The organism is Pseudarthrobacter sp. MDT1-22 (genome assembly GCF_054511035.1).
Genome location: NZ_JBTNDK010000005.1, coordinates 112,304 through 169,974 on the forward strand (window position 1 = coordinate 112,304; position 57,671 = coordinate 169,974).

General features: G+C 65.4%; 48 protein-coding genes (2 of these 48 running past the window's edge). 37 read left to right on the forward strand and 11 right to left on the reverse strand.

Annotated features, from left to right (window positions below):
• The 4 genes from ACX80M_RS06160 to ACX80M_RS06175 form a co-directional block, all read left to right on the forward strand.
• Positions 1–414, forward strand: the 3' end of a protein-coding gene (locus ACX80M_RS06160) for a carbohydrate ABC transporter permease (RefSeq protein ID WP_252599854.1). 531 nt of this gene lie to the left of the window's left edge; the window shows 414 of its 945 coding nt (coding positions 532–945); the start codon falls outside the window, past its left edge; it ends in the stop codon at positions 412–414.
• The gene (locus ACX80M_RS06165) at positions 404–1,354 is read left to right on the forward strand and encodes a carbohydrate ABC transporter permease (RefSeq protein ID WP_252599855.1); all 951 of its coding nucleotides are present in this window, start codon (positions 404–406) and stop codon (positions 1,352–1,354) included. Before ACX80M_RS06160 ends, ACX80M_RS06165 begins: the two co-directional genes overlap by 11 nt.
• 224 nt (positions 1,355–1,578) lie before the next feature.
• The gene (locus ACX80M_RS06170) at positions 1,579–2,937 is read left to right on the forward strand and encodes an ABC transporter substrate-binding protein (protein ID WP_252612092.1); all 1,359 of its coding nucleotides are present in this window, start codon (positions 1,579–1,581) and stop codon (positions 2,935–2,937) included.
• A 515-nt stretch (positions 2,938–3,452) separates the two neighbouring features.
• A complete protein-coding gene (locus ACX80M_RS06175; protein WP_459309255.1) occupies positions 3,453–3,914 on the forward strand; it encodes a hypothetical protein in 462 nt (153 codons plus the stop codon).
• Positions 3,915–3,950: 36 nt separating this feature from the next.
• Here the strand turns inward: ACX80M_RS06175 and ACX80M_RS06180 are convergent, their stop codons facing one another.
• Together ACX80M_RS06180 and ACX80M_RS06185 are read right to left on the reverse strand one after the other, a co-directional pair.
• Complete coding sequence (locus tag ACX80M_RS06180) at positions 3,951–4,499, reverse strand: hypothetical protein (RefSeq protein WP_252610693.1); 549 nt, start codon at positions 4,497–4,499, stop codon at positions 3,951–3,953.
• Positions 4,500–4,730: 231 nt separating this feature from the next.
• On the reverse strand, positions 4,731–6,764 hold the full coding sequence (locus ACX80M_RS06185; RefSeq protein WP_459309256.1) for a beta-galactosidase: 2,034 nt from the start codon (positions 6,762–6,764) through the stop codon (positions 4,731–4,733).
• A gap of 180 nt (positions 6,765–6,944) precedes the next feature.
• Here ACX80M_RS06185 and ACX80M_RS06190 point away from each other — a divergent pair, with 180 nt between their 5' ends.
• The 6 genes from ACX80M_RS06190 to ACX80M_RS06215 all read left to right on the forward strand — a co-directional run bounded on the left by ACX80M_RS06190 (position 6,945) and on the right by ACX80M_RS06215 (position 13,479).
• Positions 6,945–8,228: an ABC transporter substrate-binding protein gene (locus tag ACX80M_RS06190; RefSeq protein ID WP_459309257.1), complete on the forward strand. Its 1,284-nt coding sequence runs from the start codon at positions 6,945–6,947 to the stop codon at positions 8,226–8,228.
• 32 nt (positions 8,229–8,260) lie between these two features.
• A complete protein-coding gene (locus ACX80M_RS06195; RefSeq protein WP_252614086.1) occupies positions 8,261–9,214 on the forward strand; it encodes a carbohydrate ABC transporter permease in 954 nt (317 codons plus the stop codon).
• A complete protein-coding gene (locus ACX80M_RS06200; RefSeq protein WP_459309258.1) occupies positions 9,211–10,128 on the forward strand; it encodes a carbohydrate ABC transporter permease in 918 nt (305 codons plus the stop codon). The genes ACX80M_RS06195 and ACX80M_RS06200 overlap by 4 nt, the downstream gene beginning before the upstream one ends.
• Positions 10,129–10,139: 11 nt before the next feature.
• Positions 10,140–10,769: a Poxvirus protein I5 gene (locus tag ACX80M_RS06205; RefSeq protein ID WP_252610683.1), complete on the forward strand. Its 630-nt coding sequence runs from the start codon at positions 10,140–10,142 to the stop codon at positions 10,767–10,769.
• Positions 10,770–10,811: 42 nt separating this feature from the next.
• Positions 10,812–12,083, forward strand: a complete 1,272-nt coding sequence (locus ACX80M_RS06210) for an MFS transporter (protein WP_252610681.1) — start codon at positions 10,812–10,814, stop codon at positions 12,081–12,083.
• 106 nt (positions 12,084–12,189) lie between these two features.
• Complete coding sequence (locus ACX80M_RS06215) at positions 12,190–13,479, forward strand: ABC transporter substrate-binding protein (RefSeq protein ID WP_252610673.1); 1,290 nt, start codon at positions 12,190–12,192, stop codon at positions 13,477–13,479.
• Positions 13,480–13,662: 183 nt separating this feature from the next.
• Here the strand turns inward: ACX80M_RS06215 and ACX80M_RS06220 are convergent, their stop codons facing one another.
• Both ACX80M_RS06220 and ACX80M_RS06225 read right to left on the reverse strand, forming a co-directional pair.
• A complete protein-coding gene (locus tag ACX80M_RS06220) occupies positions 13,663–17,130 on the reverse strand; it encodes a family 78 glycoside hydrolase catalytic domain (RefSeq protein WP_459309259.1) in 3,468 nt (1,155 codons plus the stop codon).
• Positions 17,130–18,404, reverse strand: coding sequence for a Gfo/Idh/MocA family protein (locus tag ACX80M_RS06225; RefSeq protein ID WP_252614085.1), 1,275 nt, complete (start codon positions 18,402–18,404; stop codon positions 17,130–17,132). Before ACX80M_RS06225 ends, ACX80M_RS06220 begins: the two co-directional genes overlap by 1 nt.
• Before the next feature lie 343 nt (positions 18,405–18,747).
• Here ACX80M_RS06225 and ACX80M_RS06230 point away from each other — a divergent pair, with 343 nt between their 5' ends.
• The 8 genes from ACX80M_RS06230 to ACX80M_RS06265 all read left to right on the forward strand — a co-directional run bounded on the left by ACX80M_RS06230 (position 18,748) and on the right by ACX80M_RS06265 (position 29,207).
• A complete protein-coding gene (locus ACX80M_RS06230; protein WP_252610669.1) occupies positions 18,748–19,449 on the forward strand; it encodes a YesL family protein in 702 nt (233 codons plus the stop codon).
• Entirely contained in the window at positions 19,442–21,541 is a 2,100-nt protein-coding gene (locus ACX80M_RS06235; RefSeq protein WP_252610667.1) for a beta-galactosidase, read from the forward strand. The genes ACX80M_RS06230 and ACX80M_RS06235 overlap by 8 nt, the downstream gene beginning before the upstream one ends.
• Complete coding sequence (locus tag ACX80M_RS06240; RefSeq protein ID WP_252610665.1) at positions 21,538–24,159, forward strand: exo-rhamnogalacturonan lyase family protein; 2,622 nt, start codon at positions 21,538–21,540, stop codon at positions 24,157–24,159. The genes ACX80M_RS06235 and ACX80M_RS06240 overlap by 4 nt, the downstream gene beginning before the upstream one ends.
• Before the next feature lie 83 nt (positions 24,160–24,242).
• Positions 24,243–25,772 carry an extracellular solute-binding protein gene (locus tag ACX80M_RS06245; RefSeq protein WP_252610663.1) on the forward strand — a complete coding sequence of 510 codons (1,530 nt, stop codon included), beginning with the start codon at positions 24,243–24,245 and terminating at the stop codon, positions 25,770–25,772.
• An 83-nt stretch (positions 25,773–25,855) separates the two neighbouring features.
• Positions 25,856–26,872, forward strand: coding sequence for an ABC transporter permease (locus ACX80M_RS06250; RefSeq protein ID WP_252610661.1), 1,017 nt, complete (start codon positions 25,856–25,858; stop codon positions 26,870–26,872).
• A complete protein-coding gene (locus tag ACX80M_RS06255) occupies positions 26,872–27,744 on the forward strand; it encodes a carbohydrate ABC transporter permease (protein ID WP_252610659.1) in 873 nt (290 codons plus the stop codon). Before ACX80M_RS06250 ends, ACX80M_RS06255 begins: the two co-directional genes overlap by 1 nt.
• A 50-nt stretch (positions 27,745–27,794) precedes the next feature.
• Positions 27,795–28,535, forward strand: a complete 741-nt coding sequence (locus ACX80M_RS06260; protein ID WP_459309260.1) for a rhamnogalacturonan acetylesterase — start codon at positions 27,795–27,797, stop codon at positions 28,533–28,535.
• Complete coding sequence (locus ACX80M_RS06265) at positions 28,536–29,207, forward strand: DUF1961 family protein (protein WP_252614082.1); 672 nt, start codon at positions 28,536–28,538, stop codon at positions 29,205–29,207. It begins immediately after the preceding gene.
• Positions 29,208–29,267: 60 nt separating this feature from the next.
• Here the strand turns inward: ACX80M_RS06265 and ACX80M_RS06270 are convergent, their stop codons facing one another.
• The 3 genes from ACX80M_RS06270 to ACX80M_RS06280 form a co-directional block, all read right to left on the reverse strand.
• Complete coding sequence (locus ACX80M_RS06270) at positions 29,268–30,662, reverse strand: FAD-binding oxidoreductase (protein ID WP_252610652.1); 1,395 nt, start codon at positions 30,660–30,662, stop codon at positions 29,268–29,270.
• Between the two features lie 107 nt (positions 30,663–30,769).
• The gene (locus tag ACX80M_RS06275; RefSeq protein WP_252610650.1) at positions 30,770–31,234 is read right to left on the reverse strand and encodes an iron chaperone; all 465 of its coding nucleotides are present in this window, start codon (positions 31,232–31,234) and stop codon (positions 30,770–30,772) included.
• A gap of 107 nt (positions 31,235–31,341) precedes the next feature.
• A complete protein-coding gene (locus ACX80M_RS06280; RefSeq protein WP_252610648.1) occupies positions 31,342–32,373 on the reverse strand; it encodes a LacI family DNA-binding transcriptional regulator in 1,032 nt (343 codons plus the stop codon).
• 150 nt (positions 32,374–32,523) lie between these two features.
• Between ACX80M_RS06280 and ACX80M_RS06285 the strand changes: the two genes are divergently transcribed.
• The 8 genes from ACX80M_RS06285 (at position 32,524) to ACX80M_RS06320 (ending at position 40,764) form a co-directional block, all read left to right on the forward strand.
• On the forward strand, positions 32,524–32,871 hold the full coding sequence (locus ACX80M_RS06285) for an L-rhamnose mutarotase (RefSeq protein WP_252610646.1): 348 nt from the start codon (positions 32,524–32,526) through the stop codon (positions 32,869–32,871).
• A 91-nt stretch (positions 32,872–32,962) separates the two neighbouring features.
• Complete coding sequence (gene rhaI / locus ACX80M_RS06290; RefSeq protein WP_252610643.1) at positions 32,963–34,129, forward strand: L-rhamnose isomerase; 1,167 nt, start codon at positions 32,963–32,965, stop codon at positions 34,127–34,129.
• A gap of 3 nt (positions 34,130–34,132) precedes the next feature.
• Positions 34,133–36,178, forward strand: coding sequence for a bifunctional aldolase/short-chain dehydrogenase (locus ACX80M_RS06295; protein WP_459309261.1), 2,046 nt, complete (start codon positions 34,133–34,135; stop codon positions 36,176–36,178).
• Positions 36,175–37,659 carry a rhamnulokinase gene (locus tag ACX80M_RS06300; protein ID WP_252610639.1) on the forward strand — a complete coding sequence of 495 codons (1,485 nt, stop codon included), beginning with the start codon at positions 36,175–36,177 and terminating at the stop codon, positions 37,657–37,659. The genes ACX80M_RS06295 and ACX80M_RS06300 overlap by 4 nt, the downstream gene beginning before the upstream one ends.
• A 50-nt stretch (positions 37,660–37,709) precedes the next feature.
• Entirely contained in the window at positions 37,710–38,711 is a 1,002-nt protein-coding gene (locus ACX80M_RS06305; protein WP_459309262.1) for an acetylxylan esterase, read from the forward strand.
• A gap of 335 nt (positions 38,712–39,046) precedes the next feature.
• A complete protein-coding gene (locus ACX80M_RS06310) occupies positions 39,047–40,153 on the forward strand; it encodes a 3-deoxy-7-phosphoheptulonate synthase (RefSeq protein WP_252610635.1) in 1,107 nt (368 codons plus the stop codon).
• A 143-nt stretch (positions 40,154–40,296) separates the two neighbouring features.
• Positions 40,297–40,509, forward strand: coding sequence for a helix-turn-helix domain-containing protein (locus ACX80M_RS06315; RefSeq protein ID WP_058931377.1), 213 nt, complete (start codon positions 40,297–40,299; stop codon positions 40,507–40,509).
• 156 nt (positions 40,510–40,665) lie between these two features.
• Positions 40,666–40,764 (forward strand): 30S ribosomal protein bS22, encoded by a 99-nt coding sequence (locus ACX80M_RS06320; protein ID WP_003792170.1) that lies wholly within the window; start codon positions 40,666–40,668, stop codon positions 40,762–40,764.
• 253 nt (positions 40,765–41,017) lie between these two features.
• Here ACX80M_RS06320 and ACX80M_RS06325 read toward each other — a convergent pair whose 3' ends face one another.
• A complete protein-coding gene (locus tag ACX80M_RS06325) occupies positions 41,018–41,836 on the reverse strand; it encodes an HAD family hydrolase (RefSeq protein ID WP_252599876.1) in 819 nt (272 codons plus the stop codon).
• Between the two features lie 150 nt (positions 41,837–41,986).
• Here ACX80M_RS06325 and ACX80M_RS06330 point away from each other — a divergent pair, with 150 nt between their 5' ends.
• Together ACX80M_RS06330 and ACX80M_RS06335 are read left to right on the forward strand one after the other, a co-directional pair.
• Positions 41,987–42,262 carry a glutaredoxin family protein gene (locus tag ACX80M_RS06330; RefSeq protein WP_252599877.1) on the forward strand — a complete coding sequence of 92 codons (276 nt, stop codon included), beginning with the start codon at positions 41,987–41,989 and terminating at the stop codon, positions 42,260–42,262.
• Between the two features lie 69 nt (positions 42,263–42,331).
• Entirely contained in the window at positions 42,332–43,057 is a 726-nt protein-coding gene (locus ACX80M_RS06335; protein ID WP_374209912.1) for a redox-sensing transcriptional repressor Rex, read from the forward strand.
• A gap of 57 nt (positions 43,058–43,114) precedes the next feature.
• Here the strand turns inward: ACX80M_RS06335 and ACX80M_RS06340 are convergent, their stop codons facing one another.
• The 3 genes from ACX80M_RS06340 to ACX80M_RS06350 all read right to left on the reverse strand — a co-directional run bounded on the left by ACX80M_RS06340 (position 43,115) and on the right by ACX80M_RS06350 (position 45,523).
• Positions 43,115–43,933 carry a hypothetical protein gene (locus ACX80M_RS06340; protein ID WP_252599879.1) on the reverse strand — a complete coding sequence of 273 codons (819 nt, stop codon included), beginning with the start codon at positions 43,931–43,933 and terminating at the stop codon, positions 43,115–43,117.
• Between the two features lie 180 nt (positions 43,934–44,113).
• Positions 44,114–44,866 carry a hypothetical protein gene (locus tag ACX80M_RS06345; protein WP_459309263.1) on the reverse strand — a complete coding sequence of 251 codons (753 nt, stop codon included), beginning with the start codon at positions 44,864–44,866 and terminating at the stop codon, positions 44,114–44,116.
• A 108-nt stretch (positions 44,867–44,974) separates the two neighbouring features.
• Complete coding sequence (locus tag ACX80M_RS06350) at positions 44,975–45,523, reverse strand: YceI family protein (RefSeq protein ID WP_252599881.1); 549 nt, start codon at positions 45,521–45,523, stop codon at positions 44,975–44,977.
• Between the two features lie 202 nt (positions 45,524–45,725).
• On the opposite strand from ACX80M_RS06350, the gene ACX80M_RS06355 reads away from it, so the two are divergent.
• The 9 genes from ACX80M_RS06355 to ACX80M_RS06395 all read left to right on the forward strand — a co-directional run.
• Complete coding sequence (locus ACX80M_RS06355) at positions 45,726–46,406, forward strand: histidine phosphatase family protein (protein ID WP_252610629.1); 681 nt, start codon at positions 45,726–45,728, stop codon at positions 46,404–46,406.
• A gap of 1 nt (position 46,407) precedes the next feature.
• Positions 46,408–47,043, forward strand: coding sequence for a TlpA family protein disulfide reductase (locus tag ACX80M_RS06360; RefSeq protein ID WP_252599883.1), 636 nt, complete (start codon positions 46,408–46,410; stop codon positions 47,041–47,043).
• Between the two features lie 14 nt (positions 47,044–47,057).
• Complete coding sequence (locus tag ACX80M_RS06365) at positions 47,058–47,813, forward strand: cytochrome c biogenesis CcdA family protein (protein WP_104060448.1); 756 nt, start codon at positions 47,058–47,060, stop codon at positions 47,811–47,813.
• Positions 47,813–49,570 (forward strand): cytochrome c biogenesis protein ResB, encoded by a 1,758-nt coding sequence (gene resB, locus ACX80M_RS06370; protein ID WP_459309264.1) that lies wholly within the window; start codon positions 47,813–47,815, stop codon positions 49,568–49,570. The genes ACX80M_RS06365 and resB overlap by 1 nt, the downstream gene beginning before the upstream one ends.
• Entirely contained in the window at positions 49,570–50,688 is a 1,119-nt protein-coding gene (ccsB, locus tag ACX80M_RS06375; RefSeq protein ID WP_252599885.1) for a c-type cytochrome biogenesis protein CcsB, read from the forward strand. Before resB ends, ccsB begins: the two co-directional genes overlap by 1 nt.
• Before the next feature lie 156 nt (positions 50,689–50,844).
• Positions 50,845–52,920 carry an Hsp70 family protein gene (locus ACX80M_RS06380; RefSeq protein WP_459309265.1) on the forward strand — a complete coding sequence of 692 codons (2,076 nt, stop codon included), beginning with the start codon at positions 50,845–50,847 and terminating at the stop codon, positions 52,918–52,920.
• Between the two features lie 3 nt (positions 52,921–52,923).
• Complete coding sequence (locus tag ACX80M_RS06385) at positions 52,924–54,978, forward strand: LuxR C-terminal-related transcriptional regulator (protein WP_252610623.1); 2,055 nt, start codon at positions 52,924–52,926, stop codon at positions 54,976–54,978.
• Positions 54,979–55,141: 163 nt separating this feature from the next.
• Positions 55,142–56,218: an IniB N-terminal domain-containing protein gene (locus ACX80M_RS06390; protein WP_459309266.1), complete on the forward strand. Its 1,077-nt coding sequence runs from the start codon at positions 55,142–55,144 to the stop codon at positions 56,216–56,218.
• A 159-nt stretch (positions 56,219–56,377) separates the two neighbouring features.
• Positions 56,378–57,671, forward strand: partial view of a dynamin family protein gene (locus ACX80M_RS06395; RefSeq protein WP_459309272.1) — the 5' portion only. It continues 668 nt past the right edge of the window; only the first 1,294 of its 1,962 coding nucleotides appear in the window; the start codon lies at positions 56,378–56,380; its stop codon lies beyond the right edge, outside the window.

Genomic DNA, 57,671 nt, shown 5'->3' on the forward strand with positions numbered 1-57,671 from the left:
TCCATCGTCCTGCTGCACGTGTGGACCTTCGGCGCCCCGATGATCATTTTCCTGGCCGGCCTCCGCCAGATTCCGGTGATGTACTACGAAGCAGCAAAGGTGGACGGCGCCAGCACCCTCCAGCAGTTCTGGCGGATCACGCTTCCCATGCTCAGCCCCATCATTTTCTTCAACCTGGTGCTCCAGATCATTGGATCCTTCCAGTCCTTCACGCAGGCGTTCATCGTTTCCGGCGGCAATGGCGGCCCTTCGGATTCGACGATGTTCTTCACGCTGTACCTGTACCAGAAGGGCTTTGGCCAGTTCGACATGGGCTACGCCTCCGCAATGGCGTGGTTCCTGCTGGTCATCATCGGTGTGTTCACCGCCATCAACTTCATCGCTGCAAAGTATTGGGTTTTCTATGACGACTAAGCTTGAGACGCTGCCCGCCCCGGACAAGAACACCGCCGGCGCCGGTAAGCCTACGAATTACCGCAAGCCCGCGAAGCGCCGCGAATCCCGCGGCACGCTCGCCTTCAGCAGGGCTGCCCGCACCAGGGCCTTGATCAAGCATGGCATCCTGATCCTCGCCGGCGGCCTTATGATCTACCCGCTGCTGTGGATGGTGGTCTCTTCGCTCCGTGCCAATGAACTGATCTTCCGAGAGCCTGGCCTGTGGCTCAACAGCCTGGAGATGGGCAACTACACGGACGGCTGGTCCGCGCTGACGCACCCCTTCGGGCACTATATGCTCAACTCGGCCATCGTGGTGATCGGCTCCATCCTGGGAAACCTGATCTCCTGCTCCATGGCCGCCTACGCGTTCGCGCGGCTCCAGTTCACGGGCAAGAAGCTGTTCTTCGGCATCATGCTGCTGACCATCATGCTCCCGTTCCACGTGGTGATCGTGCCGCAGTACATCCTGTTCTCCCAGATCGGCTGGGTAAACACGTTCTGGCCGCTCATTGTGCCCAAGCTGCTGGCCACCGATGCGTTCTTCGTGTTCCTGATGGTCCAGTTCATCCGCGGCATCCCGAAGGACCTGGATGAAGCGGCAAGGATCGACGGCGCCGGGCACCCGCGCATCTTCCTGCGGGTCATCCTGCCACTGATGGTGCCGGCCCTGGCCACCACCACCATCTTCACCTTCATCTGGACGTGGAACGACTTCTTCGGGGCCCTGATCTACCTGACGGATCCGGACATGTTCACCGTTCCCGTGGCGCTGCGCGCCTTCGTGGATTCGCAGTCCGCCACGAGTTGGGGATCGCTGTTCGCGATGTCCATCGTGTCCCTCCTGCCGGTGTTCCTGGTGTTCCTCTTCGGCCAGCGGTTCCTCATCAAGGGCATCGCCACCACAGGCATCAAGTAGATCCAGCGAAACGCCTTGCTCCAGCCGATGGCCCGTCCTCCAAGGGCGAGCCAATGGCGTATCCCGCTGTGTCGGGGCTGGCGTGGAACGTCCGCCAAGGCCCAAGGGAACAGGACACGAAAACATCTTGTAATACAAGTCATGTACTTGTAGCATGAGACTTAAGAAAACGCTTTCTCGTTTACTTTCCCCAATAACCAGATCAATGAAGATCGGAGTACCCAGTGGCGCTTTTTCACCGCACTGAGTCAGATGCCAAGAACCGTACGGCAGAGACGCCATCCACCGGCGCACCGCGCCGTTTCCGCAAGACGGGCGTCGTTGCCGCGGCAGCCGCCGTCGTGCTTGCCCTGAGTGCCTGCGGCGGGGGAGCCTCCCCGCAGAGCGATGGCGGACCCGTTGAGCTGCGCTTCTCCTGGTGGGGCAGCGACAAGCGTGCCCAGCTGACGCAGGCCGCCATCGCCGCCTTCGAGGCCGAGAATCCCAACATCAAGATCAAGCCGGAGTATGGCGACTGGAGCGGATACTGGGACAAGCTGGCCACCCAGGTCGCCGCCAACGACGCCCCGGACATCATCCAGATGGACGAGAAATACATCACGGAGTACTCAACCCGCGGTGCGCTGCTGGACCTCTCCAAGTACGAGATCGACACGTCAAAACTGGACGAAGCAGCCCTCAATGCCGGCAAGAGCGAAGACGGCCTGACCGGCATCGCCGCCGGCATCAACGCGGCCACCATCCTGGCCAACCCGTCCGTCTTCAAGGCTGCAGGCGTTGAACTTCCCGACGACAAGACTTGGACTTGGGAAGACTTCGGCCGCATCTCCGCCGAAGTCACCGAGAAGTCTCCGAAGGGTACTTACGGCTCTGCCGCCTACGGCACGGACGAGGCCTCGCTGGGAGTCTGGCTCCGGCAGAACGGCAAGTCCCTGTACACGTCCGACGGCAAGCTGGGCTTCGAGCCCTCGGACATCGCCGACTGGTGGGCTTTCCTGAAGCAGCTCAGCGAGAAGAAGGCTGTGCCGTCGGCATCAGAAGTTGTGGAAGCTGAGGCCGCAGCGCTGGACCAGAGTGGCCTGGCCACGGGCAAGAACGGGCTCGCCTTCTGGTGGTCCAACCAGCTGCCGGCGCTGGAGAAGGCTGCCGGAACCGACCTGCAGATCCTGCGCTTCCCGTCCACCACCGGCAAGGCTGCCGACGCCAAGCTCTGGTACAAGGCATCCCAGTTCTGGTCCGCCTCATCGCGCACCAAGCACCCTGAGGAAACGGCCAAATTCATCAACTTCCTGGCCAACAACACCAAGGCAGGCGAGGCCCTGCTTGCCGACCGCGGCGTCTACCCCAACTCCGACGTCCGCGCAGCCATCGAGCCAAAGCTGACCCCCGCCGATATCAAGGTGATCAAGTTCATCGACCAGATCAAGGGCGAACTCGGCGAGGCTCCGGCCCCGCCGCCGAAGGGCGCCGGCGCCATCCAGGAAATCGTCAAGCGCTACACCTCCGAGGTCCTCTTCAACCGCCTGTCCACTGAAGAAGCCGGCAAGAAGGCCGTGGACGAGATGAAGTCCGCCATCAGCTAAGTCCCGCGCCGCCGTCGGGCTCTTCCGGATGCAGCTTCTGAAGGAAGCTTCAGCAGGAAGCGTACGACGGCGAGTGGTCACCACAGTCCCGGCTGGAACCTTTGGTTCCGGCCGGGACTGTGGTGTTTTAAGGTCCGTGTACTGGGTCCTGCTATTCCCGGCAGCCATGAGTGCTAGACGGGTTCCGGTCCTCGTGGTCCACGAGCACTTTAATTCATGGGGGAGAACATGAAGGCATTCGGTTGGACCGCCGCTGCGGCAATACTACTGATATTGACCGGTTGCGCAGATGGTGTGCCCAGCGGGCATCCGACGCCGAACACACTGGAAGTTAGTCCGTCCCCACTGTCGGTCCGACTTCATCCGCTCAGGCCTCAGGGGCGCCGGTTCAAGCGATCACTATCCCGCTGGGCAAGCAGAAGCAGACTGGTGTCGAGGCATGGCTGACCATCAGCGGCTTTTCCGGGCCTCCGGGTTCGCAAGTTACTTACGATGCCTCAGAGTCCGCAGGCGTCGTGGTCAAGTATGAATGGGATTTGGACGGCGACGGAAGCTACGACCGGACCACCATTGATCCTGTCCTCAAACACACTTACGAGGCAGAGTTTGAAGGAGTCATGACCCTGCGGGTGACAGGGATTGCCGGCGGCACCGACGTGTTGGAGACCCCCGTTCGCATCAACACAACGCCCCTGTATCTGGCAGCGGCCTCAAACGTTCGTATCGAGGTTCTCTCTACGGTGGGGACGATCAGTGAGGTCAGAGTCACTTGGGAATCCAGTGACCCTGCGGTTTACAGATGGGGAGTGGCTGTTGACGGTATCCCGGCCGGCATGCGTGAGGGATCGGTCCGCTCCGTGAACGTCACAGATGTGCACCACCAAGAAGAAGTCCTGATAGAGGTCATTGGCTTCACAGCCGGCGGCGCTATGTTACGGCGTCGTCGTCGGCGCTGGTCTCTGCCGGGCTGCCGGTAGTGGAGGCGGGGGTGAGGGCTGCGGCGAGGTGTTCCCTCATTGGTGGGACGGGGTCTCCGGTGAGGGTGGTGGCGGGCAGGATGGTGTGGGCGAGGTGGATGCGGCGCTGGGCTTCGCTGCGCCCGATCCGGAGCCGGAGGCGCAGGAATTCGGCGGTGTTTTTGCAGCCGTCATCGGCCGGTGACCCCGGAACGGCCCGGGTGCTCCCGGTGGCGGTCCGGGGTTTCCGGCGGTGGTCCCGGCGGGCCAGGCGGCGTCGGTTTCGTTCAGGGTTTCGACGCCGTTGTCCCACCCGGTGACCCAGTCCCGGGTGGTCCGGGTGGCTGCCGCGGCGGTGATGGCCTTGGTGCGGGTGCGGTCCACGGCGCCCGCGGCGAGGATCTGGAGGTAGTCCACGGTCCGGGAGAGCTCCTCAACCAATCCGGCGAAATCGGCGGCCTCGACGTAGCCGGCCATCGCCAGGGTCCCGGGAGCAGACGCGGCGGCGGCGTTCACCGAGACGATCACCGAAGCCAGCCCGGCGTCGGCCGTCAGCACGGCGGTGCCGCCGCCGTTCCGAGCAAGCCGATCCCCGAAAGCTTCCATAGGAATACTCTGCCGTGGGGGTACGACATTATTGCCGCCGTCACCTTGGCCAGGGTTGGAAGCGCCCCCAACAGCCGAACAGGCGAGCGTCAGCACGGCGGTGCTACCGCCGTCGTCCGCAAGCCGATCCCCGAGAGCTTTCATGGGAATACTCTGCCAAGGGGGTACGACATTCAACCGAGGCGGTCCCGGCCGTGGGCAAAGCCGGAAGCCGGGACCACCAGCAGAGCGTCAGTCCTCCGCGATCACGGCAACCCCGCCGGCCTCAACAGTCCCGGTGAACGGCGCGCCGGTCAGCAGGTCAATGCCGGCCGTCTCCACCGCGGCGGCCGAGCGTGAGTGGTTGATCGCGAACAGGAAGCTGCCGCCGTCGTCGGAACGGCGGCGCACGAGCTCCACGCCGCGATCGGCCCTGGCAACAGGGGCCACTCCCGATTCGGCCAGCAGCCGGTCCACGACCGCCTCGATACCGTCGCGGTCCGGGAATGTGGCGAGATACCAGGCCGCACCGGCGCGCGCACCATCACCAGCACGAACCGCGTGCCGCGTCAGCGACGGCACGCCATCCAACGGATACTCGGTGAAGGTCTGCACCGCTTCGGCCCCCGCGAGGTGCACGTGCTCACTCCACACGGACGAGACCCCGCCGTCGCTCAACTTCAACTGCCCGCCGGCAAGCACCGGATGGAACTCCTCCACCCGGATCCCCAGCAGCTCCCAGAAAGCGCCGGGATAGCCGCCCAGCCGGACGTGGTCCTGCTCGTCCACAATCCCGCTGAAATACGTCACCAGCACCGTGGCTCCGGCCCGCGCGGCAGCGGTGATGTTGGCAGCGGCTGCGTCTGTCACCGAATAGAGCGTGCACACCAGGACCAGGTCGTAGCCCTCTAGAGGCGAAGAAGAATGGACCAAATCCACTGCGATCCCGCGCAGGAACAGCGACCGGTGGAAAGCCCGCAACACGTCGAGATACTTCACGTCCTGGCTCGGTTTGGAGTCGATTTCGCTGGCCCACCAGGCTTCGTAGTCGAACACGATCGCCACGCGAGATTCCACCCTCGAGCCGCGCACCGGCGCGATCTGCTTGAGGGCGGCTCCGAGACCCACCACCTCGCGCCACACGCGCGTGTCACGGCCACCGTGCGGGACCATCGCGGAGTGGAATTTCTCGGACCCGGCAAAGCTCTGCCGCCACTGGAAGAACATCACCGCGTCCGCCCCGCGGGCCACATGGGCCAGTGAGTTGCGCAGCATTTCGCCGGGCATCTTGGGCTGGTTGCGCGGCTGCCAGTTGACGGCCGACGTCGAATGTTCCATCAGGATCCACGGGTGCCCGCCCGCAATTCCCCGGGTCAGATCAGCGCTGAACGCGAGTTCGATCTGACGCTCGGGATCGGCGGCAACCAGGTAGTGGTCGTTGGCGATGACGTCCAGGTCCGTGGCCCACTCGAAGTAGTCCATGGCTTTGGTGGCGCTGGACGCCATCAGGTTGGTGGTGCAGGGGACCCCCGGGGTGACCTCCCGCAGGACCGCCACGAGCTCGCGGTAGTAGTCCATCAGCACCCACGAATTGAACCGCTGGAAGTCCAGCTGCTGGCCCGGATTCAGCGTGGAAGGCGCGACGCCGGGCGGCAGGATCTCCTCGAAGGAACCGTAGTTCTGGGACCAGAACGCCGTGCCCCAGGCCGCATTGAGCGCCTCGATGCTGCCGTACCGGCGCTCCAGCCAGGTGCGGAAGGCAGCGGCGTCCTCCGCGCCATGGAACTCGGAGACGTGGCAGCCGAGCTCGTTGTCCACATGCCATAACGCCAGCGCGGGGTGGCCTTTATACCGCTCGGCGATCACCCGGGTGATGCCCGTGGCATACCGGCGGTACACGGCCGACGACGGTGTGTAGTGCCGCCGGGAGCCCGGTCCCAGCACCGTTCCATCAGCCGTGACCGGCAGGATTTCCGGGTGTTTGCGGACCAGCCAGGCCGGGGGAGCAGCGGTGGCAGTCGCCAGGGCAACCTTGATCCCGTTGGCGGCGAGATTATCCAGCACGTCATCCAGCCAGCCGAAGTTGTATTCGCCCTCAGCCGGTTCAAGCAGGGCCCACGAGAAAATGCCCACGCTCAGGAAACTGACGCCGGCTTCCTTCATGAGCTCCAGGTCTTCCAGCCGGACGTCCACGGGCCACTGTTCAGGGTTGTAATCGCCGCCGTAGGCGATCCCTTCCACGTTGCTCCAGACGCTGGCCGGACCGGAATTACGCTGCATGCTCATGGGACTCCTTCGTCTACGGGAATGGACTAAACGTACCTGAATCCCGAGGTTTGGGAAAACGCTTGCCCAAACTTCGGAATGCCGGTATTGTATCGTTTCAGAAAGCGTGTAAGCCAGCTCACAACTCACGTTGTAAACACAGAAGCCACGGGCCTGCACAACTCGAGCAAGGAGGCTCTTATGATCAACAGAAGGAATTTCCTCACCACCGTAGCCATCGGCACGGCATCCGCTGCAGCACTGGCTGCGTGTGGCTCACCGGCCCCCAGCCAGACGGGTTCGGCGGAGAACCCGGTCACCATCAACTACACCTGGTGGGGCAACGATGACCGCGCCGAGCGCACCCGCAAGGCGATCGCGCTGTTCGAAGAAAAAAACAAGGACATCAAGGTCAACGGCAACTTCACGGACTTCGCCGGTTACTGGCAGAAGCGGGCCACGGAAGCTGCCGGTGGCGGCCTCCCCGACGTGATGCAGTGGGACCTGTCCTACATGCGGGATTACGGCCAGCGTAACCAGCTCCTGGACCTGGGCACGGTCAAGATCAATACGGACGCCTTCGACAAGTCACTCCTGCCGTCCGGCCAGATCCGGGGCAAGACCTACGGCATCCCCACCAGCACCAACGCCTTCGCCGTCTACTACGACCCCGCGAAGCTCGCCTCACTTGGAATCGCAGAGCCGGACGGCACCTGGACCTACAAGGAATACAACGACTTCCTGGCCGAGGTCGGAGCCAAGGGCAACGGCGCTCTCTTCGGCGGCACCGACTACACCGGCGTCTGGTGGATGTTCAACATCTGGCTGCGCCAGAACAACATCGAGGCCTTCACCGAGGACGGCAAGCTCGGCTTCAGCAAGGACGACCTTAAGAAGTGGTGGAACCAGGCAGCAGCTCTCCGCGGCACCCCTGCCATCGTTTCCGAAGAGCGCGTGACCCAGCTCGCCCCCAAGTCACCCTTTGGCTCGAACGTGACCGCCACGGAAGTCACCTGGGATAACTTCATGGCCGGTTACCTCGGTGACAGCGGCGCCAAGGAGCTCAAGCTCGTTCCGGTTCCCTCCGATGACAAGGACAACCTGGGCCTGTTCCTCAAGCCGTCCATGCTGATGGTGGCCAGCGCCAAGACCAAATACAAGGATGCCGCCGCCCGGTTCATCGACTTTATGGTCAACGATCCCGAGGTGGGCCAGATCTTCAAGACCTCCCGCGGCGTTCCGGCCTCCAAGACCCAGCGCGACGGCACCACCTTCGAAGGCACCGACAAGCTGGTAGTTGATTACGAGAAGTCCATCGAAAAGTACCTCAAGGACGCTCCGGAACCGCCCATCGTCGGTTTCGGCACGCTGGAAGCCTCCTTCAAGCGCATCAGCTCTGACCTGAACTACGGCAAGCTCACCATTGACGGCGCGGCTGACGCGTGGTTCAAGGAAGCCGAAGACCTCATCAAGCAGAACGCCTGATCCCAGGCCTTCACAACTGACGGAATGAATTCGTGACTCAAAGCCCAACCCTGAGCAGGCGTTCGACGTCGCCGTCCGCTCCCGCTCCGCGCAAATCAAAGCGGAGCGGGGCGGACGCCCGCGCCGGCTACACCTTCCTGTTGCCCTGGCTGCTGGGGTTCATCGCCCTGACCGTGGGCCCGATGATCTCCTCGCTGTACCTGTCCTTCACCAACTACAACCTCTTCGATCCGCCCAAGTGGATCGGCCTGGACAACTACACCACCATGTTCCAGGACGAGCGGTTCCTGCAGTCGGTGGGCGTGACCGTGGGCTATGTGGTCTTCGGTACCCCGCTCAAGCTCGCCGCCGCACTGGCCGTGGCGATGCTGCTGAACAGTGCGCGCAAGGGGCAGGGGTTCTACCGGTCCGCGTTCTACGCCCCGTCCCTGATCGGCGCGTCCGTGTCCATCGCGATCGTGTGGAAGGCGATGTTCGGCGATTCCGGTCCGGTGGACCAGGGCCTGTCGTTCTTCGGGATCAACCTGGGCGGCTGGGTGGGCAACCCGTCCATGACCATGTCGATGTTCATCCTGCTGACCGTGTGGCAGTTCGGTGCCCCGATGGTGATCTTCCTCGCCGGCCTCAAGCAGATCCCGGCGGATCTTTACGAGGCAGCGTCGATGGACGGTGCCGGCCCGGTGCGGAGGTTCGTCAACATCACCTGGCCCATGCTCTCCCCGGTGATCTTCTTCAACCTGCTGATGGAAACCATCCACGCGTTCCAGATCTTCGCCTCGGCCTACATCATCTCCAACGGTGAAGGCGGCCCGGCCGGCTCCACCCTCTTCTACACCCTCTACCTTTACCTGCGGGGTTTCAGCGACTTCCGGATGGGCTACGCCTCGGCGATGGCCTGGCTTCTGGTGATCGTGGTGGGCATCATTACCCTGATCTTCTTCAAAACCTCCAAGTCCTGGGTCCACTACAGCGGTGATTCGAAATGACAACTATGGCAATCCCCAAGCAGTCTGCGCCGATGCTCCAGGCTCAGGACTACAACCCGAAGTCGGAGTCCGTGACGGCCAAGAGGGTCAAGAGCCTCGTTTTCCACATGGTGGCGCTCGGCCTGACAGCGGTGGTTCTCTACCCGGCACTGTGGATGGTGGCCTCGGCCTTCAAGCCCAATGCCGAAATCGGCGGCGCCAACACGTCGCTGTGGTCGAACAACTTCAGCTTCGACAACTTCGTCACGGCCATGGACGGGATCGGCGGGGTGTCCACCCTGCAGTTCTTCACCAACTCCCTGGTCCTGGCAGTCGGCGCCGTAGTGGGCACCATCCTCTCGGCCAGCGTCTCGGCCTATGCCTTCGCCCGGATCAAGTTCCCGGGCCGGAGCGTGCTCTTCGGCATGATGATCGCCACCCTGCTCCTGCCGTTCCACGTGGTGATCATCCCGCAGTACATTGTGTTCCAGCAGCTGGGCCTGGTGGACACGTACGTTCCCCTGCTGATCGGCAAGTTCCTGGCGGCGGATGCATTCTTCGTGTTCCTGATGGTCCAGTTCATGCGCAACCTTCCGGCCGAACTGGACGAGGCGGCACGTATCGACGGCGCAGGCCACGTGCGGATCTTCTGCTCCATCATGCTGCCGCTGATGAAACCGGCGCTCATCTCGACGTCGATCTTCTCCTTTATCTGGAGCTGGAACGACTTCCTGGGCCCGCTGCTGTACCTGAACACGCCCGAAAAGTACCCGCTGCCGCTGGCCCTGCGCCTGTTCGTGGACCAGACCCAGAGCTCGGACTACGGCGCCATGATCGCCATGTCCGTCCTGGCCCTGCTGCCGGTGCTGGTGTTCTTCCTGGTGTTCCAGCGCTACATTGTTGAGGGCGTCTCCACCCAGGGCCTGAAGGGCTGACGGCGACAGGAATGAGCATCATGGACAGCGCCACGCCGGCATCTGGCCGCAACGAACCGATCCCGGTAAACCGCTTCGCACTGTTTTCCGAGACCCTCCTGGCCGGGCTGCTGGTGCTGGTGCTGTCCATCCCGCTTGTCACCATCCCCGCCGCCTACGCGGCCGGTATCGCCCACCTGGAACGCCACCTCTCCGGGCGGGACGATTCGCTCCGTGCCCTCTGGAGCACCTTCCGCTCCGCCCTCCCGGGCAGCTGGAAACTGGGAATCACGACGGCGGGAGCCGCCGTCGTGATTGCCCTTAACCTGTTGCTCGCAACGGTGGGTCAGCTGCCGGGCAGTGCAGTTGTCCTGCCGGCCACGCTGATCCTGGCGGCGGCCGGAGCCGTCCTGCTCCTGCGTACCGCCGCTGCCTGGCGCAACGCTGCCGGCGAGGAATCCTCCGCGCCGGGAACCTGGTCCGCGGCCCTTGGCACCGCCAAAGCCCTCTCGCTGCGCGACTGGACAGGCTCGCTCCTCCTTGCCGCGGCGCTGTTCGCGTCCGTGGTGTTTGTCTGGATGCTCGTGGCCCTGTTTGTGGTGGTGCCCGGCATGCTGATCCTGGCCTCCGCCGCCGTCAAGATACGGTCCGGCCGCGCCTAGCAAGTCTCTGCATTTGACCTTTACTACCGAGTTGAGCCAGACGTGTCTTCCGACAGCCCAAAGTCCGCAGAATCCCTTCACACGTCCCAAAGTCGGGTCCGCTGGTACCAGCCGCTGACGCAGCACAACTACCGCCTGTATATGGGCATGACCTTCGCCGGAAGCATGGGCGTGTGGATGCAGAGGCTCGCCCAGGACTGGCTGGTGCTGCAACTGACGGGGAGCCCGGCCGCCGTCGGGATCGCCGTGGCGCTGCAGTTCCTGCCGATGCTTGTCATCGGTCCGCTCAGCGGCCTGCTGGTAGACATGTTTCCCAAGCGCAGCGTCATGATGGTGTGCCAGTCCGTGATCGCACTGCTGGCCCTGGGACTGGCCGCGTGGGACGCCAGTGGAAATATCACCGTGTGGGCGGTGTACGGAAGCTGCATTGCGCTGGGAGTGACGTCCGCCGTCGACGGTCCGGCGCGCCAGGTTTTCATCAACGAAGTGGTGGGCGACGCCGGGCTGAGGCCCGCCATCGGAGTCAACAACGCGATCGGCCAGTTTGGCGCCATGGTGGGACCAGCCCTTGGTGGGGTGGTGATCGCCCACGCGGGATCCTCCGCCGCCTTCGCCGCGAACGCCCTGCTTTCCGTGCTCGTGCTGGTCATGATCGCCGCCGTCCGGCCGGCGCTCCTGCACCTCACAGCCCCTGCAACCCGGGGACGCGGCCAGCTTCTGGCCGGCTTCCGGTACGTCCGGGAACGGCCATCGCTGCTGCTGCTCATTGTCCTGGCCGGCCTGCTGGGGGCCTTTGGAATGAACGGTCCGGTGGTGCTGACGGCGTTCGCCGAGCGCGTGTGGCACAACGGTGCGGCGGGGTTCGGCCTGTTCAACACCGTGGGTGCCGTCGGCGCCCTGGCGGGTGCGCTGCTCGCCGCGCGACTGAGGGGCATGGGCCGCAAGGGAATCGTGGCCGCAGCCGGACTCTTTGGGCTTTCGCAGCTGGTTGCCGCGCTGATGCCCAGCCTGGTCGCTTTCACCGTGATGCTTGCCGTGGTGGGCCTGATGACCCTGGTGTTCCTGACGAGCGCCGCGACAGCTGTGCAGGTGGAGGCGGGGCCCGAAGTCCGGGGGAGGGTGATGGCGCTTTACCTGCCATTGCTGCTGGGCGGGCATGCTTTGGGTGGCCTGCTGGCGGGCTGGCTGACGGAGGAGTTTGGCGTGCGGACAGGCCTGGTGGTCACCGGTGCGCTGGCCATGCTGTCCGCGGCCGTCGTCGGAGTTTTGTTGTGGCTGAATTCGCGGAGTGTGCGGAACACACGGCCACTGTGAGGAAAAGTAAGTTTGTGTGCGTTCTTGACGCGTGGTGGGGCTCACATCTACTCTGTGAGAAAGCGGTTTCTGAGACGTTATCGACTGCCAGACCAAAGGACAACGAATGCTTTTACGCGCCCGAAAATCCAGAATTCCCAAAGCCGCGGCTGTTATAGCCGTGCTGGCCCTGGCCCTCACCGGGTGCGGCGCTAGCACGCCGGCTGCCTCCGACGGAACGGTGACCTTGCGTTTCAGCTGGTGGGGCTCCGATGTGCGGCACAAGATGACTGAGAAGCTGATTGCTGCCTTCGAAGCGGAAAACCCCAACGTCAAGATTAAGGGAGAATACGGCGACTGGTCCGGCTACTGGGACAAGCTGGCCACCCAGGTTGCCTCGCAGGACGCCCCGGACATCATCCAGATGGATGCCCAGTACCTTGGCGAATACGCTGAACGCGGGGCCCTGCTGGAACTCAAGGACGTGGATCTGTCCAAGTTCGATAAGGCCGCCGCGGATGCCGGCAAGACGGACGGGGGGCAGTTCGCCGTCACGGCGGGTATGAACGCACTGGTGGTCCTGGCCAATCCGGCGCTGCTGTCCGCCAGTGGGGTGTCACTGCCTGATGATTCGAGCTGGACCTGGGATGACTACAAGGAGACGGCAGCCGACATCACCAGCAAGAGCAAGGAAGGCGTCTACGGTTCCGGCGGCGTCGTCGGGGATGCCTCCTTCAACCTCTGGATGCGGCAGCACGGGAAGTCCCTGTTCACCAACGACGGCGGCCTGGGCTTTGACGAGGCCGATGCCACCGAATACTTCGAGATGCAAGCCGGTCTGCGGGACGCCAAAGCCGTTCCGCGTGCGTCCGTTCTGACTGAAGAGGCCAGCGCACCGTTGGACCAGCAGGGCCTGGCAACGAACCGTTTCGCCATGGGGTGGGTGTGGTCCAACCAGCTGGCTGCCCTGAGCACAGCCTCAGGGCAGGCCCTGGAAATCCACCGTCCGCCGAGTGTCGAGGGCGACGCCATGAAAGCCGAGCAGTTCTACAAGGCTTCGCAGTTCTGGTCGGCCAGTTCCCGGACCAAGTATCCCGCGGAGACCCAAAAGTTCATCGACTTCCTGGCCAACAGTGTTGAAGCCGGCGAGATCGGGCTGGCAGACCGCGGCATCCCGGGCAATTCGGACGTGCGCAAGGCCGTGGCACTGAAGCTGTCGCCCACCGACGCGCTGACGGCAAAATTCATCGATGACATTGCCGACGAAGTAGGCGAGGCCCCGGCCGTGCCTCCGGCCGGATCAAGTGCGGTTTCCGAAGTCCTGACCCGGTACGCCACTGAGGTGCACTTCAGCAGGATTTCCCCGCAGGAAGCGGCGAAGAAGTCGATCGAGGAAATCAAGATTTCCCTCAGCTAAACGGGCGGGACACCCCAGGCTCGGGTCACCCAGACACGGACGACGCCGGATGCGAACCGCGTCCGGCGTCGTTTCCTTTGCTGCCCCCACCCCAACTAGGTAGCGCTAACTGTCGTTTTGACGCCTCATAGCGACAGTAAGCGCTACTTACTTGGGGGTTTGAGTGGGGCGCGTCCGTCGCCTTTAGGGCTCGTTGGATGGCGTGAAGGTCCAGGAGCCGGTGTGGATGCGGAAATCACGCGAAGTCTTGCCATTGATGGTCCCGGCGCCGCCGCGCTCGCCACTGTTTGCGGCACCGCCAGAACCGGAATGCACGACGGCGGGTCCCGCCGTCGGCCCTTGGATTCCGTAAGTGCCGCCGGAGGGGAGCCTGACGGTGGCGGTGACGCCCGCGGGAATCGTGCACTCCAGCTGTATTCCAGTGGCAGTCCGCCGCCAAGCGACGTCGACGGCGCCGTTGGGCAGCGGCACATTTCCCTTGGCGTGCTCCAGGCTGCACACAGGCGGCTCGATAATCACTTCGGTGCCTCCGGGGACGCTTACCCGGACGCCGAGCAGGAACTCCAGGATTTCCTTCACCACTGACGCGGACCAGGCGTGGGACTGGCTGTAGTCCGTGCCGTCCACCAGCTCCCAGGCTTCCCAGGTGAAGCTGGCGCCGGACTCGAGGAGCCGGGCCCAGCCGGGCTGGTCTGGCGATGTGAGCAGATCAAGCACGGCTTCTGTCCGCCCCTCGGACAGAAGCGCCCGTACCAGCCGGTGCACGGTCATGGGTCCCTGCCGCATGCCTTGCCCGGCGATCCGCTCGGCGTCGGCCGTTGCGTAGTCCGAGTCTGTGATGCCCAGGGACAACGGGAATGACGTGGCGTGCTGGGACGCGTGGGTGCTGGGTGTGCCGTCGGCGTGCAGGCCGTCCACCATCACGCCGCCCACGCGCAGGCGCGTGCGGATGCTTTCCGCGAGTGCCCCGGCACGGCCGGCGTACCGGACAGCCGCGTCCTCCTGGCCGGCGAGGCTGCAGAGCCGTGCGGTGGAGATCAGGGCCGAGTACGCCTGCGCGTTGACGGTGGTTTTGGCGGCGCAGTCCATGTCGTAGCCGAACCGGCCGGGGACGGGCCAGTCCACGATGCCGTGCAGGTACGGGCCGGAGCCGCCGCCGAGTTCGGCGACCAGTCCCGCCGTCGGGCCTTCCGTGGCGAGGTACCGCAGTGCATAGTCGGCAGTGGCACGGAGGCGCGGGAGCAGTTCCGTCACTAGGGCGAGGTCTCCGGTCCGCAGGTGGTATTCCTCGGCCCATTCCGGCATCATGAGCGAAAAGTCGGGGATGTCCCGTTTCCCGTCGCCGTTGGGGTAAACAGCGTTGTAGCGGCCCAGGTCCGCGCCGTCGGTCCAGTAGCGGCCGGCCGACCAGCCGAACTCACGCAGCGCCTGCGCGGTGTAGGCGTGCTCGCCGAACAGGGCCATGGTGGCGTAGGAGATGTTGACGGCGTCGGCGAGGAACTGGCCTTTTTCCCGGGTGGGGGTGTCGACGAACTGTTCCTGGACCCCGTGCAGAGCGGAATCGCGCAGCAACCGGAACACCGCGTCCAGCGTGGGGTTGGAGCTGCTGAAGCTCCCTTCGTGCGGGTGCCGGCCGTGGATCACGACGGCGCCCACCCGGGTCACGTCCGATGCCTCCGTCCCGGGGAGTTCCAGGTACCGGAAGCCCAGGTGCACGGTGGCGCGGAACCGCTGCGGGCCCTGGGCCTGGGTGTAGGGGAAGGACATATCGGTGTTCTGGCTGGCCGTTTTGCCGGTGTCCACGCGGCCGTCCGCGTTCAGGACGTAGCCCGCCCGGATCATCAGGGTCCGCCCGGCCACGCCGGTACGGAAGTCCACCTCCGGACGTGCCGGGATGACCCGGCCGAAATCCGCCACCAGCGTTCCGTCGGCTGCGGTTAGGAAAGACTCCGGGGCAACAAACTCCTCGGACAAGGAGGTGCGGCGGGGGTGCAGGGCAGGGAACTCCGGGACGGGATGGGGACCGTAGGTCAGGGCCGGTGGCATGTCCTGGCTTGCATCCAGGGCGGCCGCTGCCTGCCCGTCCAGGTGCTCTACAGGGTCGCCCTCATCGTTCCGGTAGCCCGCTTGCCGGTACGGCGCCTCGGCAGCGGTCCAGTTCGAACCGGAGCCGAAGACCTCGCGGCGCCCGTCCGTGTAGTCCACGCTGAGGCGGACCAGCAGGGCCGGTACGCTGGCAGCCCTGCCCTGACCGGGGCCGTACCAGTGCAGTAGGGCGGTCAGGGGAATCTCGACGGGCTGCTGCTGGGCCCGCTGGCCGGGCAGCGCTGGCTGGACTTGCTGACCCGACTGTTTCGGCACTCCGGGGGTGTGGGCCGCGAGCAGCGCGGTGACGTCGGCGGCGTCGTAATATCCCTCGCCGGGGTAGCCGAAGGAGGTTGTGCTGAGGCAGGCGTTTCCGTCCAACGCCACCTGCGCGTGATGGCTCGCAGCCACAAAGAGGCGTGCCCGGGCAACAATTCCCGTGATCAGGACGGTGCTGCGGAAAAGTGTCCATTCGTCGGGCTGCCGGTGCGCCGTGGTGCCTGCCCAGTGCCCCAGGAACACACGGGCCTCTTCCGGGCCGGCGCTGAATCGGTGGTCCAGGAGTACCGCGCCCCCGGGAGTGGCGTCAGCAGAAACAGTGTCGACGGAAGCACCGGCAGCTGAACCGCTACGGGCGCCGTCAGTAATCCGCAGCGAGGCGTACTCGGCCTGGCTGCGGGGACCCTGATGCAGGGCGAGCCGGCCCTCGAACCCCGCGGGGAGCGGCTCGTTGACGGTAAGCAGTTCAACGCCGTCGAGGGTCACGGTGATGGTGGTGCCGTCGTCGGAAACCGTGAGATCCTGCCAGGTGCCGGGGACTAGGTCCTTGCCGGGCAGTCGTTCCTGGCTGGCAGCGGCGTTGCGTCCCAGCTGGGCGCTGGCCAGCACGTCGGTGTCCGGAGTGGCAGGGGCCGGGATGTCCCATTCCGGGGCGCGGCGGAGCACCACATTGCCCGCCGTGTTCAGTTCCAGCAGCAATCCAGTGCCCGAGCCGCTGCTGCGGAGGAGCAGCCCGGCCCATCCCATCACCGGCCGGAGGCGTGCCTCCAGCAAGAAACAGCGGACGGGAGGGCAGGGAATGGGCAGGAAAGGGGAGCCAGCGACGCGAAGGGCGCCTTCGAGGACGTCCAGCGGAGCCCGGCCGCCCGGGGCCCGGTGGATCCAGTCGGCACCCCATCCGCTGTCCGAAAGTCCAGTGCTAAACGACGCGGCTTCGGACCAGGGGCTGGCGTAGCCTCCGGCGTCACTCACCCGGACCCGCCAGCTGTAGTCCGAGTCCTCGGCCAGGTCCGGCCCGCCGTAGGGAATCCCTGCTTGGCGGAAGGAGGGCATGGGTCCGGAGTGCCAGACCTCCGCCCCGGCCGAATCCTCGACGGCGATTTCGTAGCCCGTCTGCCGGGCCGCGGCGCGGCTGGCGTCGTCCGGCTGGCTCAGTGTCCACCCGAACACCGGGCGCAGCGAGGCGGTGAGGCAGGGGGAGAGGCTGTCGGTCAGCAGGCCGCCAGCCCGCAACTCGCCTTGGCGGGTCAGTGTGGGGGTTGCTTCCTGGGTGGGGGAGACGCCCATCAGGAAGCAGTTCCGCGTGCTGCGAGGGCCCAGGGCAGTCCAAGCTCGCTGAAAGTCGCATGCTCTTGCGTGGCACGCTCCAGGGCTTCCTCGATCCCGACGACGACGGCGTGCGCGGCGTCGCCGTCACCTTCCCAATGGACGTAGGCGCCGTCGATCAGGGCCGGCAGCGATGCGGTCCGGATGGCTTCGAGCACCAGCATGAAGGCTCCGCTGTCCAGGAGCGGACTGATGAGTTCCCTGCCTTCGCAGCGGTGGGCCAGCAGGTTCTCCGTGAGGTCGTCGCGGCCGAAGACCTCCTCGGTCTGCCCGGCAGGGGTGGTCACGGTGAGGCGGTCTTCGGTGTAGTGGAACACGGCCTGGCCCCGCGAGCCCTGCAGTGTGACATAGGGTTCCGCGGATTCGGTGGCGCAGATGGTGAGTGCGCAGGTGACGGGAAGTCCCTTGGCGGTGCGGATCCGGATGACGGAGGTGTCGTCGGATTCGATGTCATTGGCCCGGTAGAGATCGGTTTCCACCGAGGCGACATCTTCGATGGTGCGGGCGCCGGCGATGCGCAATGCGGTGGCCACGGCGTGGGCCAGGGGATTGGTGGCGACCCCGTCAACCACGTCGACGCCGTCAATGCTCCGCTTCCCGGCCCAGCGGGAGCGCTTGTAGTAGGCCCTGTTGCGGACCCAACGGCCGGTTGCCGAGAAGCCTTCGAGGGTGCCGATGGTGCCGTTGGCGACGAGTTCCTCGATGGCCCGCAGCGCGTGTGACCCCAGGCTCTGGAAGCCGATCTGCACGCTCCGGCCGGATGCCTGGGCGGCGTCGCACAGCGTGTTGAAATCGGCCAGCGACGCGACCGGGGGCTTCTCCAGATAGAGATCCGCTGTTGTGGCCATGGCGGCGAGGCCCAGCGGGGCGTGGGTCTGGATGGGAGTGGCCACGATGATCACGTCCAGGTCCGGGGTGCCCGCCAGGAGTTCGGTCAGCCCCGGGAACACGGCGGCCGTGGCCGGCACGGACCCCGGTTCCGGCGGATGGGGATCGGCTACCGCTACGAGTTCGACGACGCCGGACTCCTGAAGCCGTTGAAGGTTGCCCAGGTGGTGCGTGCCGAAGCCGTGGATGCCTACCAGCGCCACGCGGGCCGGGCGGACTTGCTCCGGCGCGGGTGCCGGGGCCGGGTTAGGACATTCGGTCCGGACAGGATCCTGGGCCTCAAGATCGCCGGTCTGGACAGGATCTGCAGACCGGGACTGTGACTCGGCGGCGGTGCCGGCTGGCATTCCCAATGGATCTCCGTTTCTGCCCGCAGGCACAAAATCTTGGCCCCGGCGGCCGTCGTGACGGAGCCGGGGCGGACGATGCGGCGTTCCCGCGATACCGGCGCTGGCAGGCGGATACGGGGCTGGCTCGCCCTTGGCGCTCGCTGATACATCATCCGGCAAGCGCTTTCCAAGGTCCAGTGTGGACTATGGCGGGCTGCCGAGTCCAGTAATGTAACGATTCAAAAATTAGCTTGACCCACCCGCCATGAGGGGTCTAGATTTCGAGAAACCGATTACTCAGGTGACGCCCGCCACTTATGGACGCGTTTCTGCAACGATGGAGAACCGAAGGAGCTTTGCCATGCTGGCTGGAAGTTTCAGTGCACGCGCCTACTCGTTCTTTGACACCCTGCTCTGGATTGCCTGCCTCAACGTGCTGTGGATCCTTTTCACCCTGCTGGGCCTGGGTGTCCTGGGTGCAGGTCCTGCAACGGCCGCGGCGCAGATCCTGGTCCGGCGCCGGGTGCGGGGAGAAGCCGCCCCGCTGCTCAAGTCGTTCACCCGTGAATACTTCGCGAACTTCGTCGGTGCCAACGCTCTGGCGTTGCCCGTCATGGCGGTGGCAGTGGCCCTGGCGATGAACTGGAACTACTCGTCCGGCGCCCGGGGCCTGATGTCCCAGCTGGTCGCAGCCGGCACGTTTGTTGCCGCCATCTTCCTCGCCGGGGTGGTCTGCTACCTCTTCCCGATGTACGCCCGCTACGAACTGCCGCTGGGCCAGTACCTGATGATCTGCTCCCGTTTTGCTGTCCGTCACCTGGCGGGCACCGTCATCCTGCTGTTCATCACAGCCGCAGCCGTCTACGCGAGCCGCGCCCTGCCTGGACTTATCCCCTTCTTCAGCATCGGCGCCTGGCTGTACGTGACCGGCTGGCTGTGCGACCGGTTCTTTGCCGCCAATGACGAGTCCGTCGCCGCCTTGGCCGCGCTGCAGGAGGCTGCCGACGGCGACGCGCACCCCGCCGTCGCCCTGCCCAGCCAGCAGGGGGCACCTGTTGGGTGACCTTTTTGACGGCCGGCTCCTGTATGGCGCGGCCGTCTATCCCGAGGTCCTGGACGTGGCTACCTTCGCCGCCGACGCTGCCCACATGCGCCGGCTCGGCATGAACACGGCCAGGCTGGGAGAGTTCATGTGGTCCGCCCTGGAACCCGAGGATGGGGAGATTTGCCTGGACGTCCTGGACCGCGCCCTCGAGGTGCTCGGCGCCAGCGGGCTCAGCGCCATAGTCTGCACACCCACGGCCACCCCGCCGGTCTGGCTCACCCACGGCCACCCGGAACGCCTGCACCACACGGCCGACGGCGTTGCCCTGGGTCACGGCTCCCGGCAGCACATCTGCACCAACAATCCCGTTTTCCGCGACCGCGCCGCACGGATAACCAAGTCCATGGCGGCCGCCGTCGGGAATGACCGGAGGGTTCTCGCGTGGCAGTTGGACAACGAGTTCAAGTCCCACGTGGGCGGCTGCCACTGCGCAACTTGCCGTGACCTCTGGACCGGCTGGCTGGCCGCGCGCTACCAGGAGGTTGATCTGCTCAACCAGGCGTGGCATTCCGCGGTCTGGAGTGAAACGTATCAAAGCTTTGCGCAGGTGCCCCTTCCCGGCCCCACGCCGTTCCTCCACAACACCTCGCTGGTCAACGATTTCAGGCTGTTCAGCCAGGAGAGCATCAACGGGTTTGCCCGCGAACAGTCGGGCATCATCCGAGTCCACAGCAGTCTTCCCGTGACCCACAACAGCGGCTTCGGCTTCGACCTGGACAACGCCGCGCTCTTCGAGCACCTGGACTTCTCCAGCTTCGACACCTACCCCTCGGCCAACAACCATTCCGCGTTCCTGATGAACCTGGACTACTTCCCGCGGCTGGCAAAGTCCCGCCGCACGGTCCTGATGGAGACCAGTCCCAGCCACGGCGGCTCGGTGCGGCACTACGGCGTGCCGCACCCGCACGGGTTCGCGGAAGCGGAGGCCTTCGCCAACTACGCCTCAGGGTCCGCCGGATTCCTGTTCTGGCACTTCCGCCAGCACCGCGGCGGCAGCGAACAGGCGCACGGTTCGGTGGTCAGCGCCTGGGGCCAGCCCACCATCGGCCACGCCAGCGCCGACGCAATAGGCAGGCTGCTCCCGGCGGTGAAGCCGCTGCTGGACCACAGCAGCCCGGCCCAGCCCGCCGTCGCCGTCCACTACTCGGACCACGCCAAGGGATTCCTGGAGACCGAAGCGGGCGACAGGGTTGGCTACCGCGGACTGATCTCGGCGATCTACGCAGGACTGGTCCGGGCCGGAATCCAGCGGTCACTGCTTCCGGTGGAGGCCTCCCTCGCCGGCTTCCGCGTGCTGTTCACCCCGTTCGTCCACCACCTCCCAGAGCAGGACCGGGAGCGGATCCTGCAGTGGGTGCACGACGGCGGCACGTGGGTCTGCGGGCCCGGCACCGGAGGCCGTACGGAGCACCACACATGGCATGCCGACTCCGCCCTCGGCGGGCTGGAGGCCGCCGCCGGCGTCGAATCCGTCTTCCAGTTCCCGGCCACCGGGTCAGGTTCCCGGGGCAGCATCCTGGGCCACGACGTCGACCTCTCCCGGATGAGCACGTTCTTCAGGCTCCCAGAAAATGACGCGCCTGGTGCGGCCACGGCGCTCGGCACGGTCACCGTCGGTCCCGCCGAGGGCCTTGAATTCGCCACCGAACGCCGGATCGGCGCCGGCCGGATGATCCTGCTCGGTTCCTATCCAGGGGCCGGCGCGGGAACCGGCGGACCGGACGACGGCGGCGGCGCGCCGCTGGCTGCCGTCGTCGAGTACGCGTGCGCCGGGGTGCTGCCGCGCGTCCGCACCGCGGGTGGCACGGTGGCCGGATATCAGCGCTGGCGCAACGGCCGGTTGCAGCACTGGCTGGTCAACATGGGCGGCGAGCCGGGAGCGTTTACTCTCCTGCGGCCCGCCCGCAAACTGCTGGGCAAGCAGGCCGTCCATGCCCACAACGGCAGCCACACCAGCCACCCCGCGCTTACCCTTCCCGCCGGCGTCCACACCCTGGGCGCCTACGACTATCTGGTTCTGGAAGACATCAAAGAGGAGCACTCACTGTGAAATGGCTTGAGCAGGCACCACGCGTGGACACGGCTGTGCAGTTCGGCAGGCCGTGGGCGCAGGGGGAATTGGAGGCAGCGGGCGTCCCCGGCATTCGGCTGGCAGACGCAGCGTTGGCCCATGAGGCCAGGCCGCTGGCCTACTGGCCGGACGGCAGTGTTAAATGGACCGCCCATGCCGCCGTGGTTCCGGCCGCCAGTGAGGCTGCTGCCCTGGAGCCGGTGCTGGCGGGTGCGTTCGCCTCGGAGCCGGCACCAGCCTTGGGATCCGGGCGGGCACTGTCCGACGCCTTGCCGACCCGCCCGTTGGCCTCCTTCGACGGCGGCACCATCCGCGTGGACACCGGCGCCTTCACGGTGACCATCGCCACCGGTAGCCAGGCGGCGGGTGCCGGCCCCCGGAAGGCGGCTGGCGAGCTCACCGGCCCGTTCACTGCGCCGGACGGACGGCAGCTCGGCGATGCCCTGCGGCTGGTGGTCAGTACACCGGATGCCCAGGCCAGCGTCGAGTCCGCGGACATCGAGACGCCAGGCTCCGTGCGGACGGTGGTCCGGCTTGAGGGGTCTGTCGCCGCGCGAGGCACCGAATTGCTCCGGTTCATCATCCGCCTCACGTTCTTCGCCGGGCAGGCCACCGTTCAGGTTACGCAGACACTGCTGTTCCAGGACGCGGCCAAGGACCGGATCATCAAGGGCGTCGGGTTGCGGCTGGACCGCAGCCTCAACGGGGTCCTGCTGAACCGCCGCGTCAGCATCGCGGGGGACACGGCCGTCTACACCGAACCCGTGCAGTCCCTCTACAGCAGGCCATTCAGCGGCGACAACCCTGACTACGCCCGCCAGCTCGCCGGCCAGGCCGTCAGTGAGACGGCGGAAACCGCGGCGGTGTTCGCCGTCGGGCGGCAGAATGCTGTCTGGTCCAACTTCCGGCTGACGCAGGAATCCGAGGACTACTTCCGGCTGGAGAAGCAGACCAAAGCCAGGCTGCTGCCCGTCCGGATGGGCAAGGGCCACCGCAGCCAGGGACTGTTGTACGCCGGGGACGCCACTGGCGGCGTGGCCGTCACCCTGCGCGGCTTCTGGCAGAAATTCCCGGCGGCCCTGGAAGTGGACGGCATGGCCGGGGATTCCGCCGCGTTCACTGCCTGGTCCTGGGCCGAGTCAGTGGAACCCATGGACCTGCGTCACTACACGGATGAATGCCACGTGCCCAGCGCCTACGAGGGCTTCGACGAACTTCGCTCCACCCCGGAAGGTGTGGCCAACACGTCCCACATCTCCTTTGACTTCGTGGACTCTTCACCGTCCAGCGACTGGCTGTGGGAACTGGCCTGCGAACGCCAGCAGCCCGCCCTACCCGTCTGCGAACCGGAGCTGTACTACTCCTCCCGCGCCGCCGGAACCACATGGGGGCTGCCGGCGACGGTGCCCGCCGGCGCGGCCGTGGAACGGCGGCTCGACGGACTCGTGGAGTTCTACACCCAGGAAGTGGAACAGCGCGGCTGGTACGGCTACTGGAACTACGGCGACTTTATGCACAGCTACGACCAGTACCGCCACCAGTGGCGTTATGATCTCGGAGGCTTCGCCTGGGCCAACAACGAACTGGCGCCCAACATGTGGCTCTGGCAGTCGTTCCTGCGCAGCGGCGACGCACGCGCCTTCCGCCTCGCCGAGGCCATGACCTGGCACAGCGCGGAAGTGGACCGGCACCACTTCGGCGAGTACTCCCAGCTGGGGTCCCGCCACAACGTGGTCCACTGGGGCTGCGGTTGCAAGGAGGTCCGGATCAGCATGGCCGGCCTTCACCGCTACTACTACTTCCTCACCGGGGACGAACGTATCGGCGAGCTTCTCTCCGAGGTCCGCGACGCCGAGCACGCGCTGGACCGGATGGACCCCATGCGTGAGTTCTACGAGCGGACCCCGGAACGGACGCACATCCGGATAGGGCCCGACTGGTCCGCCCTGGTGTCCAACTGGTTCAGCGAATGGGAACGCACCGGCGACACCCAGTGGAAGGACCGGATCACCAAGGGCATCGGCCAGCTTGAGGCCATGCCCCACGGGCTGCTCTCCGGACCCACCCTGGAGCTTGACGCCTCGGCCCTGGACCTGCACCACATGTTCACCGGGACAGAGGGCGGCTTCCACATGATCATCGCCTTCGGCGCCCCGCAGGTGTGGATGGAGGTGGCCGAGGCGCTGGACCATGGCGGCTTCCGCCGGATGCTCGCCGACTTCGGCAGGTTCTACGCCCTGCCGGAAGCCGAAAAGCAGCGTCTCACCGGCGGCGCACTGGACGACACCCACTTCAGTTGGCCGTCCATGGCCACCGGAATGATGGCCTACGGCGCCTGGTGCTACCGCGACGAGGAACTCGCTGCCACTGCCTGGAAAATCCTGCTGGAGAACGCCGGGGGCGGGCTGACAACCCCGTTCGCCGCATCGCTGCAGCAGGCACAGACCTGGCGTCCCGTCGTCGAACACCCCAACATCTCCACCAACTGGGCCTCCCAGTGGGGCCTCAACGCCATGCTCTGCCTGGAACTGATCGGCCCGCCGGGGGAGCCCCGCTGGGCCAGGCACCCCCGTGACCTGACCCGCATCACCAACTGAACAGCACCAACACAACTGCACCAACCGACCCCGGTGAACTGAACTGCCGGACCCAACCCCGAAGAAGTGGACAAAGGAACAACATGATCACCAGAAAACTCAGCCTGGCCGCCGCCGTCGTGACCGCCACGGCACTGACTCTGACTGCATGCGGGGGCGGTGAGACCCCGTCGGCGGACCTCTCAACGATCAACGTGATGGCTCCGTTCCTGGAAGCACAGCCGCCCACACCTGACGGAGCCGTGCAGCAGAAATTGGAGGAACTCACCGGCAAGGACGTCAACATCACCTGGACGCCGAACGCCTCCTACGAAGACAAGATGAACATCACCCTTGCCTCATCTGAGATCCCGCACGTCCTGGTGGTCCAGAGCAAATCCCCCGGGTTCGTCAAGAACGCTGAGGCCGGCGCCTTCTGGGACCTCACGGACAAGTTGGACGAGTACCCCAACCTCAAGACCACCTTCCCGGAGGTGCAGAACAACGCCAGCGTTAATGGCAAGGTCTACGGCATCTTTCGGGCACGCGGACCGATGCGTGCGGCCGTGATGTTCCGCCAGGACTGGCTGGACAAGCTGGGCCTGAAAGCTCCGGAAACCACGGAGGATCTCTACAACGTGGCCAAGGCCTTCACCGAACAGGACCCGGACGGCAACGGGCAGGATGACACCTGGGGCATCACCATCCCCAAATGGGGTGCGCTGGGATCCAACAGCCCCTACGACATCATCGAAGAATGGTACGGCGCCGGTAACCGGTGGACCGAAAAGGACGGCAAGCTGATCCCGAGCTTCGAGACCGAGGAGTTCCTCGAAGCCAACCGCTTCGTCAAAAAGATGTTGGACGAGAAGCTCATCAACCCCGACTTCGCCACGTTCGACGGCACTAAGTGGAACGAGCCGTTCTTCAACGGCAAGGGCGGCATCATTGTCGACGTCGACTCCCGCGTCAGTGTCCTCATCAACCTCTTCAAGCAGGCCAACCCCAACGACTTCGAAAACAAAGTGGGTTTCGTCGGCAACCTCAAGGGACCGGACGGCGAACTCAACGCACACCCGACCGATGGTTACTCAGGCTTCCTGGCCATTCCCAAGACCAGCGTCCGCACCGAGGCTGAGCTGAAAACGGTGCTGGAGTTCCTGAACACCATGAACGGCAAGGAAGTAGCCACGCTTTTCAACAACGGCATCGAAGGCGTGAACTTCGCCGTCGAGGACGGCAAGGCAGCCACCATCAAGCCCGAAACCCCCGAGGGCAAGGTCGTCAACACGGACATCAAGAGCTACGCGCAGCTGGGCACCAACGTCACCGGCAACAACTTCTACCCGGTCAAGCAGGCGTCGGATTACGAGCAGAAAGTCTTCGACAAGCGCGTTGAGGTCATGGCCGAGGATCTGAAGAGCGCCGTTTACAACCCGGCCGCGGCTTTCGTGTCACCCACTTACGTGGCGAAGGGCGCGCAGCTGGACAACATCGTGGCGGACGCCCGGATCAAGTACCTGGCCGGCCAAATCGATGAGCAAGGACTGAAGGACGCCATCAAACTGTGGAAGACCAGCGGCGGCGACAAGGTCCAGGAAGAGATCAACAAGCTCTGGCAGGACAGCAAGTAACAGACCTCCGGCGCCGCCCGGCCGGTCCGCACACCCTGCGGGCCGGCCGGCGGCGGATCCTTACCACCAGAAAGGAGGCCTGAATGTCGCAACTGACAGACGCACTGGCCTCGAACATCGGCGCCGGCGACGGAGCCGGCACGGAGTCCGGCCAAGGCAAAGCTAAGAAACCCGCCAAGCCCCCGAAGGTCCCGCGCGGCAAGTTTTCGATCCATCTCGCGCATTACAAATGGCTGTACCTGCTGTTGCTGCCCGGCGTGCTGTATTTCGCGGTGTTCCGCTACGCCCCGATGTACGGGGTGTCAATCGCGTTCAAGGATTACGTTCCGTTCCTGGGTGTGAACGCCAGCCCGTGGGTGGGGTTCCAGCAATTCCAGGATTTCTTCGCCAACCCGGACTTCGGCCGGCTGCTGGGCAACACCCTGATCCTGGCGTTCCTGAGCCTGGGCATCGCGTTCCCGCTGACCATTGTGCTGGCGCTGCTGCTGAACGAGGTCCGCCTCTCCATCCTCAAACGAACCGTCCAGACCCTCGTCTACATCCCGCACTTCCTGTCCTGGACCATCGTGGCGTCGCTGAGCTTCCTGCTCTTCGCCCTGGACTTCGGGCCGCTGTTCCTGTTCATCAACAACGTCCTGGGCACCGACATCGACTTCCTCTCCGACCCGGCCTGGTTCCGGCCGCTCATTGTGCTGCAGGATATCTGGAAGAACACCGGCTGGGGGACTATCATCTTCCTCGCCGCCCTGGCCACCGTGGACCAGGACCAGTACGAGGCCGCGATCATCGACGGCGCCGGCCGGTTCCGCCGGGTCTGGCACATCACCCTGCCCGGGATCCGCTCCACCATCATCGTGATGCTGATCCTGGCGATCGGGCAGATGCTCAACACCGGTTTCGAGCAGATCTACCTCATGACGAACGCCTTGAACCGCGGGGTGGCTGAGGTCTTTGACACCTACGTGTACTTCGTGGGCATCACCCAGGGCGCCTACAGCTACTCCACCGCCGTGGGTCTGTTCAAGTCCCTGGTGGGCATCGTGCTGATCTTCGGCACCAACGCCCTGGCCAAGCGATTCAACCAGAGCGGACTGTTCTAATGAAGATTCACAACACCACCGGCGGGCGGATCTTCGACGCCGCCAACTACGTCTTCCTGAGCCTGATCGGCATCATCACGCTGCTGCCGTTCGTCTACGTGTTCGCCGGCTCCTTCGCGACCGAAGCGGAAATCACCCGGCGGGCCTTCTTCGTCTGGCCCGAGCAGTTCAGTCTGGGCGCCTACGAATACATCTTCTCCACGCCCGCGTTCATCCGTGCCCTGGTCACCACGGTGCTGGTCACCGTTGTGGGCACCGTGGTGCAGCTGGTCCTGACCGTCACCATGGCCTACCCGCTGGCCAAACGGAACCTCCGCGGCCGCCAGCTCATCATGTCCCTGGTGGTCTTCGCCATGGTCTTCTCCGGCGGCATGATCCCCACCTTCCTGCTCGTCAAGGACCTCGGCCTGCTCAACTCCTACTGGGCGCTGATCCTGCCCGCGGCCATCAACCCGTTCAGCCTGATCATCATCAAGAACTTCTTCCAGGAACTCCCCGCCGAGCTGGAGGAATCGGCGAAGATGGACGGCGCCACCGAAGTAGGAATCCTCTGGCGGATCCTGCTGCCGCTCTCCAAACCGGTCCTCGCAACGTTCGCGCTGTTCTACGCCGTGGGCATCTGGAACGACTTCATGTCACCGCTGCTCTACCTGAGCGACAACTCCAAATGGACGCTGCAGATGTACCTGCGCCAGGTCACCGCCTCCTCCGACCTCCTCGGCACCGGCAACGTGGACCCCAACTACATCCCGCCCGAACAAAGCATCAAGTTCGCCGTAATCGTGGTGGCCACCCTGCCCATCCTCATCTTCTACCCCTTCCTGCAAAAACATTTCGCCAAGGGCATGCTCATCGGCTCGGTCAAGGGCTGACGGCCCTGGCCGCACCCTGAGGTGTCTGGTAACCAACAGAAAGCAACAGCATGAAAATCCTGCTCGCCGGAGATTCCACGGTGGCAAACTGCCCCACTTACGAGTACCCAATGAGTGGCTGGGGAGCGCACCTGCCCCGCCACGTGTACTCCTGGGCCGCGGTGCACAACTTCGCCAAGGGCGGTGCCAGCACGGAGTCCTTCCGCGAGGAAGGGCTCTGGGGGCAGCTGCTCGAAACCGCGGCGGAGGGCGACCTTGTCCTGATCCAGTTCGGGCACAACGACCAGAAGAAGGTCCACCTCGCGGCCAGGACGGGTTACGCCGCCAACCTGCGCACCATGGTGGCGGAGGTCCGTGACCTGGGCGCTGTGCCGGTGCTCTGCACGTCGGTGGAGCGCCGGCACTTCCTGGGCGGGCCGGCTGGACACTCCAGCGTGGACAGCGTCCTGGAGGACAGCCTGGAGGATTACCCTGACGTGGTCCGGGAGCTCGCGCTTGAGCTGCAGCTGCCAGCCGTCGACCTAAACGCCTGGACGCGTGCGCTGTATGTGGAGCTGGGGGTTGCGGAATCGCAGTCCCTGTTCTGCCACTTCGGATCGGGCGAGCACGCGTTCTGGCCGGCAGGGCTGGCGGACAATACGCACTTCTCCCAGCGCGGTGCGTCCCTCGTGGCGGCGGAGGTTGCCGCCCAGCTTGGGCGGCTCGGCTTCGGCCCGGGCGGGGCGGGCTCCCAGGACAGCGCGACGGCGGTACTTCCGACGGCGGTGCTCACGACGGCGAGGCGGGGCTAGGTGGGCGCGCGGCAAGCCAGCACCGGGCTGCTCTACAGCAACCCCCTCGCCGGCCCGGCGGACCTGTCCGGCTGGGTGGCGGAAGGGCCGCTGAGCACGGGAAGCCACAACGGTGCGCTTGAGCTGTCCGGCTCGCTGGACGATGAAGAGTTCGCCGACCACGCGCACTGGACACTCTGGTGCCCCGAGGAGTTCCCTGACGGCATCCGGATCAGCTGGGAGTTCCTGCCCATCGCGGAGCCGGGCCTGGCCATACTGTTCTTCTCAGCCGCAGGCCACGGCGGCCAAGACCTGTTTTCGGCCGGACTCGAAGCGCGGACGGGCTACTACCCGCAGTACCACTCCGGCGATATCGACGCCCTGCACGTGTCCTACTTCCGGCACAAATACGAGTCCGAGCGGGCCTTCCGTACCTGCAACCTCCGGAAAAGCGCCGGCTTTGAACTGGTGGCCCAGGGCGCGGATCCGCTGCCGCCTACCGAGGATGCGGTGGATTTCTACCGGATGGGAGTAGTGAAGGACGGACCTCGTGTGGCCTTTGCCATCAACGGATTGCCGCTCTTTGAATGGTGGGACCCGTCGGACAAAGTGCTGGGCGGCGGCCGCATCGGCTTCCGCCAGATGGCACCGCTGAAGGCCGCCTACCGGAACCTCAGAGTGCAGAAAATCTGACCGGGGCTCGTCACATCCAAGGTTTTGAGCATGACGTTCTCCGATCCAATAGCAAGGTCATCAGTCAGGCCTGATGTTCTGGTTGAGCCTGAAGAAGTTCGTTGGGTCGTATTTTTGCTTGAGTGCCTTGAGCCGGTCGTACTTGGCGGCGCCGTATGCATGCCTGACGCGTTCCTCGCCCTCTTCCATGAGGAAGTTCACGTAGACGCTGGTGTGGTGGGGCGCCAGGGCAGACCAATAGTCCCGGGCCCACTGGCGCTCGGCATCGAAGCCGTCGGCGGTCTTGCTGTTGCCGTTGATGTTGAACGTGAACCCGGCCTGGCGGCCGTTGAAGGCGGTAGCACCGTCGTCGATCCTTCCCACCGCACCGCCCATCTGCCACAGGGCGACGCTGGTGACTGGCGAGGTAATGCGGCTGCCGTACTCAGCCATGACGTCGATGACGTCGTCGCTGAGGGCCGCGACGTCGCACGACCGGACGTAGTAATGCCAGCCGTGCGGGAAGGACGGATCAAACGTCCTTTGGTGCTCGAGGAAGGGCTTGGGCCGGCAAAAATCGAGCACGGGCGAACCGAATTCCTTGAGCGGCCGCAGGACCCGTTCGCCCTCCTCGACCGGTCCCGCGAAGCAGGCCGTGACCGCAAGGACGCGCTTGCCCACCAGGTCTGGCGGGACGATCGGCAGTGCCGGGGCCCTCCGCTGCACGGCGATAGTCATGAGCTCGTCGGGACAGTCCGCGATCCAGTCCCGGTAAAAGCGGAGCACTTCGGGGGCATCTTCCATCGGCCAGAAGACCGGACCAGCCATAACGTAGGGGCCCACTGGGTTCAGCCGGAACTCGAAGTCGGTGACGATGCCGAAGTTCCCGCCGCCGCCCCGCACGCCCCAGAAGAGATCGGCGTTCTGATCCTCGCTGGCCCTGACCAGTTCGCCGTCCGCGGTGACCACGTCCACAGACAGCAGCTGGTCGATGGTGAGTCCGTGCTTGCGCATGACCCAGCCGATGCCGCCGCCCAGCGTGAGGCCCGCAACCCCGGTATGCGTGACGATTCCCGACGGGACGGCGAGGCCGAACTCCTGCGTCTCGCGATCGAGTTCGCCGAGCAGCACGCCGGCCTGGACGCGGACCGTCCGAGCCTCGGGGTCCACGCGGATGCCCTTCATGGGCCCGAGATCGATGAGCATTCCGTCGTCGCACACTGACAGCCCGGGAAAGCTATGTCCGCCTCCGCGCACAGCGGCCAGCAGATTGTGCGAGCGGGCGAACCGGATGGCAGATCGCACGTCTGCGACGCCGGTGCAGCGGGCTACGAGTGCGGGACGGCGATCAATCGATCCGTTCCACACCTTGCGGTGCTCATCGTAACCAGCGTCAGCCGGACGGACGAGGTCGCCCCGAAAGGTTGTTTGTAATTCATCGACAGCAACGCCGTCGATTTCCGTGCTTTGTGCCATGGGACTCACGGACCTCTCGCTCTTCCAGCAGAGTCCCACCGTTGGCACGAACTGGCAAGAGGAAATTGCGGGAGCTCGGGCGTCCCCGTCCGGGGCAAGCTGAGCCGCTAGCCGACCGCCTTCTTCACGAGCTCGACGATCCTTGTCTCGTCCTCGGCCGTGAGCTCCGTGAGGGCGAAGGCGGTTGGCCACATGGTGCCGTCGTCTAGGCCGGCCACGTCGTTAAAGCCGAGGGTTGAATACCGGGTCTTGAACTTGTGCGAGCTTTGGAAGAAGCAGACAACCTTGCCGTCCTTGGCATACCCGGGCATTCCGTACCAGGTCTTTGGTGTGAGTTCCGGGGCGCTGGCCTTGATGATGGCATGAATCCGCTCCGCCATGACGCGGTCCGGTTCCGGCATCTCGGCGATCTTCGCAAGCACGTCGCTCTCCCCATCAACATTGGCGCCGCGTGATCCGCGCCGTGTAGCCGTCTTGAGCTCCTGGGCCCGTTCCTTCATTGCGGCGCGTTCGTCTGCATCGAAGCCGTCGTAGGACTTGGCGCTCGTGCCGGTCTTGTTCGTGTCCGTCATTGCGGGTTTCCTTCCTTGGCGGTCTCTTGGGGTCCACGCTAGTGTCCGGGCGTCAAGGAGGCTTCTCCAGAACTGCTCGAATCCATAACTGCTCGAAGCGGAGATCCCTAGCCGGCGAAGGATCCCTTCGCCGGGGCGGTGCTCTGCCGGACCACCAGTTCGGGGGTGAAGATGACGGCCCGGTGCTTTGGAGTGTTGGAGTCGAGTTCCTCGGCCAACAGCTCGATAGCCGTGCGCCCCAGCGCCTCGGTGGGCTGCCGGATGGAGGAGAGGGGTACCACCGCGGAGACGGCAAAGTCGATGTCGTCATAGCCGATCAGCGCAATGTCCTCGGGAATCCTCAGCCTGTGCGTCATGGTCAGCGACTGCATCACACCCAGGGCCAGGAGGTCGTTGGCGCAGAAGATGCCATCCGGCAGGTCCGCGAGCCCACGCTCCACGAGCATGTTGCCCACGCTCCGACCGGCCAGCACAGTCTGGCCGTCCGAATCCAGGACCTCCAGGGTGGCGTCCGGTTCCTCCTGCACGGCGCGCTGCGCGCCCTGCAGGCGGTCCGCCACCTGGCGGATCGAGGCGGGGCCACCCACAAAGGCGAGCCGACGGCGGCCGGTGTCCAGCAGGTGCCGGGCAGCGAGGTACCCGCCGGCGTCGTCGTCCACTGAGACGGAGCTGTACTTGCTCTCATCGGCGAGCCGGTCCACCAGGACGGTGGGCACGCCGCGCTCACGCAGCTGGTCGAGGCGGTCGGTGACGTCGCCGACGGGGGAGATGAGCAGCCCCTGGACGCGCTGTTCCTGGAACAGGTCGATGTAGTTGGATTCCCGGCTGGCGTTGTGGCCGCTGTCGCCGAGGAGCACGGCGCTGCCCTGGAGTGCCGCGGCGTCTTCGGCGGCCCGCACCACCGATGTGAAGAAGGGGTTGCCGACGTCGAGCACGATCAGCCCGATGGTCCTGCTGTGACCGGCGCGCAACTGGCGGGCGGCGTCATTGCGGACGAAGCCCAGCTCGTTGATGGCACGCAGGACCCGCTCCTTGGTCCGCTGGGAAACCCTGTCCGGGTAGTTCAGGACGTTGGACACCGTGCCCACGGCCACGCTTGCGTGGTTGGCGACGTCCTTAATGCTGGCTGAGCGATTCATGTTTCTCCGTGCTGATATGCCGCGTGCAGCACTTTTCCCGTAGTCCCGGATTGTGGTCTGGAAATTGCTTGACACCTACTTGACTTCAAGAGTACTTTGAATCGTAACAATGAAACGATTCAAAGCTTGGGATGTTCAGGAGAGTTGCAGATGAGGGTGTGTTTCCGCTCCTCGGTCCAGCCAGAGCTGATCGACGAATACCGGCGCCGGCATGCTGCCGTGTGGCCGGAGATGCTCCGTGCGTTGAGAGACGCCGGCTGGAACAACTACTCGCTGTTCCTGGGCGCGGACGGGCTCCTGGTGGGCTATGTCGAATGCGACGATTTCGACGCCGTCCGGGCGCGGATGGCGCTGACCGAGGTCAATGCCCGCTGGCAGGCCGAGATGGCCACATTGTTCGACAATCCGGGCCAGGCCCCCGACGAAGGTTTTCAGGTTCTTGACGAAGTCTTCAATCTTGACCACCAGCTCGCGGTGGCGGAGTCCACCCGCAGCTGACGCATTGGCCCCGTTGGCGGGCCGCAAGAACCACATCACTAAACACCACAGCACAACAGGCCACATCACTAAGGACCGGGAAGAAACCAACATGAATGACGTAGCAACGGCGCTGGGCAGGCTCGGGGAGCTTGCCATCGAGGTCCCCTCGTGGGCCTATGGAAATTCAGGCACGCGCTTTAAGGTGTTCGGCACGCCGGGCACGCCGCGGACGGTGCAGGAGAAGATCGCGGACGCCGCGAAGGTGCACGAGCTGACCGGCCTGGCCCCCACTGTGGCCCTGCATATTCCGTGGGACAAGGTGGATGACTACGCCGTCCTGAAGGAGTACGCGGCCGGCCTGGGCGTAGGCCTGGGCACCATCAACTCGAACACGTTCCAGGATGACGAGTACAAGTTCGGTTCCTTGACGTCGTCGAACGGGTCGGTGCGGCGCCGGGCCATCGCCCATCACCTTGAGTGCATCGAGATTATGCATGCCACGGGCTCGCAGGACCTGAAGGTCTGGCTGGCGGACGGCACGAACTACCCGGGCCAGGACGATCTTCGCGGACGCCAGGACCGGTTGGCCGAGTCGCTGCAGGAGATCTATGCGGGCCTGGGCGGGAACCAGCGGCTGGTCCTGGAGTACAAGTTCTTCGAGCCGGCTTTCTATCACACCGACGTTCCGGACTGGGGTACCTCCTACGCGCAGACCCTGGCGCTGGGCGATAAGGCGATGGTCTGCCTGGACACCGGCCACCACGCCCCGGGCACCAACATCGAGTTCATCGTGATGCAGCTGCTGCGCCTGGGCAAGCTGGGCTCCTTTGATTTCAACTCCCGCTTCTACGCCGACGATGACCTGATCGTGGGGGCCGCGGATCCGTTCCAGCTGTTCCGGATCATGTACGAGGTAATCCGTGGCGGCGGCTTCGGCAAGGATTCCGGTGTGGCGCTGATGCTGGATCAGTGCCACAACCTGGAGGAGAAGATCCCGGGCCAGATCCGCTCGGTCCTGAACGTCCAGGAGATGACGGCACGCGCCCTGCTGGTGGACACCGCAGCCCTGAGCGAGGCCCAGCGGTCCGGGGATGTCCTGGCCGCCAACGGCTTGTTCAACGACGCGTTCTACACGGACGTCCGGCCCATCCTGGCCGAATGGCGTGAATCCCGCGGGCTGCCCGCGGACCCGATGGCCGCCTTCAAGGCCAGCGGTTACCAGAAACAGATCAACGAGGACCGCGCAGGCGGCCAGCAAGCCGGATGGGGCGCCTAAGCAATGACTACGGGAATCAATAAGACAGTCCAGGACCTCATCAGCCGTTCCAACCGCCTGGGTGCGGACAAGCGGAACACCAACTTTGCCGGTGGCAACACCTCGGCCAAGGGCACGGAGAAGGACCCGGTCACGGGTGAGGATGTCCAGCTTTTGTGGGTCAAGGGCTCCGGAGGAGACCTCGGCACACTCAAAGCGGGGAACCTCGCGGTGCTGCGCCTGGACCGGCTGAACGCGCTGAGGAATGTCTACCCGGGCGTTGAGCGCGAAGACGAGATGGTGGCCGCGTTTGATTACTGCCTGCACGGCAAGGGCGGCGCCGCACCGTCGATCGATACCGCCATGCATGGCCTGGTGAACGCCGCGCACGTGGACCACCTGCACCCGGACTCCGGGATCGCCATCGCCACCGCGGTGGACGGCGAGACCCTGACCACCAAGATCTTCGGCAACAAGGTTCTCTGGGTTCCGTGGCGCCGGCCCGGTTTCCAGCTCGGCCTGGACATCGCCGCGATCAAGGACGCCAACCCGCAGGCCATCGGCACCATCCTCGGCGGGCACGGCATCACCGCCTGGGGCTCCACCAGCGAAGAAGCCGAGGCCAACTCGCTGTGGATCATTGAGCAGGCCGAGAAGTTCATCGAGGAGAACGGCAAAGCCGAACCCTTCGGTGCCAAGCTGGCCGGCTATGGCGCGCTCCCGGAAGCGGAAAGAAAAGCCAAGGCCGCCGCGCTGGCACCGGTGATCCGCGGCCTGGCCTCCACGGACAAACCGCAGCTGGGGCACGTCAGTGATGACGCCGTCGTGCTTGACTTCCTGGCAGCGGCCGAGCACCCGCGCCTGGGTGCCCTGGGCACCTCCTGCCCGGATCATTTCCTGCGCACCAAGGTCAAGCCGCTGATCCTGGACCTGCCTGCGGACGCCTCCATCGAGGACTCCATCGCCCGGCTGAAGGAACTCCACACTGCCTACCGCGAGGACTACCAGGCCTACTACGACCGCCACGCGGTACCGGATTCCCCGGCGCTGCGCGGCGCGGACCCGGCGATTGTGCTGGTCCCGGGTGTTGGCATGTTCTCCTACGGAGCGAACAAGCAGACCGCCCGTGTCGCCGGCGAGTTCTACCTCAACGCAATCAACGTGATGCGCGGCGCCGAGGCGATCTCCACCTACGCCCCGATCGAGGAATCCGAGAAGTTCCGGATCGAATACTGGTCCCTCGAGGAAGCCAAGCTCGCGCGCCTCCCGAAGCCGAAATCGCACGCCTCCCGCATCGCGCTGGTCACCGGCGCGGCGTCGGGCATCGGCAAGGCGATCGCCACCCGGCTGGCGTCCGACGGCGCGTGCGTAGTTATTGCCGACCTGAACCTGGAGAGCGCCCAGGCCGTCGCCGCGGAGTTGGGCGGCGCGGACGTCGCCATCGGCGTCCAGGCGGACGTGACCGACGAAGCGCAGATCGCAGCCGCGATCCAGGAGGCGGTGCTGGCGTTCGGTGGCCTGGACCTGGTGGTCAACAACGCCGGCCTGTCCATCTCCAAGCCGCTGCTCGAAACCACCGAGAAGGACTGGGACCTGCAGCACAACGTGATGGCCAAGGGCTCTTTCCTGGTTTCGAAGGCCGCGGCGAAGGTCATGATCGCCCAGGACATGGGCGGGGACATCATCTACATCTCCTCCAAGAACTCCGTGTTCGCGGGCCCGAACAACATCGCCTACTCGGCCACCAAGGCTGACCAGGCCCATCAGGTCCGGCTTCTCGCGGCCGAACTGGGCGAATACGGCATCCGCGTCAACGGCATCAACCCCGACGGTGTGGTCCGCGGCTCCGGCATCTTCGCCGGCGGCTGGGGCGCCAAGCGCGCTGCAGTCTACGGCGTGGACGAGCAGGAACTCGGCAAGTACTACGCCCAGCGCACGCTGCTCAAGCGCGAAGTCCTGCCTGAGCACGTGGCCAACGCCGCCGCGGTCCTCACCAGCAACGAACTGTCCCACACCACCGGCCTCCACATCCCCGTGGACGCCGGGGTGGCAGCAGCTTTCCTCCGATGAGCAGAACCGCATCCCATGCACAGGGCGGTGTCGACGGCGGCGGTACTTCCGCCCGCAGCGTGTTCGCCGCCGTCGACATCGGTGCCTCCTCCGGCCGGGTCATCCTTGGCCGGATCACCGGTTCCATCGTGGAGCTGGAAACGGTGCACCGTTTCCCCAACGGTGTGGTGGAGCTCGACGGCGGCCTCCGCTGGGATTTCGACGCCCTGTTCGCCGAGGTCCTCGCGGGCCTGAGCGCCGCCGCCACCGTGGCGGCCGTGCAGGGCGAGACCATCATGAGCATCGGGATCGACACCTGGGCGGTGGACTACGGCCTCGTCAACGCCGCCGGGGAGCTGACGGCGCAGCCGTTCAGCTACCGCGATGACCGCAGCCGCGCCGCCGTTGCGCCCGTGCACCGGAAACTGGACCCTGCCCGGCTTTACGGCACTACCGGGCTGCAGTTCCTGCAGTTCAACACCCTGTACCAGCTGGCCACGGAGCGGGATCTGGACGGTCTGCAGGCGCTGCTGATCCCGGACCTCATCGCATTCTTCCTGACGGAACAGCGCCGCACGGAATCCACCAACGCCTCAACCACAGGTCTGTTTGACGCCGTCGCGGGGGAGTGGGCCTCCGAGTTCCTCACCGCCCTGGGCCTGCCCAAAGACCTGTTCCCGCCGCTGATCGAGCCCGGCGAAACCGTAGGCACGCTGCTGCCGGAGATCGCGTCCAGGGTGGGTCTGCCGGCCGGCACCAAGGTGGTGGCCGTCGGCTCGCACGACACCGCCTCCGCCGTCGCCGCCGTCCCGTCTGAGAAAGAGAATTTCGCGTACATCTCCTCGGGCACCTGGTCTCTGGTGGGGCTGGAACTGGATCAGCCGGTCCTGACCGAGGCCAGCAGGGCAGCGAACTTCACCAACGAGCGCGGCGTGGACGGCACTATCCGCTACCTGAGGAACATGGGCGGGCTATGGCTGCTCAGCGAATGCCAGCGGACCTGGGCCGCGGAGGGCTTCATCCCGGAACTCGCTGATCTGCTGGCCGCCGCAGCGGCGTTGCCTCCGGGTGGCCCGCAGATCAATCCGGACGATTCCGCCTTCATCGCCCCGGACAACATGCCGGAGCGCATCCGCGCCACAGTCCGCCACACCGGGGAACAACTGCCTGATGACCCCGCGGCCATCACCCGCTGCATCATGGACAGTCTCGCCACGGGCTACGCGCGCACCATCGCGGACGCCGAACGCCTGGCAGACCGCACCGTGGACATCGTCCACATCGTGGGCGGCGGATCCCAAAACAGACTCCTCTGCCAACTCACGGCCGACACCACCGGCAAAAAAGTGGTGGCCGGGCCGGTGGAAGCGACCGCCCTCGGGAATGTCCTGGTCCAGGCCCGTGCTGCCGGGCACGTCAGCGGGGGGCTCACGGAACTGCGCCGACTGGTGGTGTCTTCGCACGAGCTGCAGACGTTCACGCCGCAGCTTTCGCGGCTGTAGCACCCGCCACCCAGCAGCACCTATCAAGCGCGACAGGACCGGACAGCAGCATGCCCCTATTCGACCTTTCCCTTGACCAGCTCCGCGGCTACACCTCGAGGGTCACGCCGCCCGCCGATCTGCAGGACTTTTGGGACGCCACGCTCGACGAGGCCCGGACGTTCCCGCTCAACGCAATGTTCGGGCCGGTCGAGAACCACCTGTCGGTCATCGACACCTTCGACGTGACGTTCGCCGGCTACGGCGGCGCACCGATCAGGGGCTGGCTGCACCTCCCGGCGAACCGGCGCGCCAGAAGCCGGCTGCCCGTCGTTGTCCAGTACATCGGTTACTCGGGCGGCCGCGGCCTCGTCAACCAGGACACCAAATGGGCGCAGGCCGGCTATGCGCAGTTCATCATGGACACGCGCGGCCAGGGCTATGGCGGGATCCTCGGCGAGACGGCGGATCCCCACCCGTCCGCGGGCGAGGTGGCCTACGCGGGGCTGATGACCAGGGGCGCCGGCAGCCGCGAGGACTACTACTACCGCCGCGTGTACGTGGACGCGTTCCGTGCGGTGGAAGCGGCGCAGTCCCACCCCGAGGTGGATCCTTCGCGCGTGGTCCTGGCCGGAATCAGCCAGGGTGGCGGCATTGTGGTGGCGGTTGCGGGGCTGGTGGCGGGAAGGCTCGACGGCGTCATCGCCGCGCTGCCCGACGTCCCCTTCCTGCAGGACTTCCCCCGGTCGATCGACATCGCTGCCCGCGGCCCCTATCCGGAAATCGCGGCGTTCCTGGGCAGGCACCGGGACCGGTACGAGCCGATGCTCGCGGTCCTGAACAATTTCGACGGCGTCAACCTCGCCCGGGCGGCCACCGCACCTGCTCTGTACTCGGTGGCGCAGATGGACGATGTCTGCCCGCCATCCACCGTGTTCGCCAGCTTCAACGCCTACGGCAGCGGCTCCGCGGCACAAAAGGACATCGCGGTCTACCGGTTCAACAACCACGAGGGCGGCCAGGAGCACCACTGGATCAGGCAGCTGCAGTACCTCCGCGAGCTCCTGGCCTGACACCCAAGTGACCAAGTAGGTAGCGCCATCTGTCGTTTTGGACGCTCAAAACGACAGATAGCGCTACTCAGTTGGGGGACGAGGCGACTGACTTAAGCCCGGATTTCCATGTGTGACGGCCGTGATTTTGCGGCGGTCGCAGCCCGCGGTTATGGTTTGCCTATGACAAACCGTTGGTATGCGTATTTTTCGTTGGCTCTGGAGGAGCCCGCGTCTAACTGACACGCATCCATCTTCCTTCAGAGCCAACAGGGCAGAGATCATTCTCTGCCCTTCGCCATTTCTCCGGCGGGTTCTGATCTGGGCCCGCTTCCTATCTGGAACAGGACCCGAACATGAGCACCGCGACAGCCACTCCCTCAAAATCCACGTCCAATCTGCGCGTCAGCGAATTCACGCCGCTGCCCACGCCCCAGGAGCTCATCGCCGAGCTGCCCCTGGATGCCCGGGTGACAGACGTCGTCGAGCGTGGCCGCGACGAAGTCCGGGCCATCATGGACGGCGTGGATGACAGGCTGCTGGTCATCGTGGGCCCGTGCTCCATCCACGATCCCAAGGCTGGACTGGAATACGCCCGCCGCCTGGTCAGCCAGGCCGAGAAGCACCGTGGCGACCTCCTGATCGTGATGCGCACCTACTTCGAAAAGCCCCGCACGACGGTGGGCTGGAAGGGCCTGATCAACGATCCTCGCCTGGACGGCAGCCATGACATGGTCACCGGGCTCCGGACCGCCAGGGAATTCCTGCAGCAGGTCACCGCGCTGGGACTGCCCACCGCCACCGAATTCCTGGAACCCATCAGCCCCCAGTACATGGCGGACCTCATCTCGTGGGGAGCCATCGGGGCGCGCACCACCGAGAGCCAGATCCACCGCCAGCTTGCCTCCGGTCTCTCCATGCCCATCGGCTTCAAGAACGGGACCGACGGCGACCTCCAGGTTGCGCTCGACGCGTGCGGCGCCGCCGCTGCCGCCCAAGCATTCCTGGGGATCGACGGCGATGGCCGGGCCGCGCTGGTGGCCACTGCCGGGAACCCGGACACCCACGTCATCCTCCGAGGTGGACGGAAGGGCCCCAATTACTCAGCGGCCGACGTCGAAAGCGCCTCCGCCAAGCTCGCCGGCAAGGGGCTCAACCCCCGGCTGATCGTGGACGCCAGCCACGCCAACAGCGGCAAGAGCCACCACCGGCAGGCGGAAGTGGCGCTGGAAATCGGCGCACAGCTGGAGGACGGCGGCGAGGCGGCACAGGCCATCGCGGGTGTCATGCTGGAGAGCTTCCTGGTGGGCGGAGCCCAGAACCTGGATGTCACCGAGCATGCGGCGGGCCGGGCGGAACTGGTCTACGGGCAGAGTGTCACGGACGCGTGCATGGATTGGGACGTCTCCGTTTCGGTCCTCGATCAGCTCGCGGCGTCCGCCCGGAAGCGCCGGACCGCTTAATGATTGCCCGGATGACTTTCACTACAGCCCCATGAACCTCTAGAGTATCTAACACATGGTTGGTGGATGGCTCAGCATCGGCACACCGAAATATGAATCAAAGCTGGGGTACTGTCGTCATCCATCAGCAAAGGAATAGGGAAATGTCCGCAGAACAGAACTTCTCGAACGCGAAGTTCCTGACCGTGGCCGAAGTGGCCGAGGTCATGCGCGTCTCCAAAATGACCGTCTATCGGCTGGTCCACTCCGGCGAAATGCCCGCCGTGCGTTTCGGCCGGTCGTACCGGGTGCCGGAGAGCGCCGTCGAGCAGTACCTCAAGGGTGCTGTGGTGGACGGGCACTCCGAAACCGCCTGAGCATTACCTGCGGTCAGTGGGCATCGCCAAGAAGCGGTACCCTGTTAAGGAACGTTTTACGTCATTGTAAGAATCTGTCAGTTGTTTCAGTCTGTAGCTCTGTCCACGGACCATTTCCATCAGACAGGTACTGCATCTAGTTTGTGAGGAACTTTCGTGGGTTCAGTTATTAAGAAGCGTCGCAAGCGTATGGCCAAGAAGAAGCACCGCAAGTTGCTTCGTAAGACCCGTCACCAGCGCCGCAATAAGAAGTAGAGATACTTCGACAAGCGTGAAATGCCCGTTGCCTATCCGGCAGCGGGCATTTTTTGTCTCCGCGAGGTCGCCATCGACGTTTCACCGTCGCTTAGCGTTCAGCCTTTCCCAACCCTCGCAAGCTCGGGCCGGGACCCGCGGGCTTTCACTTCCGCCGATAGGCGGTCCGGCGGTCGCTGGGCGACCTCTGTCCCGCGATCGACGGCGATGCGCTCCTACGCGAAACATCGACGGCGACCGCTGTGGCGGCAGCTTATGCCCGGGGGCCGCGCATCCGGGAGTATCCGCGCCAGAGCCCGTAGACGGCGCCGCCGGCCGTTGCTGCCTTGAGCCCCAGGGTGGCGGCGCGGCGGCCGGAACGGAAGTCGTAGACCGGCCAGTTGTTGTCCCGCGCGTGGCGGCGGAGCCTGGCATCAGGGTTGATGGCTACCGGGTGCCCCACGAGGGTCAGCAGCGGGATGTCATTATATGAGTCGCTGTAGGCCCAGCACCGCTTGAGGTCCAGGCCTTCGGCGTGGGCCAGGGCCTGCACTGCCACTGCCTTGGCGGAACCGTGCAGGATGTCGCCCACCAGCCGGCCGGTGTACATGCCGTCGGCAACCTCGCCCACGGTGCCCAAGGCTCCGGTCAGGCCGAGCCTGGTGGAAATGACCGCGGCAACCTCGATGGGGGTTGCGGTAACCAGCCAGACCCGCCGGCCCACGCGCAGGTGCTGCTGCGCCAGTGCCTTGGCGCCGGGCCAGATCCTGGACGCGATCATTTCGTCGTAGACCTCTTCGCCCAGGGCCTTGACGTCTTCCACGGTGATGCCCTCGGCGAGGGTGAGGGCGGAGTCGCGGACAGCGTGGACATCGTCCATGTTCTCGCCGCGCGCCACAAATTTGAACTGCTTCCATGCGAACCCCGCAGCCTGCGTCAGGGTGAAGGCGCCGCGTTGGTGCATCTTGCGGGCAACATGGAAGAGGCTGGCGCCTTTCATGAGGGTGTTATCGACGTCGAAGAAGGCGGCTTCGCCGGTCTGCATCAACGCATCCGGCTGGGTCACCACAGCGACGTACTTCTCCTCGGGCATGTCCACGAGTCTAGTCAATACTCGGTGACCAAGATTTCAGTGCCAGCGCGAGTGCCAGCGCTCGCCCGGATACCCGCGTCGCCGTACGCCCCGCCGTCGGCCGCTGTCCTCTGCCCAGCTCTCTGCCCTGAAGGGCGATACGGTTAAGGCATGGCAAAACCCGAGGTAGTCCTCATCACCAAAGCAGACTGTCACCTGTGTGCAGGAGCGCGCGACGCCGTCGGACGCGTTACTGCCTCGCTGGGACTCGGGTGGACGGAACAGCAGGTGGACGAGCTGCCGGAACTGCGTGAGCGGTACGCGGAGGAAATCCCCGTAGTCCTGGTGGATGGAATCCAACGCGATTTCTGGAAGATCGACGAAGCCCGGCTGGAGCGCGTCCTCAAACGCGCCATGGCCCAATCGGAAAGCGGCCTCGCAGAATGACACCGGCTTTGTTGGCACCAGCGGCGGGGCTCTAGAGTGGAGTCACGACGCGATGGGATGGAGGGGATAGTGACTTCACTGGATCCATCTCCCCATGCTGTCCAAGGTACAGAGGCTGGCCACAGTACACAGCCCGTCCACGGTGCCGAGTCCACCAAACAAATACCGCCCGCAGCGGTGGCCCGGCTGACCATCTACCTGCGCGCCCTTAACACGCTGCTGTCCGACGGCGTCGAACGGGTATCTTCGGAATCGCTGGCGGAAGCGTCAGGAGTGAGCTCGTCAACCCTTCGCAAGGACCTTTCCTATGTGGGTTCCTACGGCACGCGCGGAGTGGGCTACGAAGTGCAGTACCTGAGCCGTCACATCTCCGCAGCCCTAGGGCTGACCCACGACTGGAAGGTCGCCATTGTTGGCGCGGGTAACCTCGGCAAGGCCCTGGCCCGTTACGGCGGCTTCGAGTCCCGCGGGTTTGACGTCGTGGCAATTTTCGACGCCGACCAGATGGTGGTGGGCAATGAAGTCGGCTGGCTGCGCGTCAGCGACGCTGCGGACATGGAGGCCGTGTTGCAGCGGACGGGCGCCAACATGGTGGTCCTGGCACTTCCGGCCCACGTGGCGCAGGCCGTGTGCGACCGCGTGGTGGCGGCCGGCGTCCGCAGCATCCTGAGCTTCGCCCCCGTTATGCTGCAAGTCCCCGAGGGCGTCAACCTCCGCAAGGTGGATATGGCCACCGAACTGCAGATCCTCGCCTATCACGCACAACGGGCGCAGACCCCGGACCAGACCGCCTAGTTCGTCGGCGGCTGATGGGGCCCACGTCCGTTAGGGTGTGGATGCGACTCGTTGGTACTACTGCCCGTAGGGGTTGCCAGGCGTGGTGCCCGGGGCGCCGTACGGGTTAGCGAACGGCTGCTGCTTGCGGAAGTAAGGTGCCGCGGCCGGCAGGTAGAGCAGCACGATCGCTGCGATCCCGGCCAGCGTCCCCACGGTTCCAAGGCTCGGTGGTCCGAAGAGGCCGAAAATGGACAGTGCCGCGAAAACGGTACCGAGGATGCGGGCCCAGTTCTTGCCCTTACGGACGAAGAACGCCACCAGCGCGTACAGCCCAGCGCCGATGATGGCGAAGACCACGAGCGACCCGGCGAGGACACCCTTGAAATCGTCAAAGGCAAACTCCGTGCCGGTAGCGCCACCGCTGCGCATGGCGTCTTCGAAGGCGCGGCGCATCGCCGGGTCATCGAGCATGCCAATGCCCATCAGCAGGCTGATGACATACACAACACCCGCGCCAATCAGCAGCCAGAACGAGATGTTGACCAGCTGGGGAACCCCGTTGGATCCCGTGGCCTGCGGCTGCTCGGACGGGTACTGCGTGTAAGGGGACTGCCCGTACGGCTGTTGACCATAAGGCGGAGGCGTGGGCTGGCCGAACTGCGGCGGGTTGTTCTGGCCATACTGCGGGGCGTTTTGCCCGTACTGCGGTCCGTTTTGCCCGTACTGGGGTGCCGGGGGAGTCTGCTGGCCATACTGCGGTGCGTTTTGCCCGTACTGGGGCGCCGGCGGTGTGGGCTGCCCGAACTGCGGGCTGTTCTCGCCGTATCGGGGCGCTGGCGGCTGGTTGCCGGGCTCGGGCTCGTTCGGAACGGGAGGCGGGACAGGCGTGCTCATGAGCGGTCCTTTGCAGGTCGGATGTCAGTTCGGCTGCTGGGTGCAGTCCAACTGGCCTGCCCCCAGTACGGCATACTTCCCACCGTACCCCCGGCGGGTGCCGCGGGGGATCATTCCGGAGAGGTATTCCCACAGAACTCAGCGGGGGTCGCGCAAGACTGTGTTTCTACTGGATCCGGTCTACGCGCGGCCCTTGGCGGCGTTGAACCAGGCCTGCGAGTTCGGCAGCCACATGAGCACCGTTGCCGCGGCGCTGATGAGGAAGCCCAGCCAGTTGTTGCCGATGCCTTGGCCCATGCCGCCGCCGCCCACGCTGCCGCCAAGCACGGCGAGCACCAGCGAAACGCCGGCCACGATGGTCAGCGCAAGTCTTGCCCATTCCTTGCCCTCCTTCATCTTCAGGACCAGGACAATCTGGGCCGCCGCCAGGGCCAGTGCCACCAGGACGAGCAGGAGGACCACAACGGCCAGCCCGGGTGCCACGACGAACAACGCCAGCGAACCCAACACGCCGAACAGGCCGCCAAGGACTCCCAGCATGCCGCCGATGAGCCAGATCCAGTACGAGACCTTGAGCTCGGTGGGCAGCCCGGTCACGCTGAACATGCCGGAGAACCCGGCCTTGGGCATAACGTCGTTGAAGTTGCGGGGGCCGTCGGTTGGCATCTCAAAACGGAGGCCGCCCGGCTGGCCCGGCTGGTTGTATGGCTGGCCGGGCTGCGGGTAGGCCTGGCCCGGCGCGGGATAAGCCTGGCCCGGCTGCGGGTAGGCGGGTGGCGGCTGGTAGCCGGCCGGAGGAACGTTCCGGGCAGGAGGAACGTGGCCGGCAGGCGGCTGAGTGGCAGGCGGCTGAGTGACGGGCGGCTGGGCGCCGGGTTGCTCGGCGTCGGGCTGCTGGGGCTGCTGGGGCTGCGGTACTTCACTGTTGCTCATGGGTCACACTGTAGACCGCGGATCCGCCGGTATCTAGGGGATAAAACAAAGCACCCCGGCCGCCAGATTCCGGGGAAACATGGCGGCCGGGGTGCTTCAGGAAGAAAACTATGCTGCGGGTGCGATGAACGCGAGCTCCAGGTTGACGGCAACCTTGTCGCTGACCAGCACGCCGCCGGCTTCCAGCACGGCGTTCCAGGTCAGGCCGAAGTCCTTGCGGCTGATGGTGGTTTCGGCGGAGACGCCGGCGCGGGTCATGCCGAACGGGTCCACGGCCACGCCGTTGAACTCGGTCTCAAGGGCAACGGGGCGGGTGACGCCCTTGATGGTGAGGTCCCCGGTCAGCTCGTAGCTGTTGCCCTTGGCCACGAGGCTGTTGGAGACGAAGGAGATTTCCGGGAAGGCCTCGACGTCGAAGAAGTCTTCGCCGCGGACGTGGCCGTCGCGGTTGACATCGCCGGAGTCGAAGCTGGCGGTCTGGATGGTGGCGCTGATTTTGGAATCGGCCACGTTGTCGGCGAGGTCCAGGGTTGCCACGGCATCCTTGAACTGGCCGCGGACCTTGCTGATGCCTGCGTGCCGGACGGTGAAGGCGATCTCGCTGTGCGAGTTGTCGAGGGTCCAGGTGCCGGTGGTGACGTCTGCGGGAAGAGTCATGGTGTTTCTCCTTGGGTTTGTCGGGTGGTACGTCCGGATAGCTTGACGCTTCATCTGTTGAATCCTCAACTATCCGCTGCATCCAGTATAAACATGCATTTGCATGTTTTGTTCCCCGTTCCGGAACATTTTTCCAAAAGTTTGAGTTCTACTGGATGTAGAAGATTTCGGATAGCACGCCATCTTTGAGAAACTGGTAAACATGCCCCAATCCACTGTCCATCTGCTCCGCCACGGCGAGGTCCACAATCCTGACCGCGTTCTGTACGGCAGGCTGCCCGAATTCCACCTCTCCGAGCTGGGCCGCGAAATGGCGCAGATGCTCGCCGCCCACTTCGCCGAACGTGCCGCGCGCGGGGCAAGGATCGTCTATCTCGCGGCGTCGCCGCTGGTCAGGGCGCAGGAAACAGCGGCCCCCACGGCGGAGGCGCTTGGTCTGGAACTCCACACGGACAGCCGCATCATTGAAGCGGAAAACTACTTCCAGGGCATGAAGGTCACCAAGGCCGAGCTCCGGAAGCCCAAGCACTGGCCCCACCTGGTCAACCCGTTCCGGCCGTCCTGGGGCGAACCGTACAAGGCACAGGCCGCGCGCGTCATGTCAGCTGTTGAGGACGTCCGGCTCCGGGCCATCGAACTGGCCGCCGGGGACTACGGAACCGATGGCCCGGAAGCCATCATGGTCAGCCACCAGCTCCCCATCTGGGCCACCCGCCTCAGTGCCGAAGGCAGGCCGCTGTGGCATGACCCGCGCAAACGCGAGTGCACGCTGACGTCCATCACCTCCCTGGTGTTCGACGACGACGGCTCGCTCCTGCGCGTTGAGTACAGTGAGCCCGCTGCCGTACTTCTTCCCGGTGCCGCCAGCACCCCCGGAGCCTGACATGACTGGCCCTCGCGCAACGTCCCGCGCAATTTCAGGCACAGCGTCCCGCCGTGCCGTTCTCGCGGCCGGCGGGGCCGCCCTGACCGCCCTGACCCTGGGCCTGTCCGCCTGTGCGCAGGAAGACGCCCTCGCCAAGCAGGCCAAAGCCGGCGACAACAAGAACTACGTGGCCGGGGACGGCTCGGTGACCGAGTTCACCGCGGCGGACCGCAAGGCCGCCGTCGCCATTAACGGCACGCTGTTCAACGGCACCCAGATAGCCCCCGCGGACTTCCAGGGCAAGGTGACGGTCCTGAACTTCTGGTTCGCCGCCTGCGCACCCTGCCGCGTTGAAGCACCCATCCTGGAAGAGCTGCACAAGGACTTCAAGGACCAGGGCGTGCAGTTCTTCGGCGTCAACCTCCGCGATGAAAAAGGCACCGCAGAGGCCTTCGACAAGACCTTCAACCTGACCTACCCCAGCTTCGACGACAAGAACGGCGGCGTGCTCCTGGCCGTTTCCGGCCTGGTCCCGCCGGGGGCAGTCCCCACCACGCTGGTCCTGGACAAGCAGGGCCGCGTGGCCTCGCGCGTGCTGGGCGAAATCCAGAAGGGCACCCTCAAAGCCCTCATCACCGCCGCCGTGGCAGAGTAGCGGCGGCCCGGACCGTGAACAGCCCCTTCGCCGAAACCATCCTGAACGGCTCGCTCCTGCTTGCCATCCCGGTGGCGCTGCTCGCCGGCCTGGTGTCCTTCCTGTCGCCGTGCGTGCTGCCCCTGGTGCCCGGCTACCTAGGCTACGTCACGGGCCTGAGCGGCGTGGACCTGGAGAAGCAGAAGCGCGGCCGGATGCTGGCGGGCATCGGGCTTTTTGTGCTGGGGTTCTCGGTGATTTTCGTGCTTCTGGGCGGCGCGTTCGGCCAGCTCGGCACCCTGATCACCGGCTCGCAGAATGCCTGGATCACCCAGCTGCTGGGGCTCCTGGTCATCCTCATGGGCGTGGTGTTTATGGGCGGTTTCGGCTGGCTGCAGCGTGATGCGAAGATCCATGCCAAGCCGCCGGCCGGCCTGTGGGGCGCGCCGTTGCTGGGCCTCACGTTCGGTCTGGGCTGGGCCCCGTGCATCGGGCCCACCTACTCTGCCGTCCAGCTCCTGAGCCTGTCCGGCGGTTCCTCCGCAGCCAAGGGTGCCTTCCTGGCGTTTGTCTACAGCCTGGGCCTGGGCATCCCGTTCCTGCTGATCGCCCTGGCGGTGCGACGCGGCATGGGCGTGATGTCCTTCTTCCGCACGCACCGCCTGGCCATCCAGCGGATCGGCGGGGGGATCCTGGTGGTGCTGGGCCTGCTGATGGCCAGTGGCGTCTGGGGCACCTGGGTCACCGAATTGCAGTACTGGTTCCAAACCGATGTGAAGTTGCCGATCTGATGAGCGAGCGCGTGAAAGCAAACAAGAAGTCCCCGGCACCCATTGCCGCCGCCAAAACTGAGGCGGCGCTGCCTGTCCTGGGGCCGGTGGAGATGCTGCGTTGGGCCTGGACCCAGCTGACCAGCATGCGCACGGCGCTGTTCCTGCTGCTGCTCCTGGCCGTTGCCGCGGTTCCCGGTTCGCTGTTCCCGCAGCGCCCGGCCAACCCGTCCATCGTGACGCAGTACATTAAGGACAATCCGGACTACGGGAAGCTGCTGGACACCCTGCAGCTCTACGACGTCTACTCGTCGGCCTGGTTCTCGGCCATCTACATCCTGCTGTTCATCTCGCTGATCGGCTGCGTGGTCCCGCGCGCCATCGCCCACTACAGGGCCATGCGCTCCCAGCCGCCGCGGACCCCCAAACGTCTCTCCCGCCTCCCCGAGTACGGCACCCTGGTGGTTCCCGCCGACGCCGGCCTCCCGGCGTCGGACGCCATCCGCAGTGCCGCCGGGGTGCTGAAGAAGCGCGGCTACCGCGTTGACGTGAGGGACGACGACGGCGCGCGGCCGTCTTTGGGCGCCGAGCGCGGCTTCGCCAAGGAGGTGGGGAACCTCGTGTTCCACACGTCGCTGATCGGCGTGCTGGTTTCGGTCGCCGTGGGCGGCCTGTTCGGCTACAGCGGCCAGCGCATCCTGGTGGAGGGCGACACCTTCGTGAACACGCTGGTGGGCTACGACCAGTTCACCCCCGGCGCCAACTTCCAGTCCAGCCAGCTGCAGCCGTATTCCATCCAGCTGGACAAATTCGACGTCTTGTTTGACCGCGAATCACCAGGAAAAATCGGCCAGCCCATCGACTTCAACGCCGAAGTCACCACGCGGGAAACCCCGGACTCGCCCGCCAAGCAGGAAGTCCTGAAGGTCAACGATCCCGTGACCCTGGGCGGCACCAGCATCTACCTCACCGGCAACGGCTACGCGCCCGTGGTGACCATCCGTGACGGCGCCGGCAACGTGGCCATGCAGGGTCCCGTGGTGGCCAAGCTCCAGGGTGACAACTACTACTCGTCCCTGGTGATCAAGGTCCCCGACGCACGGCCCGAACAGCTGGGCTTTGTGGGGTTCTTCCTGCCCACGGCGTTTATCACCGAGGAGGGGGTGTCCTTCAGCGGCGATCCGGACCTTTTCAACCCGCAGCTGACCCTGAACTCGTACTTCGGGGACCTTGGCCTGGACGCTGGCTCGCCGCAGAACGTCTTTGAACTGGACGTCAGTGACCTCACGCCGCTGAACGCCCGCAACCTGGACGCCGGCGGCATTACCCTGGCTCCGGGCAGCACCTACACCCTGCCGGACGGCAAAGGCAGCATCAGCTTTGACAGCGTGAAGCGCTACGTGGGCGTGGACATCCACCACAACCCGGGCCAGCTCTACGCCCTCATTTTCGCGCTGCTGGCCGTGGGCGGCCTGATCGTCTCGCTCTACGTGAACCGGCGCCGCGTCTGGGTGCGGACCGGGACCCACGAGGACGGCCGCACCATGGTGGAGTATGGCCTGCTTGCCCGCGGTGAGGACCACCGGCTCGTCGCGGAAGCGGTTGCCGTCAGGAAGCTGCTGTCCGAAGAGTGGCAGCTTGCGGATTCTGATTCCGGCGAATCTGCTGACGATTCCGACTCCAGCGTCACCCAGCAAACTCCCAGCCGCCAGGGCGATAATGGCGCAGACTCGCTCACCACCCCAGCGGGCCCCACCGGGCCGAAAAAGGACCAGTAATGCCGTTCGCCATCAACGAAACCATGGGCCAGTACAGCGAGCTGTTTATGCTGCTCGCCGCCGGCACGTACACCGTGGCCTTCATCGCCTTCGCCTGGGACCTCGCGAAGAGCAGCAGGGCGCTGCGCGCCATTGACCTGAAGGCGGCCGAGGCTGCCGGAACCAAGGTGCCCGCGATGGCCGGCACTTCTGCTGGCTCAGCCGCGGTAGCCGACACTGTGGCAACCAACAGGGTGGACTCGCACCTGGCCGGACCCGTGGGCCGGGCCGAGCGGCCGTCGTCGTCCGTGGCCAAGCGGGGCGGCGACGCTTCCGGGGCAGGGCAGACGGCCGACGCCGATATGCGCTACGCGGCGGAACGCCGCGTTCCGGCGCGGGTCGCCGTTGCCCTCACCGTTCTCGGCGTGCTGATCCATGCCGCCGGCGTCATCACGCGTGCCGTGGGTGCAGGCCGGGTGCCGTGGGGCAACATGTACGAGTTCCTGACCACCGGCGCCTTTGTGGCCGTGGCCGTTTTCCTGCTGGTGCTGATCCGCCGCGACCTGCGGTTCCTGGGCACGTTTGTGGTGGGCCTGGCCATCATCATGCTGGTGGCCGCCTCGGTTGCTTACTGGACCCCCGTGGGCCACCTGGTCCCTGCGCTGCAGAGCTACTGGCTGATCATCCACGTCTCCATCGCGGTGCTCTCCTCCGCACTCTTCACCCTCACGTTCGCCATGTCCGCCCTGCAACTGGTGCAGTCCCACCGGCAAAAGACGGTGGCTGCCGGTGGTGCTGACAAACTTGGTTTTATGCGACTGGTTCCCTCGGCACTGAGCCTGGAAAACCTGTCCTACCGCATCAACGCCATCGCCTTCATCGGCTGGACCTTCACCCTCATGTTCGGTGCCATCTGGGCTGAAAAAGCCTGGGGCCGGTTCTGGGGCTGGGACACCAAGGAAGTCTGGACCTTCGTGATCTGGGTGGTCTACGCGGGCTACCTGCACGCCCGCGCCACACGTGGCTGGACCGGCACCCGCGCCGCGTGGCTGTCGATCGTCGGCTACCTCTGCGTGGTCTTCAATTTCACCATCGTCAACCAGTTCTTTAACGGTCTGCACTCCTATTCGGGCCTCTGAACTGGGGTTTCTCCGGCTGTCCTTGGCAACGGTCGACTGATACGCCAATCGATGTATGAATAAGGGTGTTGCCCCGCAGACGGTGATGCTACCTTGGTGGGAGTTGTCAGTGATGAAGCTCGCAGACAGCTAGCTGCGTTTTTTGCCGAGGTGCCCATGAACTATGTTCTCGCCCTTGACGTCGGGACCAGTTTCACCGCCGCCGCCATAGTTCGAATTAATCACGACGCTTCACTTGTCCCGGAGAGCCTGCCGCTGGGGCTCCGCGGAACGGCTGTGCCTTCGGTGGTTTACTACCCCGAGGAAGGCCCCATCCTGGTGGGGGAGGCGGCCGAGCGCCGCGGCCTTGACTCCCCGGAGCGCGTGGTGCGGGAGTTCAAAAGGCGGGTCGGAGACGACGTCCCCATTGCCGTCGGCACGCTTTCCCTCCCTGCTGAGGACGTCTTCGCCACTATGGCCCGATGGGTCGCAGACCGGGCTGAAGAACGCGAGGGAGCGCCGCCGTCGGACATTATCCTTTCCCACCCTGCCTCGTGGGGTGCGCACCGAACGCAGCTCATCCTCGCTGCCCTGGCCTCAAAAGACCTGACCAAGGTCACGCTGATCAGCGAACCGGAAGCGGCGGCGCTGCACTACGCCGCCCAGGTGCGGGTGGAGGCTGGCAGTACCATCGCCGTCTACGACCTCGGTGGCGGGACCTTTGACACCGCCGTCCTGAAGAAAACGGACGCCGGCCACTTTGAACTGCTGGGCCGGCCCGAAGGGATCGAGGGACTGGGCGGCGCCGACTTCGACGCAGCCGTCCTGCGGTACGTTGCCGATCACGCCGGGCAGGGCCTGGCCAATCTTGACCCGTCGGCGCCCGTTGCGCTGGCGGCCCTGTCGCGCCTGCGGCGGGAGTGTGTGGAAGCCAAGGAGGCGTTGTCCGCGGACAGCGAGGCGAGCATTTCGGTGCTGCTGCCGGGATTCCAGCAGCAGGTGCGGCTGGTCCGGTCCGACTTCGAGGCGATGATCAGCGAGCCCATCCGGGAAACAGTGGACGCCCTGGAGCGTTCCCTGCAGGACCTGGGGCTCACCCCGGACGACCTGTCCGCGGTGCTTCTCATCGGCGGCTCATCGCGCATTCCCCTGGTGGCACAGCTGATTTCGGAGCAGCTGGACCGGCCGATCGCCGTGGACGCCGATCCGAAGTCATCCATCTGCCTCGGCGCGGCGGTTGCCGCCCTTCGCGCTCAGCCAGAGGGGGCCGCGCAGCCCGCTGCCATGACCGCACAGCTGGCTGACGCCGTCGTGCTCACGCAGGCTGACGGGCATCATGGAGCTGCCGGCCGACGAGCCAGCTGGTCCCGGCATGCCGACGCCGGTGCTGCAGCACTCGCCGCCGGCGCCCATGCCGCCGGCACCCATGCGGGCGGGCGCAAGGGCGGCGCGCACGGGCCACGTTCGACCGTGCGGCTGACTGCGGTAGCAGCGGTAGTGGCGCTCTTCACCGGGCTCACGGCGACTGCAGCCCAGAGCCCGGACGGACTCGGCAGCCTTTCGGCGATGCTCGCCCCGCCGGCAGATGCGGCGAAGGACACCCCAAGCGCTGCTCCTCCTGACGGAACCGGCGGACCTGGCTCCGGTGGCCCCGCGGCAGGAGCAGGCGCTGCAGGTGCAGGAGCAGGCGCGGCGCAGCTCCCCGTGCAGGGGATTGAAGCCAGCGCCCAGCTGCAGGACAGCAGCGCGCCGGCCAGTTCCACGGGACTGGACATTGCTGCCTCGTCTACCAGCAGGCCACCTACCGAAGCAGGCCAACCAGTCCCCGGCGGGGCCATTGCCGGGACGGGCACTTCTGGTGAGCCTGTACAGGGTTCCGGAGGCTCCACCCCGGGTCCGGTGACCAACCCGACGACGGACCTGTCGCCGGACCTGGTCCCATTGCCCGTCGATCCTGTACCTGATCCGACCACTGACCCGGCCCCGGATCCGGCTCCGGATCCGACCACCGACCCTGCACAGGATCCGACCACTGATCCGACCACCGACCCTGCGCCGGATCCGACCACTGACCCGGCTCCCGATCCGACCACTGACCCGGCTCCCGATCCGACCACCGGACCGGCTCCCGAGCCGTCGTCGGCACCTGCGCCGGAGCTCGATCCGACAACGGCCTCTGCGCCGATGCCCGACCCGTTCGCGGAACCGTCCCCCACCACGGATCCTGTCCCAACCACCGAACCGGCGGTCTGAGGCATGGCCGCCGATCATACGCAGCCCGAACGGGAACTGCACGAGGCAGGGACCTCGGCTCCCGCCGGAGCCGCTGACATGGCACAGCAGTTGCGGGGCGAGAATGCGGCAGTCCGTGAACTCCTGCTGGCGCTGTCCGTGGGGTTCACCTTGCCCGGTCCGCTGCCCGGTGAGCTGGCGCACAAGCTGGAAAGCCCTGACAGTCCGGGCCTGGACGCCGTGGTAAACCGCGCCGAGGCCTCGGGCCTGCTGCTTACCGACGGGACCGTCGTCGGCCCGGTGCAACACGCACTCCTGAACGGCACGCCCACAGCCCGTGTGCATGCATTGCAGCGGGAACTCGTCGGTTTTGTTTCGGCCGAGGGCCGGCCCTTCGGCGACCTTGCCCGCGAGCTGGCGAGGGGCGGACTGTCGGACCCGAGGGTCGCCGCCGAACTCGAAGCCGCAGCGGACAAAGCACTGCCTCAGAACCCCGGTCTGGCCGCCCAGCTGTACAGCGAAGCGCTGCTGGCAGGGGCGGACGAACTGCGCATCGCTGCCCGCCGCGCCCAGGCCGCAGCCGCAACGGGCGACCTCGACGCCGCGGGCCGGATTATTGACGGGCTCCTGGTGAGCTCTGATCCGCCGGATGTCAGACTTGGCGTGGATGTTGCTGCTTCCGTCTGGGCACAGCGCGGGCTGCTGGTCCGCAGTGCCGACCTCTATGCCTGGCTTGGTCCGGCGAACATGGGCCGGTCCGCCCCGCTTGCCGCGGTGGTCATGATCGGCAGCGGCGACCGGGCGGGCGCGGAAGAGGCCTTTTCCGCCGGGTCGGCACCGGTGTCGCCCACCTTACTGGCGGTGGCGCTTTCGCAAACGGGCAAGGGCGTGATGGAGTCGATGGAGCGGGATCCACACAAGGGCCTTCCCCTGCTGATCCATGCTTCGGACATGCTCAACGCGTCCGGTTCGGCGCTGCCCCTTCCGGACACCCCTGGAGCGTTGGCCGCGTTACTGGCCCTCCACAGCGGTGAATCCCACGTAGCGGACACCATCATCCGCTCCGCCGTCGCCGCGAGGCAGGGCGGTGACGCCGCCAAGCCACGGCTCCACCTCTTGCAGGCGTGGTCGGCCATGCAGCAGGACGATGCTGGCGAAGCACGGCTGGCCATCAACGAAGCCTCCAAAGCCAACCACTGGCCGCTGGTTCCCAGGGACGAGTTCCTGTGCGCGGCCCTGGAAGTGGGCCTTGCGCGGCGCAGCGGCGACGTTCATGACCTCGTGATGGCCTGGGAGCGCGCCCGCGAAGCGATGCTGCACTCCGCCGTCGACCTTTACAGCCTTCTGCCGTGGGGCGAACTGATGATTGCTGCCGCCCGGTTGCGGGAGACACGGCGCGTCGCGGATTATCTGGATGAAGCGTGGGCTCTGCTGACCAAGCTGGGGGAGCCACCCCTGTGGGCCGTTCCGCTTCACTGGGCGGCGGTCCAGGCTGCCCTGCTGAACAAGAGCCCGGCCGACCTTGCCCCGCACGCGGCAGCGCTGGTACGGGCCGCGGACTACAGTCACATGGCCGCTGTGTTCGCCGCCGCAGGCAAGGCCTGGGTCAGCGTCCTGGCCGGCCGGTTCCAGGCGACGGATGTGGAGAACGCCGCCCGGGGACTGAAAGTGGTGGGCATGCCGTGGGAAGGGGCCCGGCTGGCAGGACATGCTGCCGCGCAGGCAGACGAGCGCAGGGACATGATGCGGCTCCTTGCCTGCGCCAGGGACCTCCACCCGCAGGGCAGAACCACCGGGCCACCCGACGGGCTGTCACCGGAAGTACGCCGCAGCGCCGCCGAGAACAACCATGGCGCGCATCCTGACGCCTCGGGGCTCAGCGAACGCGAAAAGGAAGTGGCGCGGTTGGTCCTGGAAGGGAAGACGTACCGGGAAATCGGCGAAGCCATCTACATTTCCCCCAGGACCGCTGAACATCACATTGCCAGGATGCGGCGGAGGCTTGGGGCTGAAAACCGCTCCGATCTGCTGGTGCGCCTGAGGCTGGCGCTAAGTGCAGATCATCAGGGCCCGGACTGAGCCCTGCTGCCCCTAGCCACGAAACAGGCAAACCCCTAATGCGGGGCATCCGGGTACGGGGACAGAACCGATGCCCGGCCCCCACGAAGGACCTTAGGTTTGATTTAAGCCCGGCACCGAGGCCTGGCGATCCACAACTCCGAGAAGATTTGAGGACCATCCAATGCCTACACTCGCAAACCAGCTCGTCCAGTTCCTGATGGGCCTGTTCAACAACCCCGCCGCTGCCCAGGAGTTCCTGAACGATCCGGAGCGTTCACTCGAGGGTGCCGGCCTGCGCGAAGTCTGCTCCGCCGATGTTGACGCCGCTATGCCGGTTGTCCTGGACTACGCACCCATCACTGTCAACGCTTCTTCCTTCGACCGGGAGTACAATACCGGCGGGAACACCTCATGGACGGGAGGCATCGGCGGCGCCGGCCACACCCCGCCTCCTGCAGGCGGCGGTTCAGGCCACACCCCGGGGCACGACCACCATGACGATCACGCCCACGCTGTCCAGCAGCTGCATCACGTGGTGAACAACTACTCCTACACCTCAACGGTGGATGACCGGGACACGATCACGGACCAGTCGGTCAACCAGAACATCTGGGCCGACGGCGACGTGAACCAGTGGTTCGACAACGAGGCTGTCATCGCATCCGGCGATCAGGCCCTGGCCGCGGGCGACGACAACAACGTCCGGGACTCCTACAACACCACCGACTCCTACAACACGGACAACACCACGGACAATTCCACGGACAACTCGATCACCGCCGGCGGCGACGTCAACATCGGCAACCGCGATCTGGATGTGGCCGATTCGTTCAACACCGACGTTGACCTGGATGTCGCTGATTCGTTCAACGACAACTCGGACAACTCCGATAATTCCGATAACTCGGATAACTCGGATAACTCCGTGGATAACTCGGTGAAGATTGAGGATTCCTTCCAGGACAACTCCGATAACTCCACCGAGGACAACTCGATCGTAGTCAACGACAACTCGGACAACTCCATCGAAGACAACTCCATCGAAGACAACTCCACCACCGAGGTTGCGGTTGAGGAATCCTTCAACGACAACTCGCAGGCGGAGACCACCGAGGTGGAAGTGGTTGATTCCTTCAACCCGGTTGAGGTTGTGGTTGAGGATTCTTTCCAGGACAACTCCACCGAGGACAACTCGACGAACACTGACGTGGCTGTGGACACCGACGTCGCGGTCGAAGATTCGGAGATCAGCCTCTGATCATCAAATTCCGAGTACCGGGAGCGCCCGGCAGGAGGCCATCGACCTCCTGCCGGGCTCTTCGCGGATTATCCCCCGCCCCACCCGCACTCCTGCTGCAAAGGACAGATCATGGCTGAATCGCAACGACCGGGAGGTCCTGGACGTGCGCCGGTGCCGATGAACGCCGGCCAGCTGGCGTTGCTGGTGGAGCAGGGCATCGAGCTGGTGGGGATAGGGGACCGCGCGGACCTGCGGAAACGCCTGGACCAGACCCTGCGCCGGCTGAAGGATCCGAGTATCCGCGTGATCATGGTGGGGGAATTCAAGCAAGGAAAAAGCAAACTTATCAACGCCCTGGTGAACGCCCCGGTGTGCCCTGTCGACGACGACATCGCCACCTCGGTGCCCACCGTGGTCCGCCACGGGGAACCCGCGTCCGCTGCCATCCTGCTGCCCAAAGCCGGCACAGAGCCCGGCGACGACGCCGCACTGGAGCGGCAGCCCATCAACATAGCGGACCTGGCGGCTTACGTTTCCGAGCGGGGCAACCCCGGAAACGTCAAGAAGCTGGTAGCGGCCGAAGTTTTCCTGCCCCGCAAGGTCCTGGCCGGCGGGCTGACGGTCATCGATTCCCCGGGTGTGGGGGGACTGGGCTCCTCGCACACATTGACCACCCTCACAGCCTTGCCCACAGCGGACGCCATGCTGCTGGTTTCAGACGCCTCGCAGGAATACACCGAGCCCGAAATGCGGTTCCTGCGCCAGGCCATGCGGATCACCCCGAGCGTTGCAGGCATCCTGTCCAAAACGGACCTGTATCCGGACTGGCGGCGTGTGGAGGCCATGGACCGTGCCCAGCTCGCGCAGGTGGCGCCGGACATCCCGCTGTTCGCGGTTTCCTCGGATCTCCGGCTGGAGGCTGCACGCCTTCAGGACAGCGAACTCAACGCCGAGTCGGGTTTCCCCGTGCTGATCGGCCACCTCCGGAATGAAATTGTGGGCAAGGCGGAGCGGCTGCAACGGCGCTCCGTCAGCCAGGACCTGCTCTCCGTGACTGAGAACCTGCGCCTGTCCTTGCGGTCCGAGCTGGGAGCGCTTGAGGATCCTGACGGGACGCCGCGGATGATTGCAGGGCTGGAGGAGGCGAAGTCTCAGGCCGATGAGCTGCGCAAACGTTCCGCCCGGTGGCAGATTACGCTCAACGACGGCATCGGCGACCTGATCGCGGACATGGAGTACGACCTCCGGGACCGCCTGCGGCGCATCCAGCGCGAAGCCGAGGCCGCTATTGACCAGGGCGATCCCGGCCCCACCTGGACCCAGTTTTCCGCGTGGCTCGAGGAGTGCGCCGCCGCCGCGATCTCGGACACGTTTGTGTGGACCAGCGAACGCGCGCAGTGGCTGGCCGCACAGGTGGCGGAGCATTTTTCAGAGGACGAAGTGGTCCTGCCGGTGCTTCACATCTCGGACA

Bases quoted from the DNA above. Each gene is read 5' to 3' on its own strand.
- resB (WP_459309264.1), top strand. From the start codon at position 47,813: ATGAGCGAGCGCGTGAAAGCAAACAAGAAGTCCCCGGCACCCATTGCC.
- ACX80M_RS06300 (WP_252610639.1), top strand. From the start codon at position 36,175: ATGAGCAGAACCGCATCCCATGCACAGGGCGGTGTCGACGGCGGCGGT.
- ACX80M_RS06270 (WP_252610652.1), bottom strand. From the start codon at position 30,662: ATGGCACAAAGCACGGAAATCGACGGCGTTGCTGTCGATGAATTACAA.
- ACX80M_RS06315 (WP_058931377.1), top strand. From the start codon at position 40,297: ATGTCCGCAGAACAGAACTTCTCGAACGCGAAGTTCCTGACCGTGGCC.
- ACX80M_RS06185 (WP_459309256.1), bottom strand. From the start codon at position 6,764: ATGAGCATGCAGCGTAATTCCGGTCCGGCCAGCGTCTGGAGCAACGTG.
- ACX80M_RS06310 (WP_252610635.1), top strand. From the start codon at position 39,047: ATGAGCACCGCGACAGCCACTCCCTCAAAATCCACGTCCAATCTGCGC.
- ACX80M_RS06295 (WP_459309261.1), top strand. From the start codon at position 34,133: ATGACTACGGGAATCAATAAGACAGTCCAGGACCTCATCAGCCGTTCC.
- ACX80M_RS06325 (WP_252599876.1), bottom strand. From the start codon at position 41,836: ATGCCCGAGGAGAAGTACGTCGCTGTGGTGACCCAGCCGGATGCGTTG.
- ACX80M_RS06390 (WP_459309266.1), top strand. From the start codon at position 55,142: ATGCCTACACTCGCAAACCAGCTCGTCCAGTTCCTGATGGGCCTGTTC.
- ACX80M_RS06350 (WP_252599881.1), bottom strand. From the start codon at position 45,523: ATGACTCTTCCCGCAGACGTCACCACCGGCACCTGGACCCTCGACAAC.
- ACX80M_RS06215 (WP_252610673.1), top strand. From the start codon at position 12,190: ATGCTTTTACGCGCCCGAAAATCCAGAATTCCCAAAGCCGCGGCTGTT.
- ACX80M_RS06355 (WP_252610629.1), top strand. From the start codon at position 45,726: ATGCCCCAATCCACTGTCCATCTGCTCCGCCACGGCGAGGTCCACAAT.
- rhaI (WP_252610643.1), top strand. From the start codon at position 32,963: ATGAATGACGTAGCAACGGCGCTGGGCAGGCTCGGGGAGCTTGCCATC.
- ACX80M_RS06220 (WP_459309259.1), bottom strand. From the start codon at position 17,130: ATGGGCGTCTCCCCCACCCAGGAAGCAACCCCCACACTGACCCGCCAA.
- ACX80M_RS06385 (WP_252610623.1), top strand. From the start codon at position 52,924: ATGGCCGCCGATCATACGCAGCCCGAACGGGAACTGCACGAGGCAGGG.
- ACX80M_RS06225 (WP_252614085.1), bottom strand. From the start codon at position 18,404: ATGCCAGCCGGCACCGCCGCCGAGTCACAGTCCCGGTCTGCAGATCCT.
- ACX80M_RS06230 (WP_252610669.1), top strand. From the start codon at position 18,748: ATGCTGGCTGGAAGTTTCAGTGCACGCGCCTACTCGTTCTTTGACACC.
- ACX80M_RS06360 (WP_252599883.1), top strand. From the start codon at position 46,408: ATGACTGGCCCTCGCGCAACGTCCCGCGCAATTTCAGGCACAGCGTCC.
- ACX80M_RS06285 (WP_252610646.1), top strand. From the start codon at position 32,524: ATGAGGGTGTGTTTCCGCTCCTCGGTCCAGCCAGAGCTGATCGACGAA.
- ACX80M_RS06205 (WP_252610683.1), top strand. From the start codon at position 10,140: ATGAGCATCATGGACAGCGCCACGCCGGCATCTGGCCGCAACGAACCG.
- ccsB (WP_252599885.1), top strand. From the start codon at position 49,570: ATGCCGTTCGCCATCAACGAAACCATGGGCCAGTACAGCGAGCTGTTT.
- ACX80M_RS06200 (WP_459309258.1), top strand. From the start codon at position 9,211: ATGACAACTATGGCAATCCCCAAGCAGTCTGCGCCGATGCTCCAGGCT.
- ACX80M_RS06250 (WP_252610661.1), top strand. From the start codon at position 25,856: ATGTCGCAACTGACAGACGCACTGGCCTCGAACATCGGCGCCGGCGAC.
- ACX80M_RS06340 (WP_252599879.1), bottom strand. From the start codon at position 43,933: ATGAGCACGCCTGTCCCGCCTCCCGTTCCGAACGAGCCCGAGCCCGGC.
- ACX80M_RS06190 (WP_459309257.1), top strand. From the start codon at position 6,945: ATGATCAACAGAAGGAATTTCCTCACCACCGTAGCCATCGGCACGGCA.
- ACX80M_RS06275 (WP_252610650.1), bottom strand. From the start codon at position 31,234: ATGACGGACACGAACAAGACCGGCACGAGCGCCAAGTCCTACGACGGC.
- ACX80M_RS06380 (WP_459309265.1), top strand. From the start codon at position 50,845: ATGAACTATGTTCTCGCCCTTGACGTCGGGACCAGTTTCACCGCCGCC.
- ACX80M_RS06305 (WP_459309262.1), top strand. From the start codon at position 37,710: ATGCCCCTATTCGACCTTTCCCTTGACCAGCTCCGCGGCTACACCTCG.
- ACX80M_RS06180 (WP_252610693.1), bottom strand. From the start codon at position 4,499: ATGGAAGCTTTCGGGGATCGGCTTGCTCGGAACGGCGGCGGCACCGCC.
- ACX80M_RS06280 (WP_252610648.1), bottom strand. From the start codon at position 32,373: ATGAATCGCTCAGCCAGCATTAAGGACGTCGCCAACCACGCAAGCGTG.
- ACX80M_RS06345 (WP_459309263.1), bottom strand. From the start codon at position 44,866: ATGAGCAACAGTGAAGTACCGCAGCCCCAGCAGCCCCAGCAGCCCGAC.
- ACX80M_RS06245 (WP_252610663.1), top strand. From the start codon at position 24,243: ATGATCACCAGAAAACTCAGCCTGGCCGCCGCCGTCGTGACCGCCACG.
- ACX80M_RS06255 (WP_252610659.1), top strand. From the start codon at position 26,872: ATGAAGATTCACAACACCACCGGCGGGCGGATCTTCGACGCCGCCAAC.
- ACX80M_RS06260 (WP_459309260.1), top strand. From the start codon at position 27,795: ATGAAAATCCTGCTCGCCGGAGATTCCACGGTGGCAAACTGCCCCACT.
- ACX80M_RS06330 (WP_252599877.1), top strand. From the start codon at position 41,987: ATGGCAAAACCCGAGGTAGTCCTCATCACCAAAGCAGACTGTCACCTG.
- ACX80M_RS06165 (WP_252599855.1), top strand. From the start codon at position 404: ATGACGACTAAGCTTGAGACGCTGCCCGCCCCGGACAAGAACACCGCC.